Raw genomic sequence first — 55,018 nt, forward strand, 5'->3', positions numbered from 1 at the left:
CCCCCCGCCCAGCCCGGACAGCCCGCTCAGCCGGTCGCGGGCGACGCCACCGGCTGGTCGATGGACGAGCGCCTCTACAACCAGATCTGGGGCATGTTCGAGGACCTGGCCCGCGCCGTCGCCGCCTACCGCAGCGCCGTCGACTTCGCCGAGTCCCGGATGGACCAGGAGCTCGACCGTGCCCTGTCCGACCCGCGCCACCGGATCGGCGGTGCGGGCGACCGCGCCCGCGAGGCGGCCCGTGCCAAGCGCGACGAGCTGGCGTCCCGGGCCCGAGAGGCCCTCGACCGCGATCTGGCCCAGCTGGCCGCCGAGGCCGCCGTCGTCGAGCCCGCGCTCCCGGCGGCGTACGCGGGCTGGGGCAACCCCGTCTGGCACGCCCACCGGATCCCCATGGAGATACCGATGGCCCTGCGCATCGGCGATCTCCATCTGCCCGAGCGAACCGACCTGCGCATCCCGCTGCTCGTCCGGCTGCCGCTGGAGCGCGGGATGTGGGTGGACAGCGGGCGGACGGCGTCCGAGGCGGCCGCCCTGATGGACACGGACCGGCTGCGCCGGCTGGCCATGGAGACCGCGGTCGCGCACGCGGCGCGGCTGCTCGCGGTCTATCCGCCCGGAGAGTTCGCGGTACACGTCATCGATCCGGCGGGTTCGGCGGCCGGTCCGCTGGCACCGCTGGTCGAGGCGGGCGTCCTCGCCGGACCGCCCGCCGCCGGACCCGGGGGAGTGGCCTCGGTCCTCGCCCACCTCACCCGGCGGGTGGACCTCGTGCAGATGGCGGTGCGGGCCCGGGCGGCCGACTCGCTCCCGCCCGACCTGGACACCGGCGAACAGCTCCTGGTGGTCAACGACTTCCCGCACGGCTTCGACGACCGGGCCGTCACCCAGCTCCGTTACCTCGCCGACGAGGGCCCCGCGGTCGGGGTGCACCTCCTGATGGTCGCGGACCGGGAGGAGGCCAGTGCGTACGGGCCGGTCCTCGATCCGCTGTGGCGTTCGCTGCTGCGGATCACCCCGGTCGCCGACAGCCACCTTGCCGACCCCTGGGTCGGGCACGCCTGGACGTACGAGCCGCTGACGATTCCGCCGGGCAGCCAGGTCCTGGAGCAGGTGCTCACGGCGGTGGCAGCGGCCCGCAGAGCCGCCGGCCGCTGACAGAGCGTAAGTCTCTGACCTGCGGATTTGACGACTTCTTTACCCTTTTCTTTACCTACCCTTGGTGATGCCTGTACTGTTCGGGGAACGGAGGGGAGTACTCCTTACGCGACGTGCCCGTCAATACGGACCGCAATCGGTCCCGGGGCGTCGGTCCAGGCGCGCACCACGTGCAGGGATGGAAGAGACCTCCGGCAGCGACGACGCTGATTCAGTAGCCGTAGCGAACTGCCGGAGGCGCAGTGGACGTTTCATGGACCGTATGGGCCCTGACCATCGTTGGTCTGTCGGCCCTCATCGCCGTCGACTTCTTCATCGGGCGCAAGCCCCATGACGTGTCGACCAAGGAAGCCGGGATCTGGACAGTCGTCTGGATCGCCCTGGCCATCCTCTTCGGACTCGGCCTCATGGTCGCCGGCGAGAGCCAGGCCTCCGGCGAGTTCTTCGCCGGATTCATCACCGAGAAGTCGCTGAGCGTCGACAACCTCTTCGTCTTCGTCCTGATCATGGCGAAGTTCTCGGTGCCCTCGCACCTGCAGCAGCGCGTGCTGCTCATCGGTGTGCTCATCGCCCTGGTGCTCCGCGCGATCTTCATCGCCGCCGGCGCCGCCGTGATCGCGAACTTCTCCTGGGTGTTCTACATCTTCGGCGCGTTCCTGATCTACACCGCCTGGAAGCTCATCCAGGAGGCCCGGGCCGGCGAGGAGGAAGAGGAGTTCGAGGAGAACCGTCTCCTCAAGAAGATCGAGCAGCGCTTCGGCGTCGCCGACCAGTACCACGGCACGAAGCTCTTCATCCAGAAGAACGGCAAGCGCATCCTGACCCCGCTGATGGTGGTCATGCTCGCCATCGGTATGACCGACGTGCTGTTCGCGCTGGACTCGATCCCGGCGATCTTCGGCCTGACCCAGGACCCGTACATCGTCTTCACGGCCAACGCGTTCGCGCTGATGGGCCTGCGCCAGCTGTACTTCCTCATCGGCGGTCTGCTGAAGAAGCTGGTCCACCTCAGCTACGGCCTGTCGGTGATCCTCGGCTTCATCGGCGTCAAGCTGGTGCTGCACGCCCTGCACGAGAACGGCGTGCACACGCCCGAGATCACCATCCCGTTCTCGCTCTCCGTCATCTGCGGCGTCCTGGTGATCACCACGATCACCAGTCTCATCGCCAGCAAGAAGCAGGCGGCGGCCGAGGCGGAGGAGGCCGCGAAGGCGGAGGTGGCCGCGAAGGCCGAGACCGCCGGCCCGGCCGACGAGGAGAGCAAGACCCTCAGCTAGCTGACCCGGTGCCGCCCCGGGCGGCACCGGGACACACCGGCAGCGGCCGGGGTGGAAACGGCGGAAGCCGTCCACCCCGGCCGCTTTCGCGTGCGTCCCGTGGAAGGCGCTACGCGGGAGGTGCGGGTGCGTCGCAGGTGGGGGCGTGCGGGCTACCAGCCGCGGGCGCGCCACTCGGGCAGCTGGGGGCGCTCGGCGCCCAGCGTCGTGTCGTGCCCGTGGCCCGGGTAGACCCACGTCTCGTCGGGCAGCCGGTCGAACAGCTTCGTCTCGACGTCGTTCAGCAGGCTCGCGAACGCCTCGGGGTCCTGGTGCGTGTTCCCGACCCCGCCGGGGAAGAGGCAGTCCCCGGTGAACAGATGCGGGGCGCCGTGCGGGTCGTCGTAGACCAGGGCGATGGAGCCCGGGGTGTGGCCGACCAGATGGCGGGCGGTCAGCTCGACCCGGCCGACGGTGATCGTGTCGCCGTCCTCGACCAGGACGTCGGTCGGCACCGGGATGCCCTCGGCGTCGTAGCGGCCCGCGAACGTCCGGGCGCCCGTCGCCCCGACCACCTGCGCCAGTGCCTGCCAGTGGTCCCCGTGCTGGTGAGTGGTGACGACGGAGGCGATCCCGTCGTCACCGATCAGCGCGAGCAGGGTCTCCGGCTCGGCGGCCGCGTCGATCAGCAGCTGCTCGCCGGTGGCCCGGCAGCGCAGCAGATACGCGTTGTTGTTCATCGCGCCGACGGCGACCTTGGAGATCATCAGGTCCGTCAGTTCGTGCACGCTCGCCGGTCCGCCGACCTTCACCGCTCCGCTGTACGTCATGCGGCTCAGCCTATAGCGGGGGCAGCGTGGGCAACGGGCCTCCGGCCACGGTCAGGGCGGAGCCGTCACGGCGCCCGCAGAGCCAGCCCAGCAGCTCCACGGCGGGCCCCTGCACCGTCACCAGATCGCCCGGCGGGCCGCCGCCGGTGCTCCAGGTGCGGCCGTCGAGGTCGGTCAGCCCGGTGGCGGGCACGGCCTCGTTGCCCAGGAAGCGATCGGCGAGAAAGGCGATCTCCCGCTCCACGAACTCGGCGGGCAGGTCCTCCAGCTCGTAGCCGATGTCCAGGTCGACGTGGTGCAGCTCCACCTCGACCCAGCGCCGGAAGGGGACCCGGGCCGCCGAGTCCGTCACCCCGTTGCGCAGGGCGACCGTACGGGACCAGTCGGCCGGTTCGGCGGAGACCGCCTGGAGGGCGTCCGCGGTCTCCCGCAGGTCGGCCAGCTGGTCGGCGACCGGGCGGGGGGCGCCGTCGGCGATGTCGGCGTCGCGGGTTTCGCTGCTCGCGTACATCGGGAGGCCCCGGAGAACATTTCCGATCGCGTCGGCGTTACGTGACAGGTGGGTCAGGACATGGCCCCGACTCCATCCGGGCAGCCGTGACGGCTCGGCGACAGCGGCGTTGTCCAGTTTGCCGACTGCGTCGAGCAGCCGTTCGGTCGCTTCGCGTACAGCTCCCAGGTCGTGCGCATGATCAATCATGCGGCCGAGCCTAGCCCTGCCACTCATTCGGGTGAAGGAGGGGAAGGGCGGCCGTAAATCGAATGTGCGTGCTATACGCTCGGAGTCGAAAGCCTCTGACACCGCTGTGGCGCCCCCCATACCCTGGGAGAGGGGCTCAGTTCCCCCGCTTCTCTCTAGAAAGGTGCGGACCGGCGTGGCCGACCGTCTCATCGTCCGTGGCGCGCGCGAGCACAACCTGAAGAACGTCTCGCTCGACCTGCCCCGCGACTCCCTCATCGTCTTCACCGGGCTCTCCGGGTCGGGCAAGTCGTCCCTCGCGTTCGACACGATCTTCGCCGAGGGGCAGCGCCGCTACGTGGAGTCCCTCTCCTCGTACGCCCGGCAGTTCCTCGGCCAGATGGATAAGCCGGACGTCGACTTCATCGAAGGTCTGTCCCCGGCCGTCTCCATCGACCAGAAGTCGACCTCGCGCAACCCGCGCTCGACGGTCGGCACCATCACCGAGGTCTACGACTACCTCCGGCTGCTCTTCGCCAGGATCGGCAAGCCGCACTGCCCCGAGTGCCACCGGCCCATCTCCCGCCAGTCGCCGCAGGCCATCGTCGACAAGGTCCTGGGTCTGCCCGAGGGCAGCCGCTTCCAGGTCCTCTCGCCGCTGGTGCGCGAGCGCAAGGGCGAGTTCGTCGACCTCTTCGCCGACCTCCAGACCAAGGGCTACAGCCGCGCCCGGGTCGACGGCGAGACCATCCAGCTCGCCGAGCCGCCCACGCTCAAGAAGCAGGAGAAGCACACCATCGAGGTGGTCGTCGACCGCCTCACCGTCAAGGACAGCGCCAAGCGCCGGCTGACCGACTCGGTCGAGACCGCGCTCGGCCTCTCCGGCGGCATGGTCGTGCTTGACTTCGTCGACCTCCCCGAGGACGACCCCGAGCGCGAGCGGATGTATTCCGAGCACCTCTACTGCCCGTACGACGACCTCTCCTTCGAGGAGCTGGAGCCGCGCTCCTTCTCCTTCAACTCACCCTTCGGCGCCTGCCCCGACTGCACCGGCATCGGCACGCGCATGGAGGTCGACCCGGAGCTGATCGTCCCGGACGAGGAGAAGTCCCTGGACGAGGGAGCCATCCACCCCTGGTCCCACGGCCACACCAAGGAGTACTTCGGCCGTCTGATCGGCGCGCTCTCCGAGGCCCTCGGCTTCCGTACGGACATCCCCTGGGCCGGGCTGCCGCAGCGGGCCAGGAAGGCCCTGCTCTTCGGCCACAAGATCCAGACCGAGGTCCGCTACCGCAACCGTTACGGGCGCGAGCGCGCCTACACCACCCCCGCCTTCGAGGGCGCGGTGCAGTTCGTCAAGCGGCGCCACACCGAGGCCGAGAGCGACTCCAGCCGGGAGCGCTTCGAGGGCTACATGCGCGAGGTGCCCTGCCCGACCTGTGAGGGCACCCGGCTCAAGCCGATCGTCCTCGCGGTGACGGTGATGGAGAAGTCCATCGCCGAGGTCGCCGCGATGTCGATCAGCGAGTGCGCCGAGTTCCTCGGCCGCCTCAAACTGAACGCCCGTGACAAGAAGATCGCCGAGCGGGTGCTCAAGGAGGTCAATGAGCGGCTGAAGTTCCTCGTCGACGTCGGCCTCGACTATCTGTCGCTGAACCGCGCGGCCGGAACCCTGTCCGGTGGCGAGGCCCAGCGCATCCGGCTGGCCACCCAGATCGGCTCCGGCCTGGTCGGCGTGCTGTACGTCCTGGACGAGCCGTCCATCGGCCTGCACCAGCGCGACAACCACCGGCTCATCGAGACCCTGGTCCGGCTGCGCGACATGGGCAACACGCTCATCGTCGTCGAGCACGACGAGGACACCATCAAGGTCGCCGACTGGGTCGTGGACATCGGCCCCGGCGCCGGTGAGCACGGCGGCAAGGTCGTCCACTCCGGCTCGCTCAAGGAGCTGCTGGGGAACAAGGCCTCGATCACCGGCCAGTATCTGTCCGGCAAGCGGTCCATCCCGACCCCGGACATCCGCCGCCCGGTCGACCCGGCCCGCAGCCTCACCGTGCACGGCGCCCGGGAGAACAACCTCCAGGACATCGACGTCTCCTTCCCGCTCGGCGTCCTCACCGCCGTCACCGGCGTCTCCGGGTCCGGGAAGTCGACCCTGGTCAACGACATCCTCTACACCCACCTGGCCCGCGAGCTGAACGGTGCCAAGTCGGTGCCGGGCCGCCACACCCGGGTCGACGGGGACGAGCTGGTCGACAAGGTGGTCCACGTCGACCAGTCGCCGATCGGCCGGACCCCCCGGTCCAACCCGGCGACGTACACCGGAGTCTTCGACCACGTCCGCAAGCTGTTCGCCGAGACGATGGAGGCGAAGGTGCGCGGCTATCTGCCGGGCCGCTTCTCCTTCAACGTCAAGGGCGGCCGCTGCGAGAACTGCTCCGGCGACGGCACCATCAAGATCGAGATGAACTTCCTTCCCGACGTGTACGTCCCGTGCGAGGTCTGCCACGGTGCGCGCTACAACCGGGAGACCCTGGAGGTCCACTACAAGGGCAAGTCCATCGCCGAGGTGCTGGACATGCCGATCGAGGAGGGCCTGGAGTTCTTCGAGGCCGTCCCGGCGATCGCCCGCCATCTGCGCACCCTCAACGACGTGGGCCTCGGCTATGTCCGGCTCGGCCAGTCCGCGCCGACCCTCTCCGGCGGTGAGGCGCAGCGCGTCAAGCTGGCGAGCGAGCTCCAGAAGCGCTCCACCGGCCGCACGGTCTACGTCCTGGACGAGCCGACCACCGGTCTGCACTTCGAGGACATCAGCAAGCTGATCACGGTGCTTTCGGGCCTGGTGGACAAGGGCAACTCGGTGATCGTCATCGAGCACAACCTCGATGTCATCAAGACCGCCGACTGGGTGGTCGACATGGGCCCCGAGGGCGGCAACGGCGGTGGACTGGTCGTCGCCGAGGGAACACCGGAGCAGGTCGCCTCGGTGCCCGCCAGCCACACCGGAAAGTTCCTCCAGGGCATCCTGGACGCGGACCGGATCGCCGAGGCCGCGGTGCCCTCGGGCGGGGCACCCCGCAAGACGGCCGCCCGCAAGGCCGTCCCGGCGAAGAAGACGGCAGCCACAAAGAAGACGGCAGCCGCCAAGAAGGCCACGGCCACCAAGGCGAAGGCCACGGCGACCGGCACGAAGGCTGCCACCGCCAAGAAGACGACCCGGGCCCGCAAGGCCTGAGCCCCGGGCTCACCGATGGCGGCGGCCCCCGCAGGACGAGGGGGGCCGCCGCCATCGGCGTAAGCGGCCCCCCTCGTCCCGTCTCGACCGGCCCGCCCGCAAGGCTCCCGTTCCTCGCCGGTATCGTCGGTTCTGTCACCGGCACACGCGGCCGCCATCGTTGCTCCGCGCCCTTCCGGCGACCCCGACCGAGGTGATCCACCGCGATCCGCCCCGAACGACACCCCGTGGAGTCCGCATGCCCGGCCTGCCCGCCGCCCGCCGTACCGTGCTGAAGGGCGCCGCGCTCGCCGGTGCCGCCGGTCTGGGAGCGGCCGCCTGCTCGACCGAGTCCAAGCTCGGGCACGCCAAGAACCCCACGCCGACCGCCCCCGTCGCCCTCGGTGCGGCCTCCGAGGTGCCGGTCGGCGGCGCCAAGCTCTACCGGGAAGCGCGCCTCGTCGTGAGCTGCCCGGCCAAGGGCGAGTACAAGGCGTTCAGCGCCCAGTGCACCCACGGCGGCTGCGTCCTGACCAAGATCGAGGGCACCGAGGGCCACTGCCCCTGCCACGGCAGCCGCTTCGACACGACCACCGGCGAGGTCATCGAGGGCCCGGCCACCGTGCCGCTCCCCGCCGTCCCCCTCACCACCGAGGGCGGAAAGCTCGTCGCGGGCCCCGACGCCTGAACCACGAACTCCGGACGGCCGCCCGCCGGCTCACCGGCCCGGGGCGCCCACCGCCCGGCCCCTCACTCCCAGTCCCAGTCGATCCCGATCAGCCCCGGCCGTACGCCCTCCTCCACCAGGTGCACGGTCCGGTGCCGGCCGGTCAGTGTGAGGTCCCCGCGGGCCCCGCGCGCCGCCCCCGCCGACGCCTGGGCGAACCGGCGGCACCGCACCGGGAGCGCCGCCTCGTCGAAGCCGACCTGGAGCACGTACTGGCCGCCCCCGAAGGTGAAGCCGCGTACGTACTCGCCGCTCGCCCCACCCGTACCGTCGTCGAAGCCGTACCCGAAGAGATATGTCTCGCCGGACCGCAGCCGGGTGTCGAACAGCAGCTCCGCCACCAGCACCCCCGCCTCCCCGTCCCAGCGGACCCGGCCAGTCCGGCAGTTCTCCAGGGCCCGCACCGCGATCCGCGACGGGTCACAGCCGGGGTCGCCCCGGTGCACCGCGAGATAGCGGTCCACGCCGTCCCGGTGTGCGCGCACCACATGGCGGGAGGTGCGGCCCGCCAGCTCCCGGCGCGCCCCGATCCGTACCCGCTCCTGGTGGCCCACCGTGTGCAGCCCGCCGTCCACGGGTGACTCCATCGCCGCGAGGAGCCGCTCCACCGAGCCCGACGCCTCCATCAGCGACCGGTACGACCGCCCCGCCGGGCGGTCGCCCTCGCCCGGGGCGTCGCCGTCGCGCAGCAGCCGCAGCAGCGAGCCGTCCGGCAGCGCGAGCACCTCCTCCAGCGCACGCACGGCCCGCAGCGACTCGGCCCGCCGAGGGCGGCGAACCCCCTGCTGCCAGTAACTGAGGCTGGTAACCCCCAGCTTGACGCCCCGGTGCGCCAGATGGTGCTGCACCCGCTGCAGCGGCAGCCCGCGCACCGACAGGGCCGTGCGCAACGCCAGATGGAACGGCCCGGTCCGCAGAACCTGCGCCAGTTCGGTCTCGGTCTGCCGCATGGGCGGGCCTCCGGTGAACGTTCACGTGGGGAGTGGCGACACCGGCCCCCGGGGGATGCGGGGGAGCAGGTGACCGGGGCGGTGCCGTTCACACGGACGCCGTGCCGTTCACACCGTGATGTCACCTCGCATTGAAGCGTGTTGACCTGCTCCGGACAACGCCGGATGCTCTTCGTCAGCGTCCGGACGCGCTCCTCCGATCCCCACCCCCGTTTCGGGAGGAACGCCATGCGCAACCGAAAAGTCAGCCCCAGACGGCCCCTGAGGTCCGGAAGGTTCTCGTTCACCGCCCTTCTGGCCGCCGCCCTCCTCGCCGTCCCCGCGGCCACCGCCACCGCCGCCCAGCCCCCGGCCACGACCGGCTCCTCCGTCGCCGCCGCCCAGCGGCTCAACATCACCATGCAGGCGCAGCAGCAGAGCAACTGGTGCTGGGCGGCCGGCGGCAACACCATCGCCGCCTGGTTCGGCCGCGGCTACTCCCAGAACCAGTTCTGCAACGCTGCCTTCAACCGCAACCAGAACACCCAGTGCCCCAACTCGCAGGCCACCCTGGGCAATGTCCAGACCGGCCTGTCCTGGGCCGGCGTCAGGCCCGGCAGTTACGTCACCGGCTGGCTGCGCTACCCGACCGTGCAGGCCGAGATATCCGCCCAGCGCCCCATCGAGACCCGGATCCAGTGGTCGTCCGGCGGCGGCCACATGCACGTCATCTACGGGTACGACGACGCCAACAGCTGGGTCTACTGGGGCGACCCCTGGCCCTCCAGTGACCGCTACAACTGGGCCTCGCACGCCTGGTACGTGAACAACAACGAGTTCTCCTGGACCCATTCGCTCTACCGGATCGGGGCGTGAGGACATGAACTCCACCACCCGTAACGCGGCCACCACTCGGCGCATCGCCGTCGCCACCGCCCTCACCGGTGCCGCCCTGTTCACCGCCGCCGCTCCCGCCCTCGCCGACGACGGCCGCGCGGCCCCGCCGAAGCTGACCGCGTCGACCCTCGAAGCCGCCCACGAGGCGGCGACCGAGCCGGCGACCCTGGACACCCTGTCCCGGTTCTTCGCCCGGGAGGGCGCGGTGAGCAGGAAGGCGAGCGCACCGAGGATCGAGGGCGAGGCCGTGCCCGTGCGCACGCTCTCGGCCGCCTTCGTCGCCGGGAAGGCCGGGGCAGCCCCGAGCACCCTGGACTACCTCGCCAGCACCGCCGTCTCCTCCGACGGCCAGAAGGCATCTCTGTGGACCCTCCCCGGGGCGGGCGGCAGTGACTGGCGGGTGGTGAACATCGCCACCGGCGACGACGAGGCCCGCTACGTCGCCCGGGGGGCCCGCGCGCTCCCCGGCGGCACCGTCTTCCGCGAACCGCAGATCGACGCCTGGTACGTCCACGACGGCTCCCGGGTGCTCCCGCTCGACCAGGACGCGAAGACGGCCGTCGGAGCGAAGGGCACCACGCTCGACGCCTACCGGACCCGGGTGAAGGAGGCGTACGGCGACAAGCTGCCCGGCTCCGGATACGCCCGCTCCGGCAAGGCCGGCGGCTACGGCCCCGACGCGGCCGGCGGACCCGCCACCGGACCCGCGCCTGCCCCCGGCCCCGACTCGGGCCCGGCTGCGGACCAGGCCGCCCGGGACCGCGCCGGAGGCCCCGCACCGGCGGGCGCGGCCCAGCGCCCCGACACGGCCCTGACCGCGGTCTCCACCACCGCCGGGGCCGGGGCGCTGCTCGCCCTGGCCCTGTGCGGGGCGGCCGCGCTGCGCCGCCGGAGCCGTACCGGGCGATCCCCGGCCACGGACGCCTGAGCGGCCCACCGGCCCGCGCTCCGGGGTGCGGAACACCCCACGGCACCCCGGAGCGCGGCACCACCCGAGGACGACGCACTGTCACTGCCCGCAAGTAGGGTGTGAGACATGGCAGACCCCTCCAGCTACCGCCCCAAGCCGGGACAGATCCCCGACTCCCCGGGGGTCTACAAGTTCCGCGACGAGCACCGCCGGGTGATCTACGTCGGGAAGGCCAAGAACCTGCGCCAGCGCGTGGCCAACTACTTCCAGGACCTGGCGGGCCTCCACCCGCGCACGCGCACGATGGTCACCACCGCCGCATCCGTCGAGTGGACGGTCGTCTCCACCGAGGTCGAGGCGCTCCAGCTGGAGTATTCCTGGATCAAGGAGTTCGACCCCCGGTTCAACGTCAAGTACCGGGACGACAAGAGCTATCCCTATCTCGCGGTCACGCTCAACGAGGAGTTCCCCCGCGTCCAGGTGATGCGCGGCGCCAAGAAGAAGGGCGTGCGCTACTTCGGTCCGTACGGCCACGCCTGGGCGATCCGCGAGACGGTCGACCTGATGCTCCGCGTCTTCCCCGTCCGCACCTGCTCCGCCGGGGTCTTCAAGAACGCCGCGCGCACCGGCCGCCCCTGTCTGCTGGGCTACATCGGCAAGTGCTCCGCCCCCTGCGTCGGACGGGTCACCCCCGAGGAACACCGGGATCTGGCCGAGGACTTCTGCGACTTCATGGCCGGGCGCACCGGCGCCTACATCCGCCGCCTGGAGAAGGACATGATGCAGGCGGCCGAGGAGATGGAGTACGAGCGGGCCGCCCGCCTCCGCGACGACGCCGAGGCCCTCAAGCGGGCCATGGAGAAGAGCGCCGTCGTCCTGGCCGACGCCACCGACGCCGACCTGATCGCCGTCGCCGAGGACGAGCTGGAGGCCGCCCTCCAGATCTTCCACGTACGCGGCGGCCGGGTGCGCGGCCAGCGCGGCTGGGTCACCGACAAGGTCGAGGCGGTCGACACCTCCGGCCTCGTCGAGCACGCCCTCCAGCAGCTGTACGGGGAGGAGCGCGGCGACGCCGTCCCCAAGGAGGTCCTGGTCCCCGCCCTGCCCGAGGACACCGAAGCGGTCTCCCAGTGGCTCGCCGAGCGCCGGGGCTCCCAGGTCAGCCTGCGCATCCCGCAGCGCGGCGACAAGAAGGACCTCATGGCCACGGTCCAGCGCAACGCCCAGCAGGCCCTCGGGCTGCACAAGACCAAGCGCGCCTCCGACCTGACCACCCGCTCCCGCGCCCTGGAGGAGATCGCCGAGGCGCTGGGCCTCGACACCGCCCCGCTGCGTATCGAGTGCTACGACATCTCCCACCTCCAGGGCGACGACGTGGTGGCCTCCATGGTGGTCTTCGAGGACGGCCTCGCCCGCAAGAGCGAGTACCGCCGCTTCCAGATCAAGGGCTTCGAGGGCCAGGACGACGTCCGCTCGATGCACGAGGTGATCGGCCGCCGCTTCAAACGCTACCTCCAGGAGAAGGAGCGCACGGGCGAGTGGGAGGAGCAGCCGACGGACACCCCGGCCGACGGACCCGCCGCCACCGGCCCCGTCCCCGCGAGCAGCCCCGTCCTCGCCCCGGCCGCCGGGGACGGCGAGTCCCCCGCCGACGCCCGTGAAGAGCCCCGGGAGGACGACGGCCGCCCCAAGCGGTTCGCCTACCCGCCGCAGCTCGTCGTCGTCGACGGCGGGCAGCCCCAGGTCGCCGCCGCCAAGCGCGCCCTGGACGAGCTGGGCATCGACGACATCGCCGTCTGCGGACTCGCCAAGCGCCTCGAAGAGGTCTGGCTCCCCGACGACGACGATCCCGTGGTCCTGCCCCGCTCCAGCGAGGGCCTCTACCTCCTCCAGCGCGTCCGGGACGAGGCGCACCGCTTCGCCATCACCTACCAGCGGGCCAAACGCGCCAAGCGCATCCGCACCAGCCCCCTCGACGACGTGTCCGGCCTCGGCGAGACGCGGAAGCAGGCACTGATCAAGCATTTCGGCTCGGTGAAGAAGCTCCGGCAAGCGACAATCGACGAGATCTGCGAGGTCCCCGGGATAGGGCGAAGGACGGCGGAATCGGTGGCCGCCGCCCTCGCCTCGACCGCTCCCGCGGCACCTGCCGTGAACACGGCCACAGGAGAGATCATTGAAGAGGACGACGGGGGCAGCTCATGACCGAGAACAGCCACGAGACCGCACAGCACACCGCAGACCGAGCACACCGAGCAGACGGAGCAGCAGACGTGAGTACGAACACCCCGAACGAGACGGGTGACGCGGCCATCCCCGAGCTGGTGATCATCTCCGGGATGTCGGGCGCCGGCCGCAGCACCGCCGCCAAGTGTCTGGAGGACCTCGGCTGGTTCGTCGTCGACAACCTGCCGCCCGCGCTGATCCCCACCATGGTCGAGCTCGGCGCCCGCTCCCAGGGCAACGTGGCCCGGATCGCCGTCGTCGTCGACGTACGCGGCCGGCGCTTCTTCGACAACCTCCGCGAATCCCTCGCGGACCTGGAGGCCAAGCACGTCACCCGGCGGATCGTCTTCCTGGAGTCCTCCGACGACGCCCTCGTGCGCCGCTTCGAGTCCGTCCGCCGCCCGCACCCCCTCCAGGGCGACGGGCGCATCGTCGACGGCATCGCGGCCGAGCGCGACCTGCTGCGCGAGCTGCGCGGCGACGCCGACCTGGTCATCGACACCTCCAGCCTCAACGTGCACGAGCTGCGGGCCAAGATGGACGCCCAGTTCGCGGGCGAGTCGGAGCCGGAGCTGCGGGCGACGGTGATGTCCTTCGGCTACAAGTACGGCCTGCCCGTCGACGCCGACCTGGTCGTCGACTGCCGCTTCCTCCCCAACCCGCACTGGGTCCCCGAGCTGCGCCCCTTCACCGGCGTCAACGAGGAGGTGTCCGACTACGTCTTCGACCAGCCGGGCGCCAAGGAGTTCCTCAACCAGTACACCGAGCTGCTCCAGCTGATCGCCGCGGGCTACCGCCGCGAGGGCAAGCGGTACGTGACCATCGCCGTGGGCTGCACCGGCGGCAAGCACCGCTCCGTCGCCATGTCCGAGAAGCTCTCCGCCCGCCTCGCCGCCGAAGGCATCGAGACCGTCCTCGTGCACCGCGACATGGGGCGAGAGTGACCGGACGCAATCTGCGGATGCGGCGCCTGAGCCGCGCCACATCGGCGCTCTCGGGCCGCAAGCGCGGTGCTCAGCCCAAGGTCGTCGCGCTCGGCGGCGGCATGGGTCTCTCGGCGTCCCTGACGGCGCTGCGCCGGATCACCGGCGACCTCACGGCCGTGGTCACCGTCGCCGACGACGGCGGCTCCAGCGGCCGGCTGCGCGAGGAGCTGGGCGTGCTGCCGCCCGGCGACCTCCGCAAGGCGCTCGCCGCGCTGTGCGGCGACGACGACTGGGGCCGCACCTGGTCCCGAGTCATCCAGCACCGGTTCGAGTCCAAGGGCGACCTCCACGAGCACGCCGTCGGCAATCTGCTGATCGTCGCCCTCTGGGAGCAGCTCGGCGACCACGTCCAGGCGCTCGACCTGGTCGGCAAGCTGCTCGGTGCGCACGGCCGGGTGCTGCCCATGTCGGCCGTCCCGCTGGAGCTCCAGGCGCTGGTCAAGGGCCACGACCCCGACCTGCCCGACGCGATCGTCACCGTGCGCGGCCAGGCCACGGTGGCGCTCACGCCCGGCGAGGTGCAGTCCGTGCACGTGGTCCCGCCCGACCCGCCGGCCGTCCCGGAGGCCGTCGCGGCGGTCCTGGACGCCGACTGGGTGGTCCTCGGCCCCGGCTCCTGGTTCTCCTCGGTGATCCCGCACCTGCTCGTGCCGGAGCTGCTCGACGCGCTGGTCACCACGAAGGCCCGCAAGGTCCTCTCGCTGAACCTCGCGCCCCAGCCCGGTGAAACAGAAGGCTTCTCACCGCAGCGTCATTTGGAGGTTTTGGGGCGACACGCCCCTAAACTCGCCTTGGACGTGGTGCTGGCCGATGAGGCCGCCGTGCCCGACCGTGAGTCCCTCGCCGACGCCGCCCAGCGGCTCGGAGCCGCGGTCGAGCTGGCGCCGGTGGCATCGCCCGACGGCGTTCCGGTCCATGATCAGGAGCTGTTGGCCGCCGCGTACGACCGTATTTTTCGGATGCATGGAAGGATCGGCCCATGGCGATGACGCCAGCGGTGAAGAACGAAATCTCTCATCTTCCCGTCACCCGGACCTGCTGCAGGAAGGCAGAGGTCTCGGCGATTCTTCGGTTCGCGGGCGGGCTGCACCTGGTGAGCGGCCGCATTGTGATCGAGGCGGAGCTGGACACAGGCAATGCCGCCCGCCGCCTCAAGCGCGACATCCTGGAGATCTTCGGGCACAGCTCGGAGCTGATCGTGATGGCCCCCGGCGGATTGCGGCGCGGCTCGCGCTATGTCGTACGCGTGGTGGCGGGCGGCGACCAGCTGGCCCGCCAGACCGGTCTGGTCGACGGCCGCGGCCGGCCGATTCGCGGGCTGCCCCCGCAGGTGGTCTCGGGGGCCACCTGCGACGCCGAGGCGGCCTGGCGTGGCGCCTTCCTCGCCCACGGCTCGCTCACCGAGCCCGGCCGCTCCTCCTCCCTGGAGGTCACCTGCCCGGGCCCGGAGGCGGCCCTCGCCCTGGTCGGCGCGGCCCGCCGGCTCTCCATCGCCGCCAAGGCCCGCGAGGTGCGCGGCGTGGACCGCGTCGTCGTCCGCGACGGCGACGCGATCGGCGCCCTGCTGACCCGGCTCGGCGCCCATGACGCGGTGCTCGCCTGGGAGGAGCGGCGGATGCGGCGCGAGGTCCGCGCCACGGCCAACCGGCTCGCCAACTTCGACGACGCGAACCTGCGCCGCTCGGCCCGCGCCGCCGTCGCCGCCGGGGCCCGGGTGGGGCGCGCGCTGGAGATCCTCGGCGAGGAGGTCCCCGAGCACCTCGCCGCCGCGGGACGGCTGCGCATGGAGCACAAGCAGGCCTCCCTGGAGGAGCTGGGCGCGCTCGCCGACCCGCCGCTGACCAAGGACGCGGTCGCCGGCCGGATCCGCCGGCTGCTCGCGATGGCCGACAAGCGGGCCCAGGACCTGGGCATCCCGGGGACCGAGGCGACCCTCAGCGAGGAGCTCGCCGACGGCCTGGTCGGCTGACTCGGCCGCGGGCGTGGGACGTTGGTCCCGACCCCACCGGGACCTCGGTCCCGAACCCACCGGGACCCACGTCCCGGCAGGCGAAACGGAGGTCCGTACTCCTACTGGCGAGTACGGGCCTCCGGCCGTTTCCGGTGGCGCATAGGGGTCCTCTCGATGTCACTCCCCGGCCCTCGGAGAGGTAGGGTCGGAAGCGGTCGGGGACATCCCTATACAACTCGCCGGCGTCGAAAACCGGCGTACCTAACGAGGAGATCGGTTCGTGACGATCCGCGTAGGCATCAACGGCTTCGGCCGCATCGGTCGCAACTACTTCCGCGCGCTGCTCGAGCAGGGTGCGGACATCGAGATCGTGGCTGTCAACGACCTGGGTGACACTGCGACCACGGCACACCTGCTGAAGTACGACACCATCCTGGGCCGCCTCAAGGCAGAGGTCAGCCACACCGCCGACACCATCACCGTCGATGGTCACACCATCAAGGTGCTCTCCGAGCGCAACCCGGCCGACATCCCCTGGGGTGAGCTGGGGGTCGACATCGTCATCGAGTCGACCGGCATCTTCACCAAGAAGGCCGACGCCGAGAAGCACATCGCGGGCGGCGCCAAGAAGGTCCTCATCTCGGCTCCGGCCAAGGACGAGGACATCACCATCGTGATGGGCGTCAACCAGGACCAGTACGACGCGGCCAAGCACAACGTCATCTCCAACGCCTCCTGCACCACCAACTGTGTGGCGCCGATGGCCAAGGTCCTCGACGAGAACTTCGGCATCGTCAAGGGCCTGATGACGACGGTCCACGCGTACACCAACGACCAGCGGATCCTGGACTTCCCGCACTCGGACCTGCGCCGCGCCCGCGCCGCCGCCGAGAACATCATCCCGACCACCACCGGTGCCGCGAAGGCCACCGCCCTGGTCCTCCCGCAGCTCAAGGGCAAGCTCGACGGCATCGCGATGCGCGTCCCGGTCCCGACCGGATCCGCCACCGACCTGGTCGTCACCCTCCAGCGCGAGGTCACCAAGGACGAGGTCAACGCCGCGTTCAAGAAGGCCTCCGACGACGGCGCCCTCAAGGGCTTCCTGACGTACACCGAGGACCCGATCGTCTCCTCGGACATCGTCGGCGACCCGTCGTCCTGCACCTTCGACTCCTCCCTGACCATGGTCCAGGAGGGGAACTCGGTGAAGATCCTCGGCTGGTACGACAACGAGTGGGGCTACTCCAACCGCCTCGTCGACCTCACGGTCTTCGTCGGCGAACAGCTCTGATCCTCGGGTCGGCAGGCACATCGATGTGAGCTAGGGGCTCGACCGGCGCAACGACGCGCCGGTCGAGCCCCTAGGCCGTGTCGACAGACTGCCGTCGCCCGGCCGGAGACCGGGCGACGGCAGTCTGTCGACACGGCCTAGCATGCTCATCGGTCCTTCCAAGGAGTAAACGGAACAGATGAAGACGATCGACGAACTTCTCGCCGAAGGGGTCGCGGGCAAGCGGGTATTCGTCCGCGCCGACCTCAATGTGCCGCTCGACGGCACCACGATCACCGACGACGGCCGTATCCGCGCCGTCCTCCCGACGGTCGCCAAGCTCGCCGAGGCCGGCGCGCGTGTCGTCGTCGCCTCGCACCTCGGCCGCCCCAAGGGCGCCCCGGACCCGGCCTTCTCGCTGGCGCCCGCCGCCGCCCGCCTGGGTGAACTCCTCGGCGCCGACGTCGCCTTCGCCACCGACACGGTCGGCGAGTCCGCCCGTTCCACGGTCGCCGGCCTCGCCGACGGCCAGGTCGCCGTCATCGAGAACCTCCGCTTCAACCCCGGCGAGACCTCCAAGGACGACGCCGAGCGCGGCGCCTTCGCCGACCAGCTGGCCGAGCTCGCCGACGCATACGTGGGCGACGGCTTCGGTGCCGTCCACCGCAAGCACGCCTCGGTCTTCGACCTCCCGGCCCGGCTGCCGCACTACGCGGGCTACCTCATCGCCACCGAGGTCGGCGTCCTGAAGAAGCTCACCACCGACGTCCAGCGCCCGTACGCGGTGGTCCTCGGCGGCGCCAAGGTCTCCGACAAGCTCGGCGTGATCGACCACCTGCTGGAGCGGGCCGACCGCATCCTCATCGGCGGCGGCATGGCGTACACCTTCCTCAAGGCCAAGGGCTACGAGGTCGGCAGCTCGCTGCTCCAGGAGGACCAGATCCCCGCCGTGCAGGAGTACCTGCGACGGGCCGAGGAGAAGGGCGTGGAGTTCGTCCTCCCCATCGACGTCGTCGTCGCCCCCGCCTTCCCCGACCTCAAGACGAAGGCCCCGGCCCACCCCACCACCGTCGCCGCCGACGCCATGCCGGCCGGCCAGATGGGGCTGGACAACGGGCCCGAGACCAACAAGCTCTACGCATCGAAGCTCGCCGACGCGGCCACCGTCTTCTGGAACGGCCCGATGGGCGTCTTCGAGCACCCCGACTTCGCCGACGGCACCCGCGCGGTCGCCCAGGCGCTCGTCGACTCCCCGGCCTTCAGCGTCGTCGGCGGTGGCGACTCCGCCGCCGCCGTCCGCATCCTGGGCTTCGACGAGAATGCTTTCGGACATATTTCGACCGGTGGCGGCGCGAGCCTCGAATACCTCGAGGGCAAGACGCTTCCCGGGCTCGCCGCACTGGAGGACTGACCTTTCATGACCACCCGCACCCCGCTGATGGCGGGCAACTGGAAGATGAACCTCAACCACCTTGAGGCCATCGCCCACGTCCAGAAGCTCTCCTTCGCCCTGGCCGACAAGGACTACGAGGACGTCGAGGTCGCCGTCCTCCCTCCCTTCACCGACCTGCGCTCCGTGCAGACCCTGGTCGACGGCGACAAGCTGAAGATCAAGTACGGTGCCCAGGACATCTCGGCGCACGACTCCGGCGCGTACACCGGTGAGATCTCCGGCCCCATGCTCGCCAAGCTGCGCTGCACCTACGTGGCCGTCGGCCACAGCGAGCGCCGCCAGTACCACGGCGAGAGCGACGAGGTCTGCAACGCCAAGGTGAAGGCCGCCTTCAAGAACGGCCTGACCCCGATCCTCTGCGTCGGCGAGGGCCTGGACATCCGCAAGGCCGGTGACCAGGTCTCCTACACCCTCGCGCAGCTCGACGGCGCCCTGAAGGACATCCCGGCCGAGCAGGCCGAGACCATCGTCATCGCCTACGAGCCGGTCTGGGCCATCGGGACCGGCGAGGTCGCCACCCCCGAGGACGCCCAGGAGGTCTGCGGCGCGATTCGTCGCCGGCTGGCCGAGCTGTACTCGCAGGAGCTGGCCGACGCCGTCCGCATCCAGTACGGCGGCTCCGTCAAGTCCGGCAACGTCGCCGCCATCATGGCGCAGCCCGACGTGGACGGCGCCCTCATCGGCGGCGCAGCGCTGGACGCCGACGAGTTCGTCAAGATCGTCCGCTTCCGCGACCAGTGAGTATGCGGTAGCGCCGATCCGTCGTACCCTTGCGGGGGCCGAAGGGGGTGGTCACCCTCCGGCCCCCGCTGTACGTACAGGCAGTATTCGAGAAATCCGGAAAGTAGGGACCAGCCGTGATTCTGGCGTTCCAGATCGCCCTGATCGTCTTCAGCCTGCTGCTGATGCTGCTGGTGCTCATGCACAAGGGCAAGGGCGGCGGCCTGTCCGACATGTTCGGTGGCGGAATGCAGTCCTCCGTCGGTGGCTCCTCGGTCGCCGAGCGTAACCTCGACCGGATCACGGTGGTGGTCGGTCTGGTCTGGTTCGCGTGCATCGTCGTCCTCGGTCTGCTCATCAAGCTCGACTGAATGACCCGTTCCGCGATTCCGGTAACGGTGTAACTCCTTCCACTGGACGCACGTTGGGCCTTACGTAGACTGAGGCATCCTTCGAGCACCATCACGCAGGGAGTTACGACCGTGGCAAGTGGCAACGCGATCCGGGGAAGCCGGGTCGGAGCGGGGCCGATGGGGGAGGCCGAGCGCGGCGAGTCCGCGCCGCGCGCCCGCATCTCCTTCTGGTGCTCGAACGGGCACGAGACGCAGCCGAGCTTCGCCCATGACGCGCAGGTGCCGGACACCTGGGACTGCCCGCGCTGCGGCTTCCCGGCCGGCCAGGACAAGGACAGCCCGCCCGACCCGCCCCGCACCGAGCCGTACAAGACGCATCTGGCGTACGTGCGCGAGCGGCGCAGCGACGAGGACGGCGAGGCGATCCTCGCCGAGGCACTGGCCAAACTCCGCGGTGAGATCTGATCCCCTCCCCGCACAGCTCCACGGAAACCCCAGTCGTTCACCGGCCGGACACCCCACGGGTGTCCGGCCGTATCGCGTTCCCGCGCCACCCTCCTCCTCCACGCCGTCGGCCTCCTCGATCAATTAGGTTGGAGGGGCAGCGGGGATGCTGATGACGAGTGAGAAGTGGGCTGATATCCCGGATGAACGCAGCAAGCCGAACCAAGCTCAACCAGACGCCCGAGTGGACGGCCCTCGCCAAGCACCGTGAGGAGCTCGGCGCACCCCAGCTGCGCGAGCTGTTCGCGCGGCAGCCTGACCGAGGCACCGCCTACACCCTGCGGGTCGGCGACCTCCACCTCGACTACTCCAAGCACCTGGTCACCGACGAGACGCTGCGCCTGCTGCGCGAGCTGGCCGCCGCCACCGGGGTCGCGGAGCTGCGGGACGCGATGTTCCGCGGCGAGAAGATCAACACCACCGAGGACCGGGCGGTCCTGCACACCGCGCTGCGCGCCCCGCGCGAGGCCGTCATCGAGGTCGACGGCGAGAACGTCGTACCGGCGGTGCACGCCGTTCTGGACAAGATGGCCGACTTCGCGGACAAGGTCCGCTCCGGGCAGTGGACCGGCCACACCGGCAAGCCCGTCAAGAACATCGTCAACATCGGCATCGGCGGCTCCGACCTCGGCCCCGCCATGGCCTACGAGGTGCTGCGCTCCTTCACGGACCGCGACCTCACCCTCCGCTTCGTCTCGAACGTCGACGGCGCGGACCTCCACGAGGCCGTCCGCGACCTCGACCCGGCCGAGACGCTGTTCGTCATCGCCTCCAAGACATTCACGACGATCGAGACCATCACCAACGCCACCTCCGCCCGGGACTGGCTGCTGACCGAGCTGAGGGCCGGTCAGGACGCCGTCGCGAAGCACTTCGTGGCGCTGTCGACCAACGCCGAGAAGGTCGAAGAGTTCGGCATCGACACGGCGAACATGTTCGAGTTCTGGGACTGGGTCGGCGGCCGCTACAGCTACGACTCGGCGATCGGCCTCTCGCTGATGGTCGCCATCGGCCCGGACCGCTTCCGCGAGATGCTGGAGGGTTTCCACCTCGTCGACGAGCACTTCCGCACCGCCCCCGCCGAGGAGAACGCCCCGCTCCTGCTGGGCCTCCTCGGCGTCTGGTACGGCAACTTCTTCGACGCCCAGTCGCACGCGGTGCTGCCCTACAGCCACTACCTGTCCAAGTTCACCGCGTATCTCCAGCAGCTGGACATGGAGTCCAACGGCAAGTCCGTGGACCGCGAGGGCGACCGCGTCGACTGGCAGACCGGCCCGGTCGTCTGGGGCACACCCGGCACCAACGGGCAGCACGCCTACTACCAGCTGATCCACCAGGGCACCAAGCTGATCCCGGCGGACTTCATCGGCTTCGCCGCCCCGGTCCACGACCTGCTGCCCGGCCTCATCGCCCAGCACGACCTGCTGATGGCCAACTTCTTCGCCCAGACCCAGGCCCTCGCCTTCGGCAAGACGCCCGAGGAGGTCCGGGCCGAAGGCGTGCCCGAGGAGCTGGTCCCGCACAAGACGTTCCGGGGCAACCACCCCACGACGACGATCCTCGCCGACAAGCTGACCCCCTCGGTCCTCGGCCAGCTCATCGCGCTGTACGAGCACAAGGTCTTCGTCCAGGGCGCCATCTGGAACATCGACTCCTTCGACCAGTGGGGTGTCGAGCTCGGCAAGGTCCTCGCCAAGAAGATCGAACCGCTGCTGACCGGTGACGGGGGCGCGGACGCCGGGCAGCTCGACAGCTCCACCGCCGCCCTGGTCGACGCCTACCGCACCCTGCGCGGGCGCTGAGCCGATGCCACAGGGGGAGGAGGGGGAGACGGTCCGGCTGCGGCCGCCGCGCAACACGCTGAACGAGCGCGCCGTCGGCTGGTGGCGGGCCCAGTGGCTGCTGATGACCGCCGTGCCCGTCGTACCGCTCGCGGTGCTGGGCGCGCTGATCGAGCCGGCCCGTTTCTGGCTGCTGCTGCCCGCCGCGGTCCTGGCCGCGGCGGGCACCGCGACCGCCGTCCTCTTCCCCCTGTGGTGGTTCCGCACGCACCGCTGGGAGGTCACCGAGGACGCGGTGTACGTCCTCACCGGCTTCTTCCGGCAGGAGTGGCGGATCGCCCCGATGTCCCGGATCCAGACCGTGGACACCGTACGGGGCCCACTGGAGCAGCTCTTCCGGCTCGCCACCGTCACGGTCACCACCGCCTCCGCCAAGGGCGCCGTCCGCATCGAGGGCCTGGACCACGAGGTCGCCGCCGACCTGGCCGAGCGGCTCACCCGGATCACCCGCGACACCCCCGGCGACGCCACATGAGCACCGTCGCCCCGCCCGCCGACTGGCGCCGCCTCGACCCCCGTACGGTCGTGGTCACCGCACTCGTCGTGGCGGGGGTCGTCGCGGGCGCCGCCGTCCCCGTCACACTCGGGCTCACCCGCTGGTTCAGCCTCCCCGTCGCCGTGCTCCAGGTGCTCGCCGGAGCCGTCCTGGTCATCGGGGTCGCGGCGGGCGCCGACCGGGTCCGCTGGCACCGCACCCGTTACCGGATCGGCCGGGAGCAGGTCGACCTCCACACCGGCCTCCTCCTCGTCAAACGCCGCTCCCTGGCCCGCGACCGCATCCGTACGGTCGACCTCACCGCCAACCCGATGCTCCGGCTCCTCGGCCTGGTCACCGTCAGGATCGGCACCGGCGAACAGGGCTCCGAGTCCACCCTCGAACTGGATCCGGTCACCCGCGCCGAGGGCGAACGGCTGCGCCGCCTCCTCCTGGACCGCGCCGCCACCGCACCGGCCGACGGCGTTCGCCACGAGGGCGAACTGGCCGTCCTGGACCCCCGCTGGATCCGTTACGCCCCGGTCTCCTTCGTCGCCCCCATGCTCGGCGGGGCCGCCGCCGGGGCCGTGATGCAGGTCAGCGAGTGGGTCGGGGCGCAGGGCCAGGTCATCGAGTGGGTCGGCGACCGTTTCCGGGACACCCCGCTGCTCTGGACGATCATCGCCCTGGTCCTGGCCGCCCTGGTCGCGGGCGTCGTCGGGGCGCTCGGCCTCTGGATCGAGATGTGGTGGAACTACCGCCTGGAGCGCGAACCGGGCGGCACGCTGCGGGTCCGGCGCGGGCTGTTCACCTCCCGGTCGATCTCCGTCGAGGAGGCCCGGCTGCGCGGTGTCGACCTGGTCGAGCCGCTGGGCGTCCGGCTGCTCGGCGCGGCCCGCCTCGACGCCATCACCACCGGCCTGGCCAAGGATCACGAGGCCAGGAACGCCGACCACAACACCCTGCTCCCGGTCGCACCCCGGAACCGGGCCGACACCGTCGCCGCCGACGTCCTGCGCGAGGCGGACACCCCGACCGGCGCGCCGCTCACCCCGCACCCCCGCGCCGCCCGGGGCCGCCGACTGCGCTGGTCGCTCGCCGCGGCCCTCGGCCCGGTCCTGGTCCTGGCCCTCCTCGGGGCGCTGCTCACGCCCGTGCTGCTGTGGATCGCGCTCGGCTGCGCCGTGGTGGCCGTCCCCGTGGCGGTGGTGCTCGCCCTGGACGCGTACCGGGGCCTCGGGCACGCGCTCTCCGGCCGGTATCTGATCACCCGCTCCGGTACGGTCCGCCGCTCCACGGCGGCCCTGGAACGAGCCGGGGTGATCGGCTGGACGGTCAAGCAGTCGGTGTTCCAACGCCGGGCGGGCCTGTTGAGCGTCACGGCCACCACGGCCGCCGGAGGCGGCGCGTACACGGCGTACGACACCGACGCGTCCGAGGGCCTGACCTTCGCCGCCGAGGCGGTCCCGGGGCTGCTGGAGCCCTTCCTGGAACGCGCCGGGGAACCCGGGCGCCCCCGCCCGTAGAACGGCCGGAAAACTCGCGGGTGTTCGGCACCGTGCCCGGCCTGTCCTGACCGCTGCCGTCCGCACCTTCACGGTCCGCCGACGCGAGGAACTCGACGCATCGGGATCTACCTGAGGGGCACCAGGCGGCGCTTCCGGGAACTCCTCCCCGACCTCGACGCCGCCACCCGCCGGGACATCGACTACATCTGCGCCCGCGCCGGCACGGCCCTCGACCTCGCCCGTACGACAGCCGCCCGGCGGGAGCCGAGACGCCTGGAAGCCCTCGCGCGATGGCGTGAAGCCCTGAAGCCCTGCGGGGGAGCGGTCAGCCGCCGTGCGTCGTGTCGATGACGCAGAAGCGGTTGCCCTCCGGGTCGGCGAGCACCACGAAGTCCGGGTCCGGCGGATAGAGCTCCCACGCGACCCGCTCGGCGCCCAGGCCCATCAGCCGCTCCACCTCGGCCTCCTGCTCGTCGGAGTAGAGGTCCAGGTGGACCCGGGGGACCTCCTGGACGGGGGAGGCGGAGCGCCCCAGCGCCACGCCGACACCGGGCCCTTCCACCGGGACCAGCACCACCCAGTCGTCCGTCCCCGGCTCACGCTCGGTGTACGTGAGCGCGGCCTTCCAGAAGGCGGCGGCCCTGCTCACGTCGGTCGCGCCCATCACCACGGTTCCGATATGCACCATGGGGCCGAGCTTTTCATGACGAAGGCCCGGACCGCTCGGGAAAAGCGGGCCGGGCCTTCGTCATGCGCCGGCGCTCAGGCGGAGGCCGGAGGGTAGAGAGCGCGCGGCAGCTGCGAGGCCGCCGCCGCGTCCAGCAGCCACAGCGTGCGGCTGCGGCCGTACGCGCCCGCCGCCGGGGCCTGGATCTCCCCGGCCCCGGAGAGCGCGATGGCCGCCGCTTCCGCCTTGTCCTCGCCCGCCGCGAGCAGCCACACCTCGCGCGCCGCACGGATCGCCGGCAGCGTCAGCGAGACCCGGACCGGCGGCGGCTTGGGCGCCCCGTGCACACCGACGACGGTGCGCTCGGTCTCCCGTACCGCGGGCAGCTCCGGGAAGAGCGAGGCCACATGCGTGTCCGGGCCGACGCCCAGCATCAGCACGTCGAACGTGGGCACCGGGCCGTGGTCCTCGGGACCCGCGGCGGCGGCCAGTTCGTCGGCGTAACCGGCCGCCGCGGCGTCCGCGTCGTCGCCGTAAGGGCCGTCGGACGCGGGCATCGCGTGCACCCGGGCCGGGTCCAGCGGCACCGCGTCGAGCAGCGCCTCCCGGGCCTGGGTGACATTGCGCTCCGGGTCGCCCTCGGGCAGGAACCGCTCGTCGCCCCACCACAGGTCCAGGCGCGACCAGTCGACCGCGTCCCGGGCGGGCGCGGCGGCGAGGGCGGCCAGCAGGCCGTTGCCGTTGCGCCCGCCGGTCAGCACCACCGAGGCGTGGCCCCGGGACGCCTGGGCGTCCACGATCTTCGTGATCAGCCGGGCCGCCGCGGCCTGGGCCATCAGCTCCTTGTCGCGGTGGACGACCAGTTGGGGAGGCGTCACTTCGACGCCGCCTTCTTGGCCGGGGCCTTCTTCGCGGCGGGGGCCTTGGCCCCGGCGGCCTTGTCCGCCTTCTCCGCGGCGCTCTCGGCCGGCTTGGCCGTGACCTCGCCGCCCGAGTGCAGCTTGTCGACGCCGAACTTCACCGCCGAGGCGTAGGTGTTGTCCGGGTCGAGCCGGCGCAGCTCCTCCGCCAGCAGCTCGGCGGTGTCCCGGCGCTTGAGCGCCACCGCGCGGTCGGGCTGGTTCTGCATGGAGAGCGTGGCCAGCGAACCGTCGGCCCGGTCCAGGACGATGACGCCGTTCTTCGTCTCCATCCGGACCGCGGTGAGACCGGGGCCCTGGGAGAGCGTGCGCTCCACCGGGACGCCGAGCCGGTCCGCGAGCCACATGGCCAGCAGCTCGCAGCTCGGGTTGTCGCTCTCGCCCTCGACGGTCGCGCCGATGACCTCGGCCGGCTGCTGGTCCAGCGCGGCGGCCAGCATGGAGCGCCACGGCGTGATCCGGGTCCAGGCCAGATCGGTGTCGCCGGGGCTGTACGTCGCGGCCCGCACCGCCAGCTCGTCGAGCGGACGCTCGGCGGAGTAGGTGTCGGTGATCCGGCGCTGGGCCAGCGCCCCGAGCGGGTCGTTCGCCGGGTCGGCGGGGGCGTCCTCGGGCCACCACACCACGACCGGGGCGTCCGGCAGCAGCAGCGGCAGGACCACCGACTGGGCGTGGTTGGCCAGTTCGCCGTGGAGGCGCAGGACGACGGTCTCGCCGGTGCCCGCGTCGGAACCGACCCGGACCTCGGCGTCGAGCCGGGCGTCGCGCCGGGCCCGCGGCGAGCGGCTGATCCGCTTGATCACCGCGATGATCCGCGAGGGGTGCTCGCGCGAGGCGTCACCGGCCGACTTGAGCGCGTCGTACGCGTTCTCCTCGTCGGTGACGATGACCAGCGTGAGCACCATGCCGATGGCGGGGGTGCCGATCGCCCGGCGGGCCGATACCAGCGCCTGGTTGATCTTGCTGGACGTGGTTTCCGTGAGATCGATCTTCATGGCCGCCTCCAGCTCCGTCCGTCACGTGCGAGCATCTCGTCGGCCTCGGCCGGACCCCAGGTGCCGGCCGCGTACTTCGCGGGCTTGCCGTGCTTCTCCCAGTACTCCTCGATCGGGTCGAGGATGGTCCAGGAGAGTTCGACCTCCTGGTGGCGGGGGAAGAGGTTGGCGTCGCCGAGCAGGACGTCCAGGAGGAGCCGCTCGTACGCCTCCGGGCTGGACTCCGTGAACGACTCGCCGTACGCGAAGTCCATCGTGACGTCCCGGACCTCCATCGAGGTACCGGGCACCTTGGAGCCGAAGCGCACGGTGACGCCCTCGTCCGGCTGGACCCGGATGACCAGGGCGTTGCCGCCCAGCTCCTCGGTCGCGCTCGACTCGAAGGGCAGGTAGGGGGCGCGCTTGAAGACGACCGCGATCTCCGTGACCCGGCGGCCGAGCCGCTTTCCGGTGCGGAGGTAGAACGGCACGCCCGCCCAGCGGCGGTTGTTGATCGTCAGCTTGATCGCCGCGTAGGTGTCGGTCGTCGACTTGGGGTCGATGCCGTCCTCCTCGCAGTAGCCGAGGACCTCCTGGCCGCCCTGCCAGGCGTGCTCGTACTGGGCGCGCACGGTGTGCTGCCCGAGGTCCTCGGGCAGCTCCACGGCGGTGAGCACCTTGAGCTTCTCGGCGACCAGGGCCTTCGGGTGGAAGGAGCCGGGCTCCTCCATCGCGGTCAGCGCCAGCAGCTGGAGCAGGTGGTTCTGGATGACGTCACGGGCGGCGCCGATGCCGTCGTAGTAGCCGGCCCGGCCGCCGATGCCGATGTCCTCGGCCATCGTGATCTGCACGTGGTCGACGTAGGACCGGTTCCAGATCGGCTCCCACATCGTGTTGGCGAACCGCAGCGCCAGGATGTTCTGGACCGTCTCCTTCCCCAGGTAGTGGTCGATCCGGAAGACCTCGTTGGGCGGGAAGACGTCGTGCACGAGCTGGTTGAGCTCCTGCGCGCTGGCCAGGTCGTGACCGAACGGCTTCTCGATGACGGCACGCCGCCAGGAGCCCTCCTTCTGGTCGGCCAGGCCGTGCTTCTTCAGTTGCTGGACGACCTTGGGGAAGAACTTCGGCGGCACGGAGAGGTAGAAGGCGAAGTTGCCGCCCGTCCCCTGCGCCTTGTCGAGCTCCTCGATGGTCGCCTTGAGGGTCTCGAACGCCTCGTCGTCGTCGAAGTTGCCCTGGACGAAGCGCATCCCCTGGATGAGCTGCTGCCAGACCTCCTCGCGGAACGGCGTACGGGCGTGCTCCTTGACGGCGTCGTGGACGACCTGCGCGAAGTCCTCGTCCTCCCAGTCGCGGCGCGCGAAGCCGATGAGCGAGAAGCCCGGCGGCAGCAGGCCGCGATTGGCCAGGTCGTAGACGGCAGGCATCAGCTTTTTACGGGACAAATCGCCCGTGACGCCAAAGATGACCAGGCCCGACGGCCCTGCGATACGCGGGAGCCGTCGGTCCTGTGCGTCACGGAGCGGGTTGGCTCCGGGAACAGCAGACAAAGTGGTCAGCCCTCCGAGGGGGCGAGGCGCGAAAGCTCCGCCTCGGTCGACTTGAGCAGGTCGTTCCAGGACGCCTCGAACTTCTCGACGCCCTCGTCCTCCAGCACCTGTACGACGTCGTCGTAGGAGATGCCGAGCTTCTTGATGGCGTCCAGGTCCGCGCGCGCCTGGTCGTAGCCGCCGGCGACGGTGTTGCCGGTGATCTCGCCGTGGTCGGCCACGGCTTCCAGCGTCGCCTCCGGCATGGTGTTCACCGTGTTCGGCGCCACCAGGTCGTCGACGTACAGCGTGTCCTTCAGCGACGGGTCCTTGACACCGGTCGAGGCCCACAGCGGACGCTGCTTGTTGGCCTGCGCCTTGTCCAGGGCCGCCCAGCGGTCGGAGGAGAAGACCTCCTCGTACGCCTCGTAGGCCAGCCGTGCGTTGGCCAGGGCGGACTTGCCCTTGGCGGCCTTCGCCTCGTCGGAGCCGATCGCGTCCAGACGCTTGTCGATCTCGGTGTCCACGCGGGACACGAAGAACGACGCCACCGAGTGGATCTTGGAGAGGTCCAGGCCCGCCGCCTTCGCCTTCTCCAGGCCCGCCAGGTAGGCGTCCATGACCGCGCGGTAGCGCTCCAGCGAGAAGATCAGCGTCACGTTGACGCTGATGCCCCGGCCGATCGTCTCGGTGATCGCCGGGAGGCCCGCCTTGGTGGCCGGGATCTTGATGAGCGTGTTCGGCCGGTCGACCAGCCAGGCCAGCTGCTTGGCCTCGGCGACGGTGGCCAGGGTGTTGTGGGCCAGGCGCGGGTCCACCTCGATGGAGACCCGGCCGTCCTGGCCGTCCGTGGCGTCGAAGACCGGGCGCAGGATGTCGGCGGCGTCGCGGACGTCCGCCGTCGTGATCATGCGCAGGGCTTCCTCGACGGTGACCTTGCGGGCGGCGAGGTCGGTGAGCTGCTGCTCGTAACCGTCGCCCGAGGAGATCGCCTTCTGGAAGATCGACGGGTTGGTGGTGACGCCGACGACGTGGCTCTGGTCGATCAGCTCGGCCAGGTTGCCGGACGTGATCCGCTTGCGCGACAGGTCGTCGAGCCAGATCGCCACGCCCTCGTCGGAGAGGCGCTTGAGTGCGTCTGTCATGAGTTGCATCTCCTACTAGTCGTATCTACCGGCGTCAGCGTGCTGCGGCTTCGAGAGATTCCCGCGCGGCGGCGGCCACGTGCTCGGGCGTGAAGCCGAACTCGCGGAACAGCACCTTCGCGTCGGCGGAGGCACCGAAGTGCTCCAGCGAGACGATCCGGCCCGCGTCGCCCACGTACCGGTACCAGGTCAGGCCGATGCCCGCCTCGACGGCGACGCGCGCCTTCACCGACGGCGGCAGCACGCTGTCCTTGTACGCCTGGTCCTGCTCCTCGAACCACTCGACCGACGGCATCGAGACCACCCGGGTCGGCACACCGGCCGCCTGGAGCTGCTCGCGCGCCTCGACGGCCACGTGCACCTCGGAACCGGTCGCGATGAGCAGCACCTGCGGCTCGCCACCCTCGGCCTCGAAGAGGACGTAACCGCCCTTGGCCGCGTCCTCGTTCGCCTCGTACGTCGGCACGCCCTGGCGGGTCAGCGCCAGACCGTGCGGGGTGCCCTTGCCGAACACCTTGGTGTAGCGGCGCAGGATCTCGCGCCAGGCGATGGCGGTCTCGTTGGCGTCGGCCGGGCGCACGATGTTCAGGCCCGGGATGGCGCGCAGCGAGGCCAGGTGCTCGACCGGCTGGTGGGTCGGGCCGTCCTCGCCGAGACCGATCGAGTCGTGTGTCCACACGTACGTCACCGGCAGGTGCATCAGCGCGGAGAGCCGCACCGCGTTGCGCATGTAGTCGGAGAACACCAGGAAGGTGCCGCCGTAGATGCGGGTGTTGCCGTGCAGCGCGATGCCGTTCATCGCGGCGGCCATCGCGTGCTCGCGGATGCCGAAGTGGATCGTCCGGCCGTACGGGTCGGCCTCCGGCAGCGGGTTGCCCGCCGGGAGGAACGACGACGTCTTGTCGATCGTCGTGTTGTTCGAGCCCGCCAGGTCGGCGGAGCCGCCCCACAGCTCGGGCACGATCTCGCCGAGTGCCTGGAGCACCTTGCCGGAGGCGGCCCGGGTGGCCAGACCCTTGCCGGGCTCGAAGACGGGGAGCTTCTCCTCCCAGCCCTCGGGCAGCTCGCCCGCGGCGATCCGGTCGAAGGAGGCGGCGCGCTCCGGGTTGGCCGTGCGCCACGCGGCGAACGACTTGTCCCACTCGGCACGGGCCTCGCGGCCGCGGTCCAGGGCCTCGCGGGTGTGGCCGATGACCTCGTCGGAGACCTCGAAGGTCTGCTCCGGGTCGAAGCCGAGGACCCGCTTGGTCGCCGCGACCTCGTCGTCGCCGAGCGCCGAGCCGTGCGCGGCCTCGGTGTTCTGCGCGTTCGGGGCGGGCCAGGCGATGATCGAGCGGGCCGCGATGAACGAGGGGCGCTCGGTCTCGGCCTTGGCCGCCTGCAGCGCCGCGTACAGACCCGCCGGGTCCAGGTCGCCGTTGGGCAGCTGGTCGACCCGCTGGACGTGCCAGCCGTACGCCTCGTACCGCTTGATGGTGTCCTCGGAGACCGCGGTCTCCGTGTCGCCCTCGATGGAGATGTGGTTGTCGTCCCAGAGCAGGACCAGGTTGCCCAGCTTCTGGTGCCCGGCCAGCGAGGACGCCTCGGCCGAGATGCCCTCCTGGAGGCAGCCGTCGCCGGCGACGACCCACACCATGTGGTCGAACGGGGAGGTGCCGGGGGCCGCCTCGGGGTCGAACAGGCCGCGCTCGTAGCGCGCGGCCATCGCCATGCCCACCGCGTTGGCGACACCCTGGCCCAGCGGGCCGGTCGTCGTCTCGACGCCGGTGGTGTGGCCGTACTCCGGGTGGCCCGGGGTCTTGGAGCCCCAGGTGCGGAAGGCCTTCAGGTCGTCCAGCTCCAGCCCGTAGCCGGCCAGGTAGAGCTGGATGTAGAGCGTCAGGCTGGAGTGGCCGGCGGAGAGGACGAACCGGTCGCGACCGGTCCACTCGGCGTCCGCGGGGTCGTGCCGCATCACCTTCTGGAACAGGGTGTACGCGGCAGGAGCCAGGCTCATCGCCGTGCCCGGGTGGCCGTTCCCGACTTTCTGTACGGCGTCCGCAGCGAGGACGCGGGCGGTGTCCACGGCCCGCTGGTCCACATCGGTCCACTGGAGGTCTGTGGTGGTCGGCTTGATGCTCACCCTGAGTCAGGGCTCCTCTCCACTGTTGTAAACCGGTGACCGTTACCGCACCGGGCGCTGTCGAGCCTACCCCCGTTGCCGGGCGCACTTTCCGTGCACTTTCCAGGGTGTGGGCGACCCGTGGAGTTCGCCTCCCGGCGGAATGCGCATCCCGCGAACAGTCACCCTCAACACGACCCCACCCCCGCGAAGGGCGGTGTATCCCCAACGTCTAGAGTGGTCGAGTTCGCGCAAGTCTTCACAAGGGCCTCCATGCCCGGAGCTTGCTGGGATTTCTCTGTCAGGGGTGTGCGTGACGGCCGTCGAGTCCCGACCCGCAGGGGTCGCCTTGACTCCCAGCCCAGGGGGCCATCGCCCGTTCGGGGCCCGCGTCAAGGCATTCGTGGCGCTTACCAAGCCACGGATCATCGAGCTGCTGCTCATCACCACCGTTCCGGTGATGTTCCTCGCTGCCCAGGGTGTGCCCGATCTGTGGCTCGTCCTCACGACCACCATCGGCGGATACCTCTCCGCGGGCGGCGCCAACGCGCTCAACATGTACATCGACCGGGACATCGACGCGCTGATGGACCGTACGTCCCAGCGCCCGCTGGTCACGGGCATGGTCAGCCCCCGCGAATGCCTGGCCTTCGGCATCGGCCTCGCGGTGTTCTCCACGCTCTGGTTCGGACTGCTGGTCAACTGGCTCTCGGCCGCCCTCGCGCTGGGCGCGCTGCTCTTCTACGTCGTCGTCTACACGATGCTGCTGAAGCGCCGTACCTCCCAGAACATCGTCTGGGGCGGTATCGCGGGCTGCATGCCGGTCCTCATCGGCTGGTCGGCCGTGACGAACACGGTCTCCTGGGCCGCCGTCATCCTCTTCGCCGTCATCTTCTTCTGGACGCCGCCGCACTACTGGCCGCTGTCGATGAAGGTCAAGGACGACTACGCCCGGGTCGGCGTCCCGATGCTCCCGGTCGTCGCCACCAACCGGGTGGTCGCCAAGCAGATCGTCCTCTACAGCTGGGTGATGGTCGCGGTCTCGCTGCTGCTCACCCCGCTGGGCTACACCGGCTGGTTCTACACCGCGGTGGCGCTGCTGGCCGGCGGAGCCTGGCTCTGGGAGGCCCACGGCCTGCAGAACCGCGCCAAGGCCGGGGTGACCGGGGCCAAGCTCAAGGAGATGCGGCTCTTCCACTGGTCCATCACCTACGTCTCGCTCCTCTTCCTCGCCGTCGCGGTGGACCCCTTCCTCCGCTGACACCCCCGCTTCCGGTGTACGGGCGGGTCGCGTGGCACAAGCCACGCGACCCGCCCGTCGCCAGTTCATCTACCCGTCGGTAGCATCCTGTTCATGGCAGAGACGGCAGCAGACGCAGCGGACACCGAGCAGACCTCACGGACGGACGCCAGGAAGGCGGCGCGCGACGGGCGCAGGGCGGCGAAGCTCGCCCGCGAGATCGGCGCCTTCGCCAAGGAGCACGGCGGCGCGGAGGGACAGCTCGCCTACATCGGCCAGGCGGGCGCCCGCATCGTCCTGGTCGGCCAGGACGGCGCCTGGGGCGACCTCGTGGCCCCGACCTACGCGGTGGCCGAGAGCGCGGCCGCGAAGTCCGGCATCACGATGCACGACGAGTTCGACGGCGAGTTCGCGCTCAAGGTCCGCACCGGCCCGTACGAGTGGTCCCGGATGGCCGGGATCCAGGTCGGCGGCCCCTCCAACGACCGCTGAGGCTTCCCCCTCTGACGGTGTCCCGTCCGGGGGCTCACCCGTTAGGCCGTGCGTACCCACGCCGTCCCAGGGAGCCCCGGATGACCGACACCGTGCCCGTGCCCGTGGCCGATCTGGTCGACCAGAACTGCCACGGCGTGCTCCGCACCGAGCTGGGCCTCGGCACCTTCGAGGCCCGGCTCGGCGCCGCCCGCGCCCCGGCCGCCCCCGGCACCACCTTCTTCGACACCCGGACCGGCTTCGCCGTACGCCGCTGGTGCCCGCCCCTGCTCGGCCTCGAAGCGCACTGCCCGCCCGCCCACTATCTGGCCAGGCGGCGCGAACTGGGCGTCGTCGAGACCTCCCGCCGCCTGCTGCGCGCCGCCGGGGTCTCCGCCCACCTCGTCGACACCGGCCTCCCCGGCGACCTCACGGGACCGGCCGAGATGGCCTCGGCGGCCGGGTCCGACGCCCGGGAGATCGTCCGGCTGGAGGTCCTCGCCGAGCACGTCGCCGACACCTCGGGCACCGTCGACACCTTCCTCGTCAACCTCGGCGAGGCCGTGCACACCGCCGCCTCCTCGGCCGTCGCCTTCACCTCCGTCGGCGCCGCCCCGTACGCCGCGCCCGAGCCCCCGGGCCCGGTCCGGGTGCGGGCCGCGGCCGGGCGCTGGCTGGCCCTGCGGGAGGAGGCGCGCACGGCCGCCCGCCGGGGCGCGGCGGACCGGGAGGGCGGCGGGGCGCCCGTCGAACCGGAGCTGCTGGACCACCTGCGCTGGTCCGCGGTGGCCTGCGGGCTGCCGCTGCAACTGCGCCTCGGCGCCGCGGACCCGGGCGGCCTCGCCGACTTCGCCGCCGCCACCGAGGGGCACGGCTGCGACCTCGTCCTCCTGCACGGCTACCCGTACCACCGGCAGACCGCCGCGCTGGCCGGCCGTCACCCGCACGTCTACGCGGACCTCGGGGCCGTCCCGGCGAGGACGGGGGCGCGGGCGGCGGCCGTGCTCGCGGAGATCATGGAGCCGGCACCGTTCGGCAAGCTGCTGTTCTCCACCGGGGCGCAGGCCCTGCCGGAACTGCACCTGGTGGGCGCCCGGCAGTTCAGCGAGGCGCTGGGGCGGGTGCTGGGCGCCTGGGTCGAGGACGGCGCGTGGACCCGGCAGGACGCGGCCAGGGTCGCCACGATGATCGGCTCGGGCAACGCACGCCGGGTGTACGGGCTGCGCGAACGGTGAGGGCCGGGCGCACGGCTGAGGGGCGGCAGGCCCCCCGACCCGCCGCCCCTCACCCGCCGTACGTGTGTCTGTTTCAGACGGCCGTCGCCGGTGCCGTCTCCGGCCGCTCGGCGGACGGGCCGGGCAGCGGGGCGCTCGTGTCGTCGCCGCGCTCGCGCATGCTCAGGACGAGCCGGACCACGGCGATCAACAGGATGGCCGAGCCGAACATGTGGATGCCGACCAGGATCTCGGGGACGTCGCTGAAGTACTGCACGTACCCGATCGCTCCCTGGGCGAGCAGGACGAGCAGCAGGTCACGGGCGCGGGCACGGGTGTCGGCGGGGGCGTCGACCACCCGCAGGGCCAGCCACATCGCGATGGCCAGGGCGCAGACCACCCAGGCGGCGATGGCGTGGACATGGGCGGCGGCCGACCAGTCCCACGGCATGCGCGGTACGTCGCTGCTGTCGCCGGCGTGCTTGCCGGAACCGGTCACCGAGGTGCCCAGCACGATCAGGACGACCGTGGTCGCCAGGATCGCCCAGGACAGCCGGCGCACCGGCAGGGGGGTCCGGGGCCGCGGCGGGCCGTCGCCCTCGTCGATCCGCACCCAGGTGATCACGGCGATCGCCAGGAGCACGTTGGCCAGCAGGAAGTGCCCGGCCACCGTCCACGGGTTGAGTCCCGCCCAGACCGTGATCCCGCCGAGCACGGCGTTGCCCAGCACGATCCAGAACTGCGACCAGGCCAGCCGGGTCAGCTTGCGGCGGCGCGGCTTCATCGAACTGACGGCGATGATCGCCCAGCCGACCGCGGCCGACAGCACATAGGCCAGCATCCGGTTGCCGAACTCGATCGCGCCGTGCAGCCCCTGCTCGGGCGTCGCGAACAGGCTGTCGTCGGTGCACTTGGGCCAGGTGTCGCAGCCGAGCCCCGAACCGGTGAGCCGGACGGCCCCGCCGGTGATGATGATGAAGACGCTCATCAGGATGGCGGAGAGCGCGGCGCGCTTCACCACCTTGGTGGACGGCGTCCAGCGCTTGGCGATGAGGGAGATGGGGGTTTCCACGCGGACCATCGTAGGACGGGGCTTGTGCGTGTTTTCACGAGGGGTGGTTCGTAGCGGCTTGCCCGGGAAGATCCCTGCCGCCGCGTGTTACTCCCAGCGGAAGAACTTCGCCGCCGCGCCGAGCCCCAGCACCGCCCACACCGCGAGGATCCCGGCCTGGGCCCACGGCATCGACGCGCCGTGCTGCAGGACGTCCCGCAGCCCCTCCGAGAGCGCCGAGACGGGCAGCAGACCCAGCACCGACTGCACCGCGTCCGGGAACTTGTCCAGCGGCACGATGACCCCGCCGCCGACCAGCAGCAGCAGGAAGACCAGATTGGCGGCGGCGAGCGTCGCCTCCGCCTTCAGCGTCCCGGCCATCAGCAGCCCGAGCCCGGAGAACGCGGCGGTCCCGAGGACGAGGAGCAGCAGCACCGAGAGCGGGTTGCCCTCGGGTGACCAGCCGAGCGCGAAGGCGATCGCTGTCAGCAGTACGATCTGGAGCACCTCGGTGACCAGCACCGACAGTGTCTTCGCGGTCATCAGCGCCCAGCGGGGCAGCGGGGAGGCCCCGAGCCGCTTGAGGACCCCGTAACGGCGTTCGAAGCCGGTGGCGATGGCCTGGCCGGTGAAGGCGGTGGACATCACGGCGAGCGCCAGGATGCCCGGGGCGAGGAAGTCGACCGACGCGCCCGCGCCGGTGTCGACGATGTCCACCGCGCTGAACAGGACCAGCAGCAGCGTCGGGATGATCACCGTCAGCAGCAGCTGCTCGCCGTTGCGCAGCAGCATCCGGGTCTCCAGCGCGGTCTGCGCGGCGATCATCCGGGGGAGCGGGGCGGCGCCGGGGCGCGGGGTGTACGTACCGGCGCTCATGCGCGCAGCTCCTTGCCGGTCAGTTCGAGGAAGACGTCCTCCAGGGTGTGACGCTCGACCGAGATGCCGTCGGGCATCACGCCGTGCTGGGCGCACCAGGAGGTCACGGTGGCCAGCAGCTGCGGGTCGACGCTCCCGGTGATCCGGTACGTCCCCGGCAGCGGCTCGGCGGCTCCGCAGCCGTCGGGCAGCGCCTTGAGGAGGGAGCCGAGGTCGAGTCCCGGGCGGCCGGTGAAGCGGAGGGTGTTCTCCGCGCCGCCCCGGCAGAGCTCCTCCGGGCTGCCCTGGGCGATGACCCGGCCCGCGTCGATGATCGCGACGTCGTCGGCGAGCGCTTCGGCCTCGTCCATGAAATGGGTGGTCAGCACCACGGACACGCCGTCGGCGCGCAGCTCGCGGACCAGGTCCCAGGTGGACCGGCGGGCCTGCGGGTCGAGGCCGGCGGTCGGCTCGTCCAGGAAGACCAGCTCGGGCCGGCCCACGACAGCCAGGGCCAGGGAGAGCCGCTGCTGCTGACCGCCGGAGAGCCGCCGGTAGGTGGTGCGGCCGCAGTCGCCGAGGCCGAGGCGCTCGATCAGGGCGTCCACGTCGAGGGGGTGGGCGTGCAGCCTGGCCATGTGCCGGAGCATCTCGTCGGCGCGGGCGCCGGAGTACACGCCGCCGGACTGGAGCATCACCCCGACCCGCGGACGCAGCCGGTCCGCGTCGGCGACCGGGTCGAGGCCGAGGACCCGTACGGTGCCCGCGTCGGGGCGGCGGTAGCCCTCGCAGGTCTCGATGGTGGTGGTCTTCCCGGCGCCGTTCGGGCCGAGGACGGCGGTCACCGCGCCGGCCGCGACGGCCAGATCGAGGCCGTTCACCGCGGTCTTCGCGCCGTACCGCTTCACCAGGCCGGTGACCTGTACGACGGGCTCGTTCTCCATGGCGCACCAGTCTAGGCAGCGGTCGGCGGGGGCCTTCCCGCGGGGCCAGATTAGGTAACCCTAAGTGACGAACCGCACCGTAGATCGTTTCGGACCGTGGTTGTCAGGACCGAATGAATTACGCAACAATGGTGTTGTGAAATACGACGGACGGGCTCCTCAGGAGGAACTCGCGACCGGTGAGCGCTCGACGCGCAACCGGGTCGCGCGCTCCATCCTGGACCACGGTCCCTCCACCGTCGCGGATCTCGCGGGGCGTCTCGGCCTCACCCAGGCCGCCGTCCGCCGCCACCTGGACGCCCTCGTCTCCGACGATGTCGTCGAAGCCCGTGAACAGCGGGTGTACGGGGCGCGGACCCGCGGCAGGCCCGCCAAGGTGTTCGCCCTGACCGACTGCGGCCGGGACGCCTTCGACCAGTCCTACGACAAGCTGGCCGCCGACGCCCTGCGCTTCATCGCCGAGTCCGGCGGGGACGAGGCGGTCATCGCCTTCGCCCGCGCCCGGATGGCCGCGATGGGCGAGGCGTACCGCGCGGCGGTCGAGGCCGCGGAGCCCGAAGGGCGCACCGAGGCCCTGGCCAAGGCCCTGTCCGCCGACGGGTACGCTGCTACGGCGCGAAGCGCGCCGGGCCCGCAGCAGGGCGAACAGCTGTGTCAGCACCACTGCCCGGTGGCGCATGTCGCCGAGCAGTTCCCACAGCTGTGCGAGGCGGAGACGGAATTCTTCTCCAGCCTCCTCGGGACCCATGTGCAGCGGCTGGCCACCCTCGCCCACGGCGACGGCGTGTGCACGACCTACGTGCCGCGAAGTGGCCACGCAGCACCCCCACAGACCACCCATTCAGCATCTGCAAGCACGGCCGGGAGGAACCCCGCATGACGCTCCCCACGGAGACTGCCCACCCTGAGCTCGAGGGTCTGGGTACGTACGAATTCGGCTGGGCCGACTCCGACGCGGCAGGCGCGGCGGCGAAGCGCGGTCTCTCCGAGGCTGTCGTCCGCGACATCTCGGAGAAGAAGAACGAGCCCGAGTGGATGCTGAAGCTGCGGCTCAAGGGCCTCAAGCTCTTCGGCAAGAAGCCCATGCCCAGCTGGGGCTCGGACCTGTCGGGCATCGACTTCGACAACATCAAGTACTTCGTGCGCTCCACGGAGAAGCAGGCCGCCTCCTGGGAGGACCTGCCCGAGGACATCAAGAACACGTACGACAAGCTCGGCATCCCCGAGGCGGAGAAGCAGCGCCTCGTCGCCGGTGTCGCCGCGCAGTACGAGTCCGAGGTCGTCTACCACCAGATCCGCGAGGACCTGGAGGAGCAGGGCGTCATCTTCCTGGACACCGACACCGCGCTGAAGGAGCACCCGGAGCTCTTCAAGGAGTACTTCGGCACCGTCATCCCGGTCGGCGACAACAAGTTCGCCTCGCTGAACACGGCCGTGTGGTCCGGCGGCTCGTTCATCTACGTGCCCAAGGGCGTCCACGTGGACATCCCGCTCCAGGCCTACTTCCGTATCAACACGGAGAACATGGGCCAGTTCGAGCGGACGCTGATCATCGTCGACGAGGACGCCTACGTCCACTACGTCGAGGGCTGCACCGCCCCGATCTACTCCTCGGACTCGCTGCACAGCGCCGTGGTCGAGATCATCGTGAAGAAGGGCGGCCGCTGCCGCTACACGACCATCCAGAACTGGTCGAACAACGTCTACAACCTGGTCACCAAGCGGGCCGTGGCCTACGAGGGCGCGACCATGGAGTGGGTCGACGGCAACATCGGCTCCAAGGTCACCATGAAGTACCCGGCCGTCTACCTGATGGGCGAGCACGCCAAGGGCGAGACCCTGTCCATCGCCTTCGCGGGCGAGGGCCAGCACCAGGACGCCGGCGCCAAGATGGTCCACATGGCCCCGAACACCTCCTCGAACATCGTCTCCAAGTCGGTGGCGCGAGGCGGTGGCCGTACGTCCTACCGCGGACTGATCGAGATCGGCGAGGGCGCGCCGGGCGCGAAGTCCAACGTCCTCTGCGACGCTCTGCTCGTCGACACGATCTCCCGCTCGGACACCTACCCCTACGTCGACGTCCGCGAGGACGACGTGTCGATGGGCCACGAGGCGACCGTCTCCAAGGTCTCCGAGGACCAGCTCTTCTATCTCATGAGCCGCGGACTCACCGAGTTCGAGGCCATGGCGATGATCGTGCGCGGCTTCGTCGAGCCGATCGCCAAGGAGCTGCCCATGGAGTACGCCCTGGAGCTCAACCGGCTGATCGAGCTGCAGATGGAGGGTTCGGTCGGCTAGGTCCGCACCCGAGGACCACCGGGACGGCCGTTCGCGGCCGTCCCCGTCCCACCGAACCACCCCCTTCTTGACTGAGAAAGCGAGCACTACGACAGCCATGGCTGAGGCTCAGAACACTCCGGTGGGCTCCACCACCGCCGGCTCCATCGCGGTCGCCGCCGAGTCGACCGTCGCCACCCGCATGAGCGCACCCCCGTCCTTCGACGTCGCGGACTTCCCCGTCCCGCACGGCCGTGAGGAGGAGTGGCGCTTCACGCCGCTGGAGCGCCTGCGCGGACTGCACGACGGCACCGCCGTCGCCACCGGCAGTGGCGTGAAGGTCGCCATCGAGGCCCCCGAGGGTGTCACCGTCGAGACCGTCGGCCGGGACGACTCCCGGCTCGGCAAGGCCGGCACCCCCGTGGACCGGGTCGCCGCCCAGGCGTACAGCTCCTTCGAGCAGGCCTCGGTCGTCACGGTCGCCAAGGAGGCCGTGCTCACCGAGCCGATCCGGATCGCCGTGCACGGCGAGGGCGGTACCGCCTTCGGCCACCAGCTCATCGAGCTGGGCGCCTTCGCCGAGGCCGTCGTCGTCATCGACCACACCGGTGACGCGGTGCTCGCCGCCAACGTCGACTACGTCCTCGGTGACGGCGCCAAGCTGACCGTCGTCTCCGTCCAGGACTGGGACGACACGGCCGTCCACGTCGGCCAGCACAACGCGCTGGTCGGCCGGGACGCCTCCTTCAAGTCGATCGTCGTCACCTTCGGCGGCGACGTCGTGCGCCTGCACCCCCGGGTGGCCTACGCGGCCACCGGCGGCGAGGCGGAGCTCTTCGGTCTGTACTTCACCGACAAGGGCCAGCACCAGGAGCACCGCCTCCTGGTCGACCACAACACCCCGCACTGCAAGTCCAACGCGGTGTACAAGGGCGCCCTCCAGGGCGACGGCGCACACGCCGTCTGGATCGGCGACGTCCTCATCCAGGCCGCGGCCGAGGGCACCGACACCTACGAGATGAACCGGAACCTCGTCCTCACCGACGGCGCCCGGGTCGACTCCGTGCCCAACCTGGAGATCGAGACCGGCGAGATCGTCGGCGCCGGCCACGCCTCGGCGACCGGCCGCTTCGACGACGAGCAGCTCTTCTACCTCCAGTCCCGCGGCATCCCGGCCGAGGAGGCCCGCCGCCTGGTCGTGCGCGGCTTCTTCGCCGAGCTGGTCCAGCAGATCGGCCTGCCGGACGTCGAGGAGCGGCTCATCGAGAAGATCGAGGCCGAGCTGAAGGCGTCCGTCTGATGTCCTTCGTCAAAGCCTGTGCGCTGAGTGAGCTGGAGGACGACACCCCCAAGCGGGTGGAGCTCGACGGCACACCCGTCTCCGTCGTCCGCACCGAGGGCGAGGTGTTCGCGATCAACGACATCTGCTCGCACGCGAACGTCTCCCTCTCGGAGGGCGAGGTGGAGGACTGCGCGATCGAGTGCTGGCTGCACGGATCCGCGTTCGACCTCCGCACCGGCAAGCCGTCCGGCCTTCCCGCGACGCGCCCCGTCCCCGTATACCCCGTAAAGATCGAAGGGGACGATGTGCTCGTCTCCGTCACCCAGGAGTCCTGAGTCACCCATGGCAACGCTTGAAATCCGCGACCTGCACGTCACCGTCGAGGCCGACAACGCCACGAAGGAGATCCTCAAGGGCGTCGACCTGACCGTGAAGCAGGGCGAGACCCACGCCATCATGGGCCCCAACGGGTCCGGCAAGTCCACCCTCGCGTACTCGCTCGCGGGTCACCCCAAGTACACGATCACCGGGGGCACGGTCACCCTGGACGGCGAGGACGTCCTGGAGATGTCCGTCGACGAGCGGGCCCGCGCCGGCCTGTTCCTCGCCATGCAGTACCCGGTCGAGATCCCCGGCGTCTCGGTCTCCAACTTCCTGCGCACCTCCGCCACCGCCATCCGCGGCGAGGCCCCCAAGCTCCGGACGTGGGTCAAGGAGGTCAAGGAGACGATGGCCGAGCTCCAGATGGACCCGGCCTTCGCCGAGCGCAACGTCAACGAGGGCTTCTCCGGCGGTGAGAAGAAGCGCCACGAGATCCTTCAGCTGGAGCTCCTCAAGCCGAAGATCGCCGTCCTGGACGAGACCGACTCCGGCCTGGACGTCGACGCGCTCAAGACCGTCTCCGAGGGCGTCAACCGGGTCCGCGCGACCGGTGAGGTCGGCACCCTGCTGATCACCCACTACACCCGCATCCTCAAGTACATCCAGCCCGACTTCGTGCACGTCTTCGCCAATGGCCGGATCGCGGCCTCCGGCGGTGCCGAGCTGGCCGACCAGCTGGAGAACGAGGGCTACGAGGCCTACACGAAGGGTGGCGCTTCCGCGTGACTGACGCCCGACAGGGGCTCTCCGGCCTCCTCGACACCGAGGCGATCCGCAAGGACTTCCCGCTCCTGGACCGCACGGTCCACGACGGCAAGAAGGTCGTGTACCTGGACTCCGCGGCGACCTCGCAGAAGCCGCGCCAGGTCCTCGACGCGCTGAACGCGTACTACGAGCGCCACAACGCGAACGTGCACCGCGGCGTCTACACGATCGCCGAGGAGGCCACCGCGCTGTACGAGGGCGCCCGCGACAAGGTCGCCGCCTTCATCAACGCACCCAGCCGTGACGAGGTGATCTTCACGAAGAACGCCTCGGAGTCGCTGAACCTCGTGGCGAACATGCTCGGCTGGGCGGACGAGCCCTATCGGGTGGACCGCGACACGGAGATCGTCACCACGGAGATGGAGCACCACTCCAACATCGTGCCGTGGCAGCTGCTCGCGCAGCGCACCGGCGCGAAGCTGAAGTGGTTCGGCATCACCGACGACGGCCGGCTCGACCTGTCCAACATCGACGAGATCATCACCGAGAAGACGAAGATCGTCTCCTTCACGCTGGTCTCCAACATCCTGGGCACGGTCAACCCGGTCGAGCAGATCATCCGCCGCGCCCAGCAGGTCGGCGCGCTGGTCTGCATCGACGCCTCGCAGGCGGCCCCGCACATGGTGCTCGACGTGCAGGCGCTCCAGGCGGACTTCGTGGCCTTCACCGGCCACAAGATGGTCGGCCCGACCGGCATCGGCGTGCTGTGGGGACGGCAGGAGCTCCTGGAGGACCTGCCTCCGTTCCTCGGCGGCGGCGAGATGATCGAGACCGTGTCGATGCACTCGTCGACGTACGCCCCCGCTCCGCACAAGTTCGAGGCCGGTACGCCCCCGATCGCCCAGGCCGTCGGCCTCGGCGCGGCCGTGGACTACCTCACCTCGATCGGCATGGAGCGGATCCACCAGCACGAGAAGGCGATCACGGAGTACGCGCTGAAGCGCCTCCTGGAAGTCCCCGACCTGCGGATCATCGGTCCGACGACGGCCGAGGACCGCGGTGCGGCGATCTCCTTCACGCTCGGCGACATCCACCCGCACGACGTGGGCCAGGTCCTCGACGAGCAGGGCGTCGCCGTCCGGGTCGGGCACCACTGCGCCCGCCCGGTCTGCCTGCGGTACGGAATTCCCGCGACGACGCGAGCGTCGTTCTATCTGTACTCCACGCCCGCCGAGGTCGACGCCCTGGTGGACGGCCTGGAGCACGTACGGAACTTCTTCGGCTGAGGGCGTAACGGTGAAGCTTGATTCCATGTACCAGGAAGTGATCCTGGACCACTACAAGCACCCCCACGGGCGTGGCCTGCGGGAGGGCGACGCCGAGGTGCACCACGTCAACCCGACGTGCGGCGACGAGATCACGCTCCGCGTGAAGTACGACGGCGAGACCATCGCCGACGTGAGCTACGAGGGCCAGGGCTGCTCCATCAGCCAGGCCTCCGCCTCCGTGCTGAACGAGCTGCTCGTCGGCAAGGAGCTGTCCCAGGCGCAGAAGATCCAGGATGCCTTCCTGGAGCTGATGCAGTCCAAGGGCCAGCTGGAGCCGGACGACGCGATGGAGGAGGTGCTGGAGGACGCCGTCGCGTTCGCCGGCGTCTCCAAGTACCCCGCCCGGGTCAAGTGCGCGCTGCTGAGCTGGATGGCGTGGAAGGACGCGACGGCCAAGGCGCTGTCCGAAGGGAAGACCGCATGAGCGACAACGAGACCGCGACCATGAAGCCGGCCTCCGAGGAGGAGGTCCGCGAGGCGCTGTACGACGTCGTCGACCCCGAGCTGGGCATCGACGTCGTCAACCTGGGCCTGATCTACGGCATCCACGTCGACGACGCCAACATCGCCACCCTCGACATGACCCTGACGTCTGCGGCCTGCCCGCTGACCGACGTCATCGAGGACCAGGCGAAGTCCGCCACGGACGGCATCGTCAACGAGCTCCGGATCAACTGGGTCTGGATGCCGCCGTGGGGCCCGGACAAGATCACCGACGACGGACGCGAGCAGCTCCGCGCGCTGGGGTTCAACGTCTGACACGCTCGCGCAAGAGCGAAGAACGGCCATGCCCGCCAGTCACACTGGCGGGCATGGCCGTTTCCCTGTACCAGATCACCGTCGACTCCCACGACCTGCCGCGCATGGCCCGCTTCTGGAGTGCGGTGCTGGACTGGCAGGTGGTCTTCGACCACGAGGAGGAGATCATCATCGGCGCGCACCCGGCCGCGCTGCCGGGCATGTGCTTCGTCCCCGTGCCGGAGGGGAAGACCGCCAAGAACCGGCTGCACATCGATCTGACCCCGGACGACCAGGACGCCGAGGTGACGCGGATCCTTGATCTCGGCGCCCGGCGGGCGGACGTCGGGCAGGGGCCGGACGCCACCTTCGTGGTGATGGCCGACCCCGAGGGCAACGAGTTCTGTGTGCTGCGCCCCAAGCGGACCCTGCTGGACTGAGCCCGCCCCGGGCACCGCGTCAGACGTGGGCGGGCGGCGGCGGGCCGTACTGCTCGGGCAGCGTCGATCCCGCCGCCTCGGCCAGGACCGGGCCCAGGTTCTCCGTACGCATGCGGAGGTCGACGTAGAGCAGGCCGGTCACCAGCGGCGGGAGGACCATCGTGATGAGCTGGGAGATCATCTGGCTGAGGAGCGACAGCAGCATCACACTGGCGAGCATGGCGATGATCGCCCCGTCGCTCGGGTCGGCACCACTCTCCGCGGGGTCGAACAGGCCGGGCAGCATGCCGCTCATCTGGAACGGCATCTGGATCATGAAGCCGATCGTGGCCGCGAGACCGAAGCCGAGCAGCGTGATGCCGAAGACCCGCCACCACGTGCCGCGTACGAGCTGGGCCGAGCGTCGCAGGGCCGCCACCGGGCGCTGGTTCTCGAAGACCACAATGGTCGGGGCCAGGGAGAACCGCACCCACAGCCACATCGCCACCGGAGCGATGAGCAGCCCGACGAGGGCGCCGATCAACGCGAACGGCATCGCACCGTCCTCGTCGCCGAGCGAGGCCGTGTAGACCGCCAGCCCGGCGAAGGCGGCCATGAGGGGCACCATCGGGACGAGCATGATCAGCCCGGTCAGGAACACCGCGCCGATGATCGACCAGACCCGCGACCACGCCCGCTTCCAGACCTCCCCGAAGCGGATCGGGCGACCCAGGACGGCTTCCTGGAGGACGACGGGGGCCGCCGCCTGCATCATGGCCGACGCCAGCAGGTAGACGATCATGCCGATGACCATCAGCACACCGAACGCCACGCCCAGCGGGACCAGTTGTGCCGAGGTCGGTGACCCCGGGGAGTCGGACGTCAGTTCGTCCCACTGGCTCGCGACGGCGGAGGCGGCCACCACCAGCGCGACGATCATCACGAGCGTCGCCGCGCCGAACAGCGTCAGCGCCATGCCGATCAGCGGCTTCCAGTACCGGCCGAGCGTCGTGAAGGCGCCGCTGAGCATGTCCGAGACCCTCAGCGGCGCCAGGGGTATCACCCCCGGCTTGGGCGGTGCGGCCCATCCGCCCCGCCAGCCGCCGCCCGGTCCCTGCGCGCCCCCGTGGAAGGGCCCCCCACCGTGAGGTGCGCCCCCGTACGGGCCGCCGCCCCACCCTGCATCCTGCGCCACTGCTTCTCCGTCATGTCGTCGGCCCGGGTGCCGGGCCGTGTGTTCGGTCGGCACACCGTAGCGCCCCCGGCGCGGGCCGATGATATGTACGGCCGTACGCAACGTTGGGTACAGTCGTACACATGGGATACGCATACGGACTGCTCGCCGGCGCCATCGCGGCGGAGGTGGCCGGGACGACGGCCATGAAGTACAGCGAGGGCTTCACCCGGCTCTGGCCCTCGATCGGCACCGTGGTGGGCTACCTGATCGCCTTCACCCTGCTCGCCCAGACCCTCAAGACCCTCTCCGTGGGCACCGCGTACGCCATCTGGGCCGGCGTCGGCACCGCGGCCGTCGCCCTCATCGGGATTCTGTTCCTCGGGGAGTCCAGCAGCCTGGTCAAGATCACGGGCATCGTCCTGATCGTCGCCGGAGTCGTCGTCCTCAACCTGGGAGGGGCCCACTGATGGCCCGGCGGTACGACCCCGAGCGGCGGACGCGTATCGTCGACGCGGCGCTGACCGTGATCGCCGCCGACGGGATAGCCGGGCTCAGTCATCGCACCGTGGCCGCCGAGGCCGATGTGCCGCTCGGCTCGACCACCTACCACTTCGCCTCGCTCGACGAACTCCTCGTCGCCGCCCTGCGCCGCTGCAACGAGAACTTCGTCCAGGCGCTGCGCTCCAGCGGCCTCTTCACCGAGGAGGGATTCGACGAACGGGGGGCGCCGGAGGCGGACCTCGCGGAGGAGCTGACCCGGCTGCTCGACCGGTGGTTCGCGGGCGAACGCGGAGCGATCGAGCTGGAGTACGAGCTGTATCTCGCGGCCCTGCGCCGCCCCGCGCTGCGTCCCGTGGCCGCCGAGTGGACCGAGGAGGCCGTCGGGCTGCTGTCCCGGCGCACCGATCCGGAGACCGCGCGGGCCCTCGTCGCGCTGATGGACGGCCTCTGCCTCCAGGTCCTGCTGGCCGGGGGCACGTTCGACGCGTCGTACACCCGCGTGATGCTGGAGCGGATCGTCGCGGGCGGCGCGGCCTGAGCCGCGGTCCCGCCCTCCCCGGACCGGCCCGGATCCACTCTGCGGGCGGCGACGCCTGACCTGGAGTGAGGCCCTCGGTCAGCCCTCCCCGCGGCGCACCGCTTCCAGCGCCTCCCGCACGCTCGCCTCGATGTCCGTGATCGGGTACAGCACCTCGCGGATCGTTCGCTCCCGGTCCACCACCAGCGTCAGCCGCTTGAGCCTGCTCACGCCCGCCGCTCGGAACGTCGGCAACCGCAGCGCCGCCGTCAGGGCCAGGTCCGCGTCCGAGAGCAGCGGGAAGCGCAGCCCCTCCTTCTCCGCGAACGCGCGCTGCTCGTCCGGGCGCTGCACGGACACGCCGTGCACCGTCGTGCCCGCCGCCGTGAACTCGGCCAACTGGTCGCGGTACGCGCACGATTCGAGGGTGCAGCCGCTCGCCCCCGGGATCCCCGCCCAGCCCGGCGGATAGGCGTCGCGGGTGGCGTAGGCGCTCGGGAAGCAGTACAGGACGGTGTACGGGGTGTCGGCGACCGGGTCGCGGAGCCGGCCGTCGTTCCCCGGCAGCAGCAGCTCCGGCAGCCGCGTCCCTTTGAGTGCCCGCACCCGGGCCGCCTCCCGCGAGGCCTCCGTCGTCGTCGCCATCGTCTCCCCTTCCCCCAGTACCCACGTGTCGCCCCAGTCCTGGAGCGCGATCAGCACGGGCAGCAGGGCCCGGCCGCGCGGGGTGAGGCGGTACTCGTACCGGGCCGGGCGGTCCTGGTACGGCTCCCGCGTCAGCACGCCGGCGTCGACCAGCAGGCGCAGCCGCTCGGTCAACACCTTGCGCGAGACGCCCAACTCCTGCTGGAGCGCGTCGAACCGGTGTACTCCGCGCGCGGTGTCCCGCACGATCAGCAGCGTCCACCAGTCGCCCACGACGTCGAGCGCCTGGGCGATCGAGCAGTCGGCGTCGGCAAGGCTGGTGCGCTGAGGCATGTCGTTCCTCCGGTGGTGGCCGCCGTCCGCCCCGCCCCGCTCGGGGTCCTTTTCGGTTGACCCCGATGGAATCATGCTGCCATAGTCCGTTCCCATAAGGAACTCACTGTGGTGTGCGGGAGCCGTCAGGAGTCGTACGGAGGGGGCGGGGGATGGGCATGGTGCGCGGGGTGCCGAGGACGGTACGGCTGCTGGCGCTCGGGGCGTTCCTCAACGCCGTCGTCAGCTTCACCTTCGTCTATCTCTTCGTGTACCTCGTCGGGCCGCGCGGTCTGAGCGTCACCCAGGCGGGAGTGATCAGCGGCGTCGGTGGCATCGGCCTGGTCGCGGGGAACTTCACCGGTGGCTGGTTCGGCGACCGCTTCGGCCACCGCCGCGCCCTGCTGACCGGCGCCTGCGCGAGCGGCGCGGCCCTCGTCGTCCTGCCCCTCCTGCCGGTCGCCGCCCTGTACGCGGTGCTCCCGGTCGCCCAGTACGCGGCGGGCGTCGTCCGCGCCGCCAACGCCGCCCTCGTCGCGGTCTCCGTACCCGAGGGCGGAAGCCGCCGCCAGAGCTTCGCCCTCTTCCGGTTCGCCGCCAACGGCGGCTTCGCCATCGGCCCGCCGCTCGGCGCGCTGGTCGCCACCCGCTTCTCGTACGACTGGCTCTTCGTCGCCGACGGCCTCGGCACCCTGCTCTTCGCGCTCTACGCCGGCCGGATCCTGCCCGCCCGCGGCAGCGCCCAGGCCGTGCGCTCCCACGACCCGGACGCGCCGGGCCTCTGGCGCGAACTGCGGGCCCGGCCCGCCGTCCTGGTGCTGCTCGCCGCGATCGTGGTCGTCGACGTCGTCTACCGGCAGCAGTACTCGACCCTGCCGGTCTTCCTCGCCGACCACGGGCACACCACCCAGCTCTACGGCTGGCTGCTCGCCATCAACGGCGGCGTCATCCTCTGCCTCGAACTGCCCGCGGCCCACGCCCTGCGCCGCCGCACCCCGCTCGGCCTCGTCGGTGCCGGACTCCTGCTCGTCGGAGTCGGCTACGCCGTCCTGATCCCCGGCGCGGGCGTCCTCTTCACCGTCACCATGATGCTCTCCCTGACCCTCGGCGAGATCCTCTACAAGACCCCGGCCACCGCCTACGTCGCGGACCAGGCGCCGGGCCACGCCCAGGGCCGTTTCCAGAGCCTGTACGCCGGTGCGTCGATCAGTGGGCAGGTGCTCGCCCCGCCACTCGGTGCCGCTCTGTACGCGGCGGCCCCCGCTCTCCTCTGGCCGCTGTCCGCCCTGCTCGCGGCGGCCGCCGGGGCAGCGGTGCTGGCGGCGCGGCGGCTGCCCGGGCCAGGGGAGCGGGCACGGGTGGAGGGAAAGGGGCCGCACGCTGAGACCGGTTCGCCCGAGCGGGCCCCGGCCGGTTAGGTTGCTGTTCATGACCGACACGACTTCCCAGGGTTCTGCCCGCACCACCGGCGCCGTCGCCGCCGGCCTCGCCACCGTCGCCGGTGACGGCACCGTCCTCGACACCTGGTTTCCCGCCCCCGAGCTGACCTCCGACCCCGGCCCGGCCGGTACGCAGCGGCTCACCCCGGACGAGGCCGCGGGCCGGCTCGGCGAGGGCGCCGCCAAGGCGATCGGTGTGGACGCCCGGCGCGGCGTCGAAATCGTCGCCGTGTCCACGGTCATCTCCTCGCTCGACGACAAGCCGCTCGACGCGCACGACGCCTACCTGCGCCTGCACCTGCTCTCGCACCGGCTCGTCCAGCCGCACGGTCAGAACCTCGACGGCCTCTTCGGGCTGCTCGCCAACGTCGCCTGGACCTCGCTCGGCCCGGTCGCCGTCGACGACCTGGAGCGCGTGCGGCTCAACGCCCGCGCCGAGGGCCTGCACCTCCAGGTCACCTCGGTCGACAAGTTCCCGCGCATGACGGACTACGTCGCCCCCCAGGGTGTCCGCATCGCCGACGCCGACCGCGTCCGGCTCGGCGCGCACCTCGCCGCCGGGACCACCGTCATGCACGAGGGCTTCGTCAACTTCAACGCGGGCACCCTCGGCACCTCCATGGTCGAGGGCCGGATCTCCGCGGGCGTCGTCGTCGGCGACGGCTCCGACATCGGCGGCGGCGCGTCCACCATGGGCACCCTCTCCGGCGGCGGCAAGGAGCGCATCATCATCGGTGAGCGCTGCCTGGTCGGCGCGGAGGCGGGCGTCGGCATCGCGCTCGGCGACGAGTGCGTCGTCGAGGCCGGTCTGTACGTCACCGCCGGTACGCGCGTCACGCTGCCGGACGGTCAGGTCGTCAAGGCCCGCGAGCTGTCCGGTGCCTCGAACATCCTCTTCCGCCGCAACTCGGTCACCGGCACCGTCGAGGCCCGCCCGAACAACGCGGTCTGGGGCGGCCTGAACGAGGTCCTGCACGCCCACAACTGACCCGTCTCGCCTGATTCAGGCCGCGAGGAGCTCCTCGTACGCCTTCCGCAGCCCGTCGGCCGCCTCGCGCCCGGCGGGCTGCAGCGGTTCCCGGACCGGGCCGGCGTCCAGGAGCGCCTTCGCCGTGACGGTCCCCGGCAGCCCGCTCGCCATCATCAGCTCGACGAGCCGGGCCGTGAGCCCGTTGAGGCGGGCCGCCTCGTCGGTGCGGCCCGCGTCGAACGCGTCCAGCGGTGCCCGCATCTGACGCGGGGCCACGTTCGCGACCGTACTGACGTAGCCCGCGCCGCCCACCGCGTACAGCGGAAGGTTCAGCTCCTCGCTGCCCGAGTAGTACGCCGGCGAGGTACGGGCCAGCACCTTCGTCGCGCCGAGCAGGTCGCACGAGCAGTCCTTCACCGCCACCACCCGCGGGTGCTCCGCCAGCCGCAGCAGGGTCTCCGGCTCGATCCGGACGCCGGTGCGGCCGGGGATGTCGTACAGCATCAGCGGCAGACCGGTGGACTCGGCCACCCGCAGGAAGTACGCCTCGACGGCGGCCTGCGGCGGGCGGCTGTAGTACGGGCTCACCACCAGCAGCCCGTCCGCGCCCGCCTCCTCGGCCTGCCGGGCCAGGCGCAGGGTGGTCGCGGTGTCCGGGCCCCCGACGCCGGAGAGCAGCGGCACCCCGTCGCCGACCTCGGCCCGGACGGTGCGCAGCAGGGCGGACTTCTCGGCGTCCGTCGTGGTGGGGGACTCGCCGGTGGTGCCGCTGAGGACGATCCCGTCGCATCCCTCGGCCACCAGACGCGCGGCGTGCGCGCGGGCGGCGTCCACATCCAGGGCCCCGGCGGCGGTGAAGGGCGTGATCATGGCGCAGAGTGCGCGGCCGAAGGGGCGCGGTGCGGTGGCGGTCATGGGGGAAGTCTCGGCGCCCGGAACCGTAAAGGTCCACTTAGATCTCCTTGTGGTGAACGGCAAGCGATGCTGAAGAGTGCGGCGCCCGCCGCCGTTCCTCTGACAAGATCGAGCGGGCGGACGACCGGCCGCGGCGAGGGGTGGGCGACATGAACGAGCGCGTACGGGTACGGAGACGGGTCCGGGTGGCCCTGCTGACGGCCACGCTGACGGCACTGACCGGCTGCTCCGGCTTCCTCGTCCCGGCCGGAGAGGGCGAACGGCAGGACCCCGTCCCGTCCGCCTCCGCGTCCGGGCCCGGCATCGTCCGCGCCGAGACGCTGCCCCCGATCCCCGCGCCGGGGGCCGACGCGCCCGCCTACGGCGCCCCCGCGCAGACCGGCCCGACCTCCGCCCCGCCCGGGACGTGCCCCTCCTCCGGGGTCGTGGTGGACATGGGCCCGGTGGAGACCGGAATGATGCACCGGGCCGTCGTGCTCACCCTCACCAACTGCGGCCGCAAGCCCTACGCCGTCGACGGCTACCCCTGGGTCCAGGCCCTCGGTGAGGACGGCAACCCGCTCCCCGTCAAGGTCAACAAGGACGGCTCGTACTTCGGCAACGACCCCGGCCCCAAGAAGCTCCTCCTCGACCCCGGCCTCACCGTGAAGTCGATCCTCGCCTGGGTCTCCACACCCGAGGGCGGCGACCTCATCGAGGGTGACGCCCTGGCCATCTCCGCCGCCCCAGGCCTCCCGGTGAGGGTCTTCCCGCTGGAGGGCCACGACATCCGGCTGATGGACGAACTCAACACGACGGCCTGGCGGACGGAACTCGGCGGCTGATGCCGGGGGCGCGGGAACGGCCTTGACCTCAACCGAGGTCGAGGTGTGAACGTGGTGCTCACGCGCACCGAGCGGTGCGCGCGAGAGGGGAACACCGTCATGACCACGCACTTCACCGACCGCCCCGACCCGGCCCGGTCCGATGCCGGGATCGCCAAGGCCAGCACCTGGAACGTCGGGACACCGCAGCGGCAGCAGGAGGCCGTCGACGCGATCCGGGAGGTCTGGGGGAGCCGGGAATGGCCGCATCCGGGGCTGCTCTCCTACAGCGTTCACGCCGGAGAGGACGGCGCGACCCTGCTGCACTACTCGCAGTGGACCGGCGAACAGGCCTTCCAGGACTTCGTACGGGAGGGGCGTGACGCCCGCAACGCCGAGATCGACGCGGCCGTCCCCGGCATCGAACGCCTCGCGCTGCACACGTACGAGCTGTACCGCTCCGGGCCGCGGGCCGAGGGCGACACCCGGGACACCGGCTGCGTCGTCATCGTCGACGTCGAGTTCGACGGCCCCGACCCGGCGCGCCAACGCGACTGGGTGGACAGCGTGTTCGAGGCGCTCGGCCAGGAGGAGAGCCTGCCCTCCGGCGGCATCGCCGCGCACTTCCATGTCGGCACCGACGGCACCCGGGTCCTCAACTACGCCGAGTGGGAGAGCGCCGAGCACCACATCGCGGCTCTCGCCGCACCAGGTGAGGGCATCGGATCCCCGTCCCCGCTCTGGGAACGCGTCCAGAAGTACCCGGGCATGACCGGCGGCGGTGTGCACCGCTACACGCCCGCGCTCAGCATGGAGCCGGGCGGGGGCGCCTGAGGGGAGGGCAAGCGGCCGAAGCCGTGGGCGGCATGCGGCGAAATGCGTCTAGGCTTGGGCGGCTGAACCGCGTACGCACTCCGTATGCCCCCGAGCACGCACCGAGGAGAACCCCCGATGTCCGCAGAGCGCCCCTCCCTGCCGCCGGTGCGGCTCAACTCCGAGGCCGAACTGGCACGGGACGCGCTCGCCGCTCCGCTGTTCGTCCGGGCCGTCAGGCTCGCCCGGTGGGCAGGTCCCGACACCCGGGTCGGCGCGGGCGGCGAACTCGTCGAGGCGCAACTGCCCGCGGCCGCCGAGCACCTCGGGCTCGCGGCCGACGAGGACGGTGCCGCGTACGCCAGCGAGGCCTGGCGGCTCGCCGTGGACACCGGCCTCCTCGACGTCACCGACCCCGAGGAGGAGGGCGCCGAGGGGACCGTCTCCGCGGGCGAGAACCTGGCCCTGCTCACCGGCGGCTCCCCGCAGGACGTCCTGTCCATCTGGCTCGACGGCCTGGACGCCGTGCACGCCGACGCCACCGCACCCGTCCTGGACGACTTCGCGGACCTGGTCGGCGAGGACGGCTCGATCGACTTCGACGCCCTGGACTGGGACCCGGATGCCGAGGCCGAATTCCTCGACGGAGTTCTCGGCAACCTCTACCTCCTCACCCTCGCGGACAACGGCGCGGGTGAAGGACCGGTCCCGCTGCCCGCCCTCGCCGCGTCGATGATCGTCCCCGACGACATGGGGGAGCCCACCGACGACATCCTGGAGCAGGTCTCGGAGGCGATGATGCGCCTCGACGACCAGTTCCGGCTCCTCGAACCCATCGGGATCGTCGAGTACCGGCCGGTCGACGAGGCGCTGATGGTCGAGGAGGGCGAGGCGCCGGTCGACACCGTCGGGGGCGACGAGGACGACGTCACCCGCTACGGCATGGTCAAGCTCACCCCCCTCGGGCTGTACGGCGTCCGGGCCCGGATGCTGGAGGCCGGGGTGGACGCCCCCGCCGTCGGCGACCTCGCGGACAAGGGCGCCGACGCCCTCCTCGACGGCATCGCCCACTACCCCGAGTCCGCCGCCCGCGCCGAGGTCAAGCTCTGGCTCGCGGGGTACGCCGACGGCGCGGTGTCGGCGGCGGCCGAGCTGCTGGCCGCCGCGCGCGGCGCGGACGAGGGCGGACCGCTGCGCCGCCTCCACTGCCAGCAGGCCCTCGCCCTGGCCGGCCCCGAGGGGGAACCCGCCGTACGCGCGGTGCTCGACGACCAGGAACTGGGCGGCCTGGCCCGCGTCTGGCTCGCGGAGCGCGGCGCCGCCGACGTTCCCGCCCCGCCGGAGGACATGATCTTCTGGCTGGCCATCGACACCATCGCCGCCCACCTGGACGCGGACGGCGAGCTGGACGAGCTCCAGGGCCTGATCGAGGGCCTCTCCGCCCAGCACAGCGGCTTCTTCGACGAGGTCTGGCGCGTCGACCACCCGGCCACCGCCGATGTGCTGGAGGCCATGGGCCGCCTGCACAGCGACAAGAAGGCCGCCAAGGACGCCCGCAAGGCGGCGTTCAAGGCCCGGTCGCGCGCGGGGCACTGAGGGGAGATCGGTCCCGGGGCGCTCGGGCCGCCGGCGCTGCCCCTGCGAAGCTGCTGAGCGCTGCTCCTGCCAAGCGGATGTCCGTGGTCGAAACGCCACACGTTCGGGGTGCTTTTCCGGTGCCCCGATCCGCGTGATTCTGCCGCTGGAGCCTGGGGAAAGCGCTGACCGGCCCCGGTCGGCGCGGGTCACGAATGCGGTACGTCTGGGCGTCGAGCGGCAGACGGGCATGGCGTCGGGCCTTCACAGGGCGCATACTCGACTTGATGAAACAGTCAGCCGGTTCCCGGCGTCACCTGCCGTCCAGTCCCTTCAACCGCCCGGCCCAGGAGGCCCCACCGGTCGAAAGCTTCGATGTGGGCGACAGGGTGTCGCACGACCAGTTCGGACTCGGCAGAATTCTTGCTGTCGAGGGCGACAACGACGCGGTCCTCATCGACTTCTCGGGGCGACAGGGAAGGATCCTGAGCCCCTACTCCAAGCTGACCAAGCTCTGAAACGCCCACCTCACTCCGGATCCGGGGCACCTGAACCGCGCCGGTTCAGGTGCCCCGGATGCGTCTAGAGCGCCTTTGCGGCGGGCTTCACCATGCCGCGCACGGTGCGAGACTTCACGAACTCGCCCATCGCGGTCATCTCCCACTCACCGGTGAACTGCTTGATGAGCTTGGCCATCATCACCCCGGTCTGCGGCTCGGCGCCGGTGAGGTCGAAGCGGACCAGCTCCTCGCCGGAGGCGTCGTCGATCAGCCGGCAGTAGGCCTTGGCGACCTCGTTGAACTTCTGGCCGGTGAACGAGTTCACCGTGAAGACCAGGCCCGTCGCATCGGCGGGGATCCGGCCCAGGTCCACGACGATCGTCTCGTCGTCGCCCGCGCCCTCACCGGTGAGGTTGTCGCCGGAGTGCTTGATCGCCCCGTTCAGGATGGTCAGCTTGCCGAAGTAGCAGCTGTCCAGGTGGTTGCGGTTGGGGCCGTAGGCGATCACCGACGCGTCCAGGTCGATGTCCTTGCCGCGGAACGCGGGCTCCCAGCCCAGGCCCATCCGGACCCGCGAGAGCAGCGGTGCGCCGCCCTTCACGAGGGACACGGTCTGGTTCTTCTGGAGGTTGACCCGGCCCTTGTCCAGGTTGATCTTGCCGGAGCCCGCGGCGGGCGCCGGCGGGAGCAACCTGGACAAGGGCCGGGTCAACCTCCAGA

At 71.1% G+C, this 55,018-nt stretch carries 53 protein-coding genes and 1 pseudogene; 38 read left to right on the forward strand and 16 right to left on the reverse strand.

Annotated features, from left to right (window positions below):
- Nucleotides 1-1,158 (forward strand): annotated as a pseudogene (locus D3105_RS03095) (TerD family protein); the annotation flags it as partial.
- Between the two features lie 242 nt (nt 1,159-1,400).
- Complete coding sequence (locus tag D3105_RS03100; RefSeq protein ID WP_118899755.1) at nt 1,401-2,435, forward strand: TerC family protein; 1,035 nt, start codon at nt 1,401-1,403, stop codon at nt 2,433-2,435.
- Nucleotides 2,436-2,587: 152 nt separating this feature from the next.
- On the opposite strand, the gene D3105_RS03105 is transcribed toward D3105_RS03100, so the two are convergent.
- Together D3105_RS03105 and D3105_RS03110 are read right to left on the reverse strand one after the other, a co-directional pair.
- Entirely contained in the window at nt 2,588-3,244 is a 657-nt protein-coding gene (locus D3105_RS03105) for an MBL fold metallo-hydrolase (RefSeq protein ID WP_097878035.1), read from the reverse strand.
- 10 nt (nt 3,245-3,254) lie between these two features.
- Nucleotides 3,255-3,944 carry a maleylpyruvate isomerase family mycothiol-dependent enzyme gene (locus D3105_RS03110; RefSeq protein WP_118899757.1) on the reverse strand — a complete coding sequence of 230 codons (690 nt, stop codon included), beginning with the start codon at nt 3,942-3,944 and terminating at the stop codon, nt 3,255-3,257.
- A 175-nt stretch (nt 3,945-4,119) separates the two neighbouring features.
- Here D3105_RS03110 and uvrA point away from each other — a divergent pair, with 175 nt between their 5' ends.
- Both uvrA and D3105_RS03120 read left to right on the forward strand, forming a co-directional pair.
- Complete coding sequence (gene uvrA / locus D3105_RS03115; RefSeq protein WP_118899760.1) at nt 4,120-7,161, forward strand: excinuclease ABC subunit UvrA; 3,042 nt, start codon at nt 4,120-4,122, stop codon at nt 7,159-7,161.
- 238 nt (nt 7,162-7,399) lie between these two features.
- The gene (locus D3105_RS03120) at nt 7,400-7,828 is read left to right on the forward strand and encodes a Rieske (2Fe-2S) protein (RefSeq protein WP_118899762.1); all 429 of its coding nucleotides are present in this window, start codon (nt 7,400-7,402) and stop codon (nt 7,826-7,828) included.
- Between the two features lie 62 nt (nt 7,829-7,890).
- Here the strand turns inward: D3105_RS03120 and D3105_RS03125 are convergent, their stop codons facing one another.
- Complete coding sequence (locus tag D3105_RS03125) at nt 7,891-8,817, reverse strand: hypothetical protein (protein WP_118899765.1); 927 nt, start codon at nt 8,815-8,817, stop codon at nt 7,891-7,893.
- A gap of 228 nt (nt 8,818-9,045) precedes the next feature.
- On the opposite strand from D3105_RS03125, the gene D3105_RS03130 reads away from it, so the two are divergent.
- From D3105_RS03130 to D3105_RS03195, 14 genes are all read left to right on the forward strand, one after another.
- Complete coding sequence (locus tag D3105_RS03130) at nt 9,046-9,672, forward strand: papain-like cysteine protease family protein (RefSeq protein WP_118899815.1); 627 nt, start codon at nt 9,046-9,048, stop codon at nt 9,670-9,672.
- 4 nt (nt 9,673-9,676) lie between these two features.
- The gene (locus D3105_RS03135; protein WP_118899767.1) at nt 9,677-10,621 is read left to right on the forward strand and encodes a hypothetical protein; all 945 of its coding nucleotides are present in this window, start codon (nt 9,677-9,679) and stop codon (nt 10,619-10,621) included.
- Between the two features lie 108 nt (nt 10,622-10,729).
- The gene (gene uvrC, locus D3105_RS03140; RefSeq protein WP_118899769.1) at nt 10,730-12,808 is read left to right on the forward strand and encodes an excinuclease ABC subunit UvrC; all 2,079 of its coding nucleotides are present in this window, start codon (nt 10,730-10,732) and stop codon (nt 12,806-12,808) included.
- Nucleotides 12,805-13,773, forward strand: coding sequence for an RNase adapter RapZ (gene rapZ, locus D3105_RS03145; protein WP_073776414.1), 969 nt, complete (start codon nt 12,805-12,807; stop codon nt 13,771-13,773). Before uvrC ends, rapZ begins: the two co-directional genes overlap by 4 nt.
- Nucleotides 13,770-14,804 carry a gluconeogenesis factor YvcK family protein gene (locus D3105_RS03150; RefSeq protein WP_079137715.1) on the forward strand — a complete coding sequence of 345 codons (1,035 nt, stop codon included), beginning with the start codon at nt 13,770-13,772 and terminating at the stop codon, nt 14,802-14,804. Before rapZ ends, D3105_RS03150 begins: the two co-directional genes overlap by 4 nt.
- Complete coding sequence (gene whiA / locus D3105_RS03155; RefSeq protein WP_006123686.1) at nt 14,795-15,784, forward strand: DNA-binding protein WhiA; 990 nt, start codon at nt 14,795-14,797, stop codon at nt 15,782-15,784. The genes D3105_RS03150 and whiA overlap by 10 nt, the downstream gene beginning before the upstream one ends.
- 262 nt (nt 15,785-16,046) lie before the next feature.
- On the forward strand, nt 16,047-17,057 hold the full coding sequence (gene gap / locus D3105_RS03160; RefSeq protein ID WP_006123685.1) for a type I glyceraldehyde-3-phosphate dehydrogenase: 1,011 nt from the start codon (nt 16,047-16,049) through the stop codon (nt 17,055-17,057).
- 178 nt (nt 17,058-17,235) lie between these two features.
- Nucleotides 17,236-18,447, forward strand: a complete 1,212-nt coding sequence (locus tag D3105_RS03165) for a phosphoglycerate kinase (protein ID WP_118899771.1) — start codon at nt 17,236-17,238, stop codon at nt 18,445-18,447.
- A 6-nt stretch (nt 18,448-18,453) separates the two neighbouring features.
- Nucleotides 18,454-19,230, forward strand: coding sequence for a triose-phosphate isomerase (gene tpiA / locus D3105_RS03170; protein WP_118899773.1), 777 nt, complete (start codon nt 18,454-18,456; stop codon nt 19,228-19,230).
- A 116-nt stretch (nt 19,231-19,346) separates the two neighbouring features.
- Entirely contained in the window at nt 19,347-19,580 is a 234-nt protein-coding gene (secG, locus tag D3105_RS03175; protein WP_010061274.1) for a preprotein translocase subunit SecG, read from the forward strand.
- Between the two features lie 111 nt (nt 19,581-19,691).
- Nucleotides 19,692-20,027 carry an RNA polymerase-binding protein RbpA gene (locus tag D3105_RS03180; RefSeq protein ID WP_006123681.1) on the forward strand — a complete coding sequence of 112 codons (336 nt, stop codon included), beginning with the start codon at nt 19,692-19,694 and terminating at the stop codon, nt 20,025-20,027.
- 182 nt (nt 20,028-20,209) lie between these two features.
- The gene (gene pgi / locus D3105_RS03185; protein ID WP_118899775.1) at nt 20,210-21,868 is read left to right on the forward strand and encodes a glucose-6-phosphate isomerase; all 1,659 of its coding nucleotides are present in this window, start codon (nt 20,210-20,212) and stop codon (nt 21,866-21,868) included.
- A gap of 4 nt (nt 21,869-21,872) precedes the next feature.
- Nucleotides 21,873-22,382 (forward strand): PH domain-containing protein, encoded by a 510-nt coding sequence (locus tag D3105_RS03190; protein ID WP_118899777.1) that lies wholly within the window; start codon nt 21,873-21,875, stop codon nt 22,380-22,382.
- Nucleotides 22,379-23,908 carry a PH domain-containing protein gene (locus D3105_RS03195; protein ID WP_118899779.1) on the forward strand — a complete coding sequence of 510 codons (1,530 nt, stop codon included), beginning with the start codon at nt 22,379-22,381 and terminating at the stop codon, nt 23,906-23,908. The genes D3105_RS03190 and D3105_RS03195 overlap by 4 nt, the downstream gene beginning before the upstream one ends.
- A gap of 307 nt (nt 23,909-24,215) precedes the next feature.
- On the opposite strand, the gene D3105_RS03205 is transcribed toward D3105_RS03195, so the two are convergent.
- The 6 genes from D3105_RS03205 to tkt all read right to left on the reverse strand — a co-directional run bounded on the left by D3105_RS03205 (nt 24,216) and on the right by tkt (nt 31,247).
- Nucleotides 24,216-24,578: a VOC family protein gene (locus D3105_RS03205; protein ID WP_069740404.1), complete on the reverse strand. Its 363-nt coding sequence runs from the start codon at nt 24,576-24,578 to the stop codon at nt 24,216-24,218.
- 74 nt (nt 24,579-24,652) lie between these two features.
- A complete protein-coding gene (gene pgl, locus D3105_RS03210) occupies nt 24,653-25,435 on the reverse strand; it encodes a 6-phosphogluconolactonase (protein ID WP_032784436.1) in 783 nt (260 codons plus the stop codon).
- Nucleotides 25,432-26,472, reverse strand: a complete 1,041-nt coding sequence (gene opcA, locus D3105_RS03215) for a glucose-6-phosphate dehydrogenase assembly protein OpcA (RefSeq protein ID WP_118899781.1) — start codon at nt 26,470-26,472, stop codon at nt 25,432-25,434. The genes pgl and opcA overlap by 4 nt, the downstream gene beginning before the upstream one ends.
- A complete protein-coding gene (zwf, locus tag D3105_RS03220) occupies nt 26,469-28,001 on the reverse strand; it encodes a glucose-6-phosphate dehydrogenase (RefSeq protein ID WP_118899784.1) in 1,533 nt (510 codons plus the stop codon). The genes opcA and zwf overlap by 4 nt, the downstream gene beginning before the upstream one ends.
- Nucleotides 28,002-28,006: 5 nt before the next feature.
- Complete coding sequence (tal, locus tag D3105_RS03225; RefSeq protein ID WP_118899786.1) at nt 28,007-29,125, reverse strand: transaldolase; 1,119 nt, start codon at nt 29,123-29,125, stop codon at nt 28,007-28,009.
- A gap of 34 nt (nt 29,126-29,159) precedes the next feature.
- A complete protein-coding gene (gene tkt, locus D3105_RS03230) occupies nt 29,160-31,247 on the reverse strand; it encodes a transketolase (RefSeq protein ID WP_065480658.1) in 2,088 nt (695 codons plus the stop codon).
- A gap of 286 nt (nt 31,248-31,533) precedes the next feature.
- On the opposite strand from tkt, the gene D3105_RS03235 reads away from it, so the two are divergent.
- From D3105_RS03235 to D3105_RS03245, 3 genes are all read left to right on the forward strand, one after another.
- Nucleotides 31,534-32,487, forward strand: a complete 954-nt coding sequence (locus D3105_RS03235) for a heme o synthase (RefSeq protein WP_079134191.1) — start codon at nt 31,534-31,536, stop codon at nt 32,485-32,487.
- Nucleotides 32,488-32,580: 93 nt separating this feature from the next.
- On the forward strand, nt 32,581-32,958 hold the full coding sequence (locus D3105_RS03240; protein WP_030713322.1) for a hypothetical protein: 378 nt from the start codon (nt 32,581-32,583) through the stop codon (nt 32,956-32,958).
- An 80-nt stretch (nt 32,959-33,038) separates the two neighbouring features.
- Nucleotides 33,039-34,172, forward strand: a complete 1,134-nt coding sequence (locus tag D3105_RS03245) for an amidohydrolase family protein (protein WP_118899788.1) — start codon at nt 33,039-33,041, stop codon at nt 34,170-34,172.
- A 73-nt stretch (nt 34,173-34,245) separates the two neighbouring features.
- Here D3105_RS03245 and D3105_RS03250 read toward each other — a convergent pair whose 3' ends face one another.
- From D3105_RS03250 to D3105_RS03260, 3 genes are all read right to left on the reverse strand, one after another.
- Nucleotides 34,246-35,232: a COX15/CtaA family protein gene (locus tag D3105_RS03250; protein ID WP_118899790.1), complete on the reverse strand. Its 987-nt coding sequence runs from the start codon at nt 35,230-35,232 to the stop codon at nt 34,246-34,248.
- A gap of 78 nt (nt 35,233-35,310) precedes the next feature.
- Complete coding sequence (locus D3105_RS03255) at nt 35,311-36,078, reverse strand: ABC transporter permease (RefSeq protein WP_097985826.1); 768 nt, start codon at nt 36,076-36,078, stop codon at nt 35,311-35,313.
- Nucleotides 36,075-37,001 carry an ABC transporter ATP-binding protein gene (locus D3105_RS03260; RefSeq protein WP_118899792.1) on the reverse strand — a complete coding sequence of 309 codons (927 nt, stop codon included), beginning with the start codon at nt 36,999-37,001 and terminating at the stop codon, nt 36,075-36,077. Before D3105_RS03260 ends, D3105_RS03255 begins: the two co-directional genes overlap by 4 nt.
- A 136-nt stretch (nt 37,002-37,137) precedes the next feature.
- On the opposite strand from D3105_RS03260, the gene D3105_RS03265 reads away from it, so the two are divergent.
- The 9 genes from D3105_RS03265 (at nt 37,138) to D3105_RS03305 (ending at nt 44,152) form a co-directional block, all read left to right on the forward strand.
- On the forward strand, nt 37,138-37,881 hold the full coding sequence (locus D3105_RS03265) for a helix-turn-helix transcriptional regulator (protein ID WP_118899794.1): 744 nt from the start codon (nt 37,138-37,140) through the stop codon (nt 37,879-37,881).
- Nucleotides 37,878-39,299, forward strand: coding sequence for a Fe-S cluster assembly protein SufB (sufB, locus tag D3105_RS03270; protein WP_018488135.1), 1,422 nt, complete (start codon nt 37,878-37,880; stop codon nt 39,297-39,299). The genes D3105_RS03265 and sufB overlap by 4 nt, the downstream gene beginning before the upstream one ends.
- Before the next feature lie 97 nt (nt 39,300-39,396).
- Nucleotides 39,397-40,578 (forward strand): Fe-S cluster assembly protein SufD, encoded by a 1,182-nt coding sequence (sufD, locus tag D3105_RS03275; RefSeq protein ID WP_029182346.1) that lies wholly within the window; start codon nt 39,397-39,399, stop codon nt 40,576-40,578.
- Entirely contained in the window at nt 40,578-40,895 is a 318-nt protein-coding gene (locus D3105_RS03280; RefSeq protein ID WP_010061308.1) for a bifunctional 3-phenylpropionate/cinnamic acid dioxygenase ferredoxin subunit, read from the forward strand. Before sufD ends, D3105_RS03280 begins: the two co-directional genes overlap by 1 nt.
- A gap of 7 nt (nt 40,896-40,902) precedes the next feature.
- The gene (sufC, locus tag D3105_RS03285) at nt 40,903-41,667 is read left to right on the forward strand and encodes a Fe-S cluster assembly ATPase SufC (RefSeq protein WP_010061309.1); all 765 of its coding nucleotides are present in this window, start codon (nt 40,903-40,905) and stop codon (nt 41,665-41,667) included.
- A complete protein-coding gene (locus tag D3105_RS03290; protein WP_097875672.1) occupies nt 41,664-42,932 on the forward strand; it encodes a cysteine desulfurase in 1,269 nt (422 codons plus the stop codon). Before sufC ends, D3105_RS03290 begins: the two co-directional genes overlap by 4 nt.
- Nucleotides 42,933-42,942: 10 nt before the next feature.
- Nucleotides 42,943-43,398, forward strand: a complete 456-nt coding sequence (gene sufU / locus D3105_RS03295; RefSeq protein WP_118899796.1) for a Fe-S cluster assembly sulfur transfer protein SufU — start codon at nt 42,943-42,945, stop codon at nt 43,396-43,398.
- Nucleotides 43,395-43,733, forward strand: a complete 339-nt coding sequence (locus D3105_RS03300; RefSeq protein ID WP_003969897.1) for a metal-sulfur cluster assembly factor — start codon at nt 43,395-43,397, stop codon at nt 43,731-43,733. Before sufU ends, D3105_RS03300 begins: the two co-directional genes overlap by 4 nt.
- Nucleotides 43,734-43,786: 53 nt before the next feature.
- Nucleotides 43,787-44,152, forward strand: coding sequence for a VOC family protein (locus tag D3105_RS03305; protein ID WP_118899798.1), 366 nt, complete (start codon nt 43,787-43,789; stop codon nt 44,150-44,152).
- A 19-nt stretch (nt 44,153-44,171) separates the two neighbouring features.
- Here the strand turns inward: D3105_RS03305 and D3105_RS03310 are convergent, their stop codons facing one another.
- Nucleotides 44,172-45,161: a hypothetical protein gene (locus D3105_RS03310; RefSeq protein WP_118899800.1), complete on the reverse strand. Its 990-nt coding sequence runs from the start codon at nt 45,159-45,161 to the stop codon at nt 44,172-44,174.
- 287 nt (nt 45,162-45,448) lie between these two features.
- On the opposite strand from D3105_RS03310, the gene D3105_RS03315 reads away from it, so the two are divergent.
- Together D3105_RS03315 and D3105_RS03320 are read left to right on the forward strand one after the other, a co-directional pair.
- Nucleotides 45,449-45,775 (forward strand): DMT family transporter, encoded by a 327-nt coding sequence (locus D3105_RS03315; protein WP_118899802.1) that lies wholly within the window; start codon nt 45,449-45,451, stop codon nt 45,773-45,775.
- Complete coding sequence (locus D3105_RS03320) at nt 45,775-46,347, forward strand: TetR/AcrR family transcriptional regulator (protein WP_118899805.1); 573 nt, start codon at nt 45,775-45,777, stop codon at nt 46,345-46,347. The genes D3105_RS03315 and D3105_RS03320 overlap by 1 nt, the downstream gene beginning before the upstream one ends.
- 78 nt (nt 46,348-46,425) lie before the next feature.
- On the opposite strand, the gene D3105_RS03325 is transcribed toward D3105_RS03320, so the two are convergent.
- Nucleotides 46,426-47,304 (reverse strand): winged helix-turn-helix transcriptional regulator, encoded by an 879-nt coding sequence (locus D3105_RS03325; protein WP_118899807.1) that lies wholly within the window; start codon nt 47,302-47,304, stop codon nt 46,426-46,428.
- Nucleotides 47,305-47,456: 152 nt separating this feature from the next.
- On the opposite strand from D3105_RS03325, the gene D3105_RS03330 reads away from it, so the two are divergent.
- Both D3105_RS03330 and dapD read left to right on the forward strand, forming a co-directional pair.
- The gene (locus D3105_RS03330) at nt 47,457-48,701 is read left to right on the forward strand and encodes an MFS transporter (protein ID WP_118899809.1); all 1,245 of its coding nucleotides are present in this window, start codon (nt 47,457-47,459) and stop codon (nt 48,699-48,701) included.
- A gap of 10 nt (nt 48,702-48,711) precedes the next feature.
- A complete protein-coding gene (gene dapD / locus D3105_RS03335; RefSeq protein ID WP_118899817.1) occupies nt 48,712-49,710 on the forward strand; it encodes a 2,3,4,5-tetrahydropyridine-2,6-dicarboxylate N-succinyltransferase in 999 nt (332 codons plus the stop codon).
- Nucleotides 49,711-49,725: 15 nt separating this feature from the next.
- Here dapD and dapA read toward each other — a convergent pair whose 3' ends face one another.
- Nucleotides 49,726-50,607 (reverse strand): 4-hydroxy-tetrahydrodipicolinate synthase, encoded by an 882-nt coding sequence (gene dapA, locus D3105_RS03340; RefSeq protein WP_118899811.1) that lies wholly within the window; start codon nt 50,605-50,607, stop codon nt 49,726-49,728.
- Nucleotides 50,608-50,756: 149 nt separating this feature from the next.
- On the opposite strand from dapA, the gene D3105_RS03345 reads away from it, so the two are divergent.
- The 4 genes from D3105_RS03345 to D3105_RS34325 all read left to right on the forward strand — a co-directional run bounded on the left by D3105_RS03345 (nt 50,757) and on the right by D3105_RS34325 (nt 54,316).
- On the forward strand, nt 50,757-51,431 hold the full coding sequence (locus tag D3105_RS03345; RefSeq protein WP_118899819.1) for a DUF4232 domain-containing protein: 675 nt from the start codon (nt 50,757-50,759) through the stop codon (nt 51,429-51,431).
- 99 nt (nt 51,432-51,530) lie between these two features.
- Nucleotides 51,531-52,244, forward strand: coding sequence for an antibiotic biosynthesis monooxygenase (locus D3105_RS03350; RefSeq protein WP_118899821.1), 714 nt, complete (start codon nt 51,531-51,533; stop codon nt 52,242-52,244).
- Between the two features lie 117 nt (nt 52,245-52,361).
- Nucleotides 52,362-53,819 (forward strand): hypothetical protein, encoded by a 1,458-nt coding sequence (locus D3105_RS03355; protein ID WP_118899813.1) that lies wholly within the window; start codon nt 52,362-52,364, stop codon nt 53,817-53,819.
- A 266-nt stretch (nt 53,820-54,085) separates the two neighbouring features.
- Nucleotides 54,086-54,316, forward strand: a complete 231-nt coding sequence (locus D3105_RS34325) for a hypothetical protein (RefSeq protein ID WP_123947561.1) — start codon at nt 54,086-54,088, stop codon at nt 54,314-54,316.
- Nucleotides 54,317-54,380: 64 nt separating this feature from the next.
- Here the strand turns inward: D3105_RS34325 and D3105_RS03360 are convergent.
- A partial coding sequence (locus D3105_RS03360) for a TerD family protein (RefSeq protein WP_133305673.1) occupies nt 54,381-55,018 on the reverse strand: 638 nt, incomplete at its 5' end.

Source organism: Streptomyces globisporus, from assembly GCF_003501885.1.
Classification (GTDB): Bacteria; Actinomycetota; Actinomycetes; order Streptomycetales; family Streptomycetaceae; genus Streptomyces; species Streptomyces globisporus_D.

Coding starts and splice junctions, on each gene's coding strand:
- D3105_RS03105 (WP_097878035.1), bottom strand. CDS start 3,244: ATGACGTACAGCGGAGCGGTGAAGGTCGGCGGACCGGCGAGCGTGCAC.
- D3105_RS03110 (WP_118899757.1), bottom strand. CDS start 3,944: ATGATTGATCATGCGCACGACCTGGGAGCTGTACGCGAAGCGACCGAA.
- D3105_RS03120 (WP_118899762.1), top strand. CDS start 7,400: ATGCCCGGCCTGCCCGCCGCCCGCCGTACCGTGCTGAAGGGCGCCGCG.
- D3105_RS03125 (WP_118899765.1), bottom strand. CDS start 8,817: ATGCGGCAGACCGAGACCGAACTGGCGCAGGTTCTGCGGACCGGGCCG.
- D3105_RS03130 (WP_118899815.1), top strand. CDS start 9,046: ATGCGCAACCGAAAAGTCAGCCCCAGACGGCCCCTGAGGTCCGGAAGG.
- D3105_RS03135 (WP_118899767.1), top strand. CDS start 9,677: ATGAACTCCACCACCCGTAACGCGGCCACCACTCGGCGCATCGCCGTC.
- uvrC (WP_118899769.1), top strand. CDS start 10,730: ATGGCAGACCCCTCCAGCTACCGCCCCAAGCCGGGACAGATCCCCGAC.
- rapZ (WP_073776414.1), top strand. CDS start 12,805: ATGACCGAGAACAGCCACGAGACCGCACAGCACACCGCAGACCGAGCA.
- whiA (WP_006123686.1), top strand. CDS start 14,795: ATGGCGATGACGCCAGCGGTGAAGAACGAAATCTCTCATCTTCCCGTC.
- D3105_RS03165 (WP_118899771.1), top strand. CDS start 17,236: ATGAAGACGATCGACGAACTTCTCGCCGAAGGGGTCGCGGGCAAGCGG.
- tpiA (WP_118899773.1), top strand. CDS start 18,454: ATGACCACCCGCACCCCGCTGATGGCGGGCAACTGGAAGATGAACCTC.
- pgi (WP_118899775.1), top strand. CDS start 20,210: ATGAACGCAGCAAGCCGAACCAAGCTCAACCAGACGCCCGAGTGGACG.
- D3105_RS03190 (WP_118899777.1), top strand. CDS start 21,873: ATGCCACAGGGGGAGGAGGGGGAGACGGTCCGGCTGCGGCCGCCGCGC.
- D3105_RS03195 (WP_118899779.1), top strand. CDS start 22,379: ATGAGCACCGTCGCCCCGCCCGCCGACTGGCGCCGCCTCGACCCCCGT.
- D3105_RS03205 (WP_069740404.1), bottom strand. CDS start 24,578: ATGGTGCATATCGGAACCGTGGTGATGGGCGCGACCGACGTGAGCAGG.
- opcA (WP_118899781.1), bottom strand. CDS start 26,472: ATGAAGATCGATCTCACGGAAACCACGTCCAGCAAGATCAACCAGGCG.
- tal (WP_118899786.1), bottom strand. CDS start 29,125: ATGACAGACGCACTCAAGCGCCTCTCCGACGAGGGCGTGGCGATCTGG.
- D3105_RS03240 (WP_030713322.1), top strand. CDS start 32,581: ATGGCAGAGACGGCAGCAGACGCAGCGGACACCGAGCAGACCTCACGG.
- D3105_RS03245 (WP_118899788.1), top strand. CDS start 33,039: ATGACCGACACCGTGCCCGTGCCCGTGGCCGATCTGGTCGACCAGAAC.
- D3105_RS03250 (WP_118899790.1), bottom strand. CDS start 35,232: ATGGTCCGCGTGGAAACCCCCATCTCCCTCATCGCCAAGCGCTGGACG.
- D3105_RS03255 (WP_097985826.1), bottom strand. CDS start 36,078: ATGAGCGCCGGTACGTACACCCCGCGCCCCGGCGCCGCCCCGCTCCCC.
- D3105_RS03260 (WP_118899792.1), bottom strand. CDS start 37,001: ATGGAGAACGAGCCCGTCGTACAGGTCACCGGCCTGGTGAAGCGGTAC.
- sufB (WP_018488135.1), top strand. CDS start 37,878: ATGACGCTCCCCACGGAGACTGCCCACCCTGAGCTCGAGGGTCTGGGT.
- sufD (WP_029182346.1), top strand. CDS start 39,397: ATGGCTGAGGCTCAGAACACTCCGGTGGGCTCCACCACCGCCGGCTCC.
- D3105_RS03280 (WP_010061308.1), top strand. CDS start 40,578: ATGTCCTTCGTCAAAGCCTGTGCGCTGAGTGAGCTGGAGGACGACACC.
- sufC (WP_010061309.1), top strand. CDS start 40,903: ATGGCAACGCTTGAAATCCGCGACCTGCACGTCACCGTCGAGGCCGAC.
- D3105_RS03300 (WP_003969897.1), top strand. CDS start 43,395: ATGAGCGACAACGAGACCGCGACCATGAAGCCGGCCTCCGAGGAGGAG.
- D3105_RS03305 (WP_118899798.1), top strand. CDS start 43,787: ATGGCCGTTTCCCTGTACCAGATCACCGTCGACTCCCACGACCTGCCG.
- D3105_RS03310 (WP_118899800.1), bottom strand. CDS start 45,161: ATGCTCAGCGGCGCCTTCACGACGCTCGGCCGGTACTGGAAGCCGCTG.
- D3105_RS03315 (WP_118899802.1), top strand. CDS start 45,449: ATGGGATACGCATACGGACTGCTCGCCGGCGCCATCGCGGCGGAGGTG.
- D3105_RS03320 (WP_118899805.1), top strand. CDS start 45,775: ATGGCCCGGCGGTACGACCCCGAGCGGCGGACGCGTATCGTCGACGCG.
- D3105_RS03325 (WP_118899807.1), bottom strand. CDS start 47,304: ATGCCTCAGCGCACCAGCCTTGCCGACGCCGACTGCTCGATCGCCCAG.
- D3105_RS03330 (WP_118899809.1), top strand. CDS start 47,457: ATGGGCATGGTGCGCGGGGTGCCGAGGACGGTACGGCTGCTGGCGCTC.
- dapD (WP_118899817.1), top strand. CDS start 48,712: ATGACCGACACGACTTCCCAGGGTTCTGCCCGCACCACCGGCGCCGTC.
- dapA (WP_118899811.1), bottom strand. CDS start 50,607: ATGACCGCCACCGCACCGCGCCCCTTCGGCCGCGCACTCTGCGCCATG.
- D3105_RS03345 (WP_118899819.1), top strand. CDS start 50,757: ATGAACGAGCGCGTACGGGTACGGAGACGGGTCCGGGTGGCCCTGCTG.
- D3105_RS03350 (WP_118899821.1), top strand. CDS start 51,531: ATGACCACGCACTTCACCGACCGCCCCGACCCGGCCCGGTCCGATGCC.
- D3105_RS03355 (WP_118899813.1), top strand. CDS start 52,362: ATGTCCGCAGAGCGCCCCTCCCTGCCGCCGGTGCGGCTCAACTCCGAG.
- D3105_RS34325 (WP_123947561.1), top strand. CDS start 54,086: ATGAAACAGTCAGCCGGTTCCCGGCGTCACCTGCCGTCCAGTCCCTTC.